50 protein-coding genes are annotated in these 54,703 nt (G+C 59.4%); 28 read left to right on the top strand and 22 right to left on the bottom strand.

Going from position 1 to position 54,703, the window contains the following annotated elements; genetic code table 11:
* Window positions 1-178 precede the first annotated feature (178 nt).
* Window positions 179-1,351, top strand: coding sequence for a nucleoside recognition domain-containing protein (locus tag G5179_RS19105; protein WP_421258918.1), 1,173 nt, complete (start codon window positions 179-181; stop codon window positions 1,349-1,351).
* A gap of 76 nt (window positions 1,352-1,427) precedes the next feature.
* On the opposite strand, the gene G5179_RS19100 is transcribed toward G5179_RS19105, so the two are convergent.
* Window positions 1,428-2,120, bottom strand: a complete 693-nt coding sequence (locus G5179_RS19100) for a B3/4 domain-containing protein (RefSeq protein ID WP_421258917.1) — start codon at window positions 2,118-2,120, stop codon at window positions 1,428-1,430.
* A 443-nt stretch (window positions 2,121-2,563) separates the two neighbouring features.
* On the opposite strand from G5179_RS19100, the gene G5179_RS19095 reads away from it, so the two are divergent.
* Complete coding sequence (locus tag G5179_RS19095; protein ID WP_421258916.1) at window positions 2,564-3,019, top strand: hypothetical protein; 456 nt, start codon at window positions 2,564-2,566, stop codon at window positions 3,017-3,019.
* A gap of 419 nt (window positions 3,020-3,438) precedes the next feature.
* Here G5179_RS19095 and argH read toward each other — a convergent pair whose 3' ends face one another.
* The 5 genes from argH to argC form a co-directional block, all read right to left on the bottom strand.
* On the bottom strand, window positions 3,439-4,821 hold the full coding sequence (gene argH, locus G5179_RS19090) for an argininosuccinate lyase (protein WP_219264529.1): 1,383 nt from the start codon (window positions 4,819-4,821) through the stop codon (window positions 3,439-3,441).
* A 211-nt stretch (window positions 4,822-5,032) separates the two neighbouring features.
* A complete protein-coding gene (locus G5179_RS19085; protein ID WP_005341608.1) occupies window positions 5,033-6,268 on the bottom strand; it encodes an argininosuccinate synthase in 1,236 nt (411 codons plus the stop codon).
* A gap of 54 nt (window positions 6,269-6,322) precedes the next feature.
* A complete protein-coding gene (locus G5179_RS19080) occupies window positions 6,323-7,234 on the bottom strand; it encodes an ornithine carbamoyltransferase (RefSeq protein ID WP_421258915.1) in 912 nt (303 codons plus the stop codon).
* A gap of 25 nt (window positions 7,235-7,259) precedes the next feature.
* A complete protein-coding gene (gene argB, locus G5179_RS19075; protein WP_005336097.1) occupies window positions 7,260-8,039 on the bottom strand; it encodes an acetylglutamate kinase in 780 nt (259 codons plus the stop codon).
* 22 nt (window positions 8,040-8,061) lie between these two features.
* Window positions 8,062-9,069 (bottom strand): N-acetyl-gamma-glutamyl-phosphate reductase, encoded by a 1,008-nt coding sequence (gene argC, locus G5179_RS19070; RefSeq protein WP_421258914.1) that lies wholly within the window; start codon window positions 9,067-9,069, stop codon window positions 8,062-8,064.
* 271 nt (window positions 9,070-9,340) lie between these two features.
* Here argC and argE point away from each other — a divergent pair, with 271 nt between their 5' ends.
* The 6 genes from argE (at window position 9,341) to G5179_RS19040 (ending at window position 17,052) form a co-directional block, all read left to right on the top strand.
* Window positions 9,341-10,486, top strand: coding sequence for an acetylornithine deacetylase (gene argE / locus G5179_RS19065; protein ID WP_227341843.1), 1,146 nt, complete (start codon window positions 9,341-9,343; stop codon window positions 10,484-10,486).
* Window positions 10,487-10,717: 231 nt separating this feature from the next.
* A complete protein-coding gene (gene ppc, locus G5179_RS19060) occupies window positions 10,718-13,351 on the top strand; it encodes a phosphoenolpyruvate carboxylase (protein WP_115522987.1) in 2,634 nt (877 codons plus the stop codon).
* Window positions 13,352-13,702: 351 nt separating this feature from the next.
* The gene (gene ybaK, locus G5179_RS19055) at window positions 13,703-14,167 is read left to right on the top strand and encodes a Cys-tRNA(Pro) deacylase (protein ID WP_139463594.1); all 465 of its coding nucleotides are present in this window, start codon (window positions 13,703-13,705) and stop codon (window positions 14,165-14,167) included.
* A 136-nt stretch (window positions 14,168-14,303) separates the two neighbouring features.
* On the top strand, window positions 14,304-15,197 hold the full coding sequence (locus G5179_RS19050; RefSeq protein ID WP_421209416.1) for a hypothetical protein: 894 nt from the start codon (window positions 14,304-14,306) through the stop codon (window positions 15,195-15,197).
* A 67-nt stretch (window positions 15,198-15,264) separates the two neighbouring features.
* Window positions 15,265-16,056, top strand: a complete 792-nt coding sequence (locus G5179_RS19045) for a substrate-binding periplasmic protein (RefSeq protein WP_421258913.1) — start codon at window positions 15,265-15,267, stop codon at window positions 16,054-16,056.
* A gap of 111 nt (window positions 16,057-16,167) precedes the next feature.
* On the top strand, window positions 16,168-17,052 hold the full coding sequence (locus G5179_RS19040; protein WP_421258912.1) for a hypothetical protein: 885 nt from the start codon (window positions 16,168-16,170) through the stop codon (window positions 17,050-17,052).
* Here the strand turns inward: G5179_RS19040 and G5179_RS19035 are convergent.
* On the bottom strand, window positions 17,046-17,930 hold the full coding sequence (locus G5179_RS19035; RefSeq protein ID WP_042052322.1) for a LysR family transcriptional regulator: 885 nt from the start codon (window positions 17,928-17,930) through the stop codon (window positions 17,046-17,048). The two genes, G5179_RS19040 and G5179_RS19035, sit on opposite strands and share 7 nt — an antisense overlap.
* Window positions 17,931-18,064: 134 nt before the next feature.
* On the opposite strand from G5179_RS19035, the gene G5179_RS19030 reads away from it, so the two are divergent.
* The 5 genes from G5179_RS19030 (at window position 18,065) to dhaR (ending at window position 23,285) form a co-directional block, all read left to right on the top strand.
* Window positions 18,065-18,466: a CidA/LrgA family protein gene (locus G5179_RS19030; RefSeq protein WP_113740422.1), complete on the top strand. Its 402-nt coding sequence runs from the start codon at window positions 18,065-18,067 to the stop codon at window positions 18,464-18,466.
* Complete coding sequence (locus tag G5179_RS19025; protein ID WP_005357793.1) at window positions 18,459-19,148, top strand: LrgB family protein; 690 nt, start codon at window positions 18,459-18,461, stop codon at window positions 19,146-19,148. The genes G5179_RS19030 and G5179_RS19025 overlap by 8 nt, the downstream gene beginning before the upstream one ends.
* A gap of 74 nt (window positions 19,149-19,222) precedes the next feature.
* On the top strand, window positions 19,223-20,122 hold the full coding sequence (locus tag G5179_RS19020; protein WP_421258911.1) for a hypothetical protein: 900 nt from the start codon (window positions 19,223-19,225) through the stop codon (window positions 20,120-20,122).
* A gap of 278 nt (window positions 20,123-20,400) precedes the next feature.
* Window positions 20,401-21,261, top strand: coding sequence for a patatin-like phospholipase family protein (locus tag G5179_RS19015; RefSeq protein WP_421258910.1), 861 nt, complete (start codon window positions 20,401-20,403; stop codon window positions 21,259-21,261).
* 122 nt (window positions 21,262-21,383) lie between these two features.
* The gene (dhaR, locus tag G5179_RS19010) at window positions 21,384-23,285 is read left to right on the top strand and encodes a dihydroxyacetone kinase operon transcriptional regulator DhaR (protein WP_335843643.1); all 1,902 of its coding nucleotides are present in this window, start codon (window positions 21,384-21,386) and stop codon (window positions 23,283-23,285) included.
* A gap of 92 nt (window positions 23,286-23,377) precedes the next feature.
* On the opposite strand, the gene G5179_RS19005 is transcribed toward dhaR, so the two are convergent.
* The 8 genes from G5179_RS19005 to G5179_RS18970 all read right to left on the bottom strand — a co-directional run bounded on the left by G5179_RS19005 (window position 23,378) and on the right by G5179_RS18970 (window position 31,063).
* Entirely contained in the window at window positions 23,378-24,460 is a 1,083-nt protein-coding gene (locus G5179_RS19005; protein WP_319919201.1) for a glycerol dehydrogenase, read from the bottom strand.
* Window positions 24,461-24,591: 131 nt separating this feature from the next.
* Window positions 24,592-25,308: a dihydroxyacetone kinase phosphoryl donor subunit DhaM gene (gene dhaM / locus G5179_RS19000; RefSeq protein ID WP_216952176.1), complete on the bottom strand. Its 717-nt coding sequence runs from the start codon at window positions 25,306-25,308 to the stop codon at window positions 24,592-24,594.
* Between the two features lies 1 nt (window position 25,309).
* Entirely contained in the window at window positions 25,310-25,939 is a 630-nt protein-coding gene (dhaL, locus tag G5179_RS18995; RefSeq protein WP_021231630.1) for a dihydroxyacetone kinase subunit DhaL, read from the bottom strand.
* A gap of 9 nt (window positions 25,940-25,948) precedes the next feature.
* The gene (dhaK, locus tag G5179_RS18990; RefSeq protein ID WP_064341830.1) at window positions 25,949-27,019 is read right to left on the bottom strand and encodes a dihydroxyacetone kinase subunit DhaK; all 1,071 of its coding nucleotides are present in this window, start codon (window positions 27,017-27,019) and stop codon (window positions 25,949-25,951) included.
* Between the two features lie 238 nt (window positions 27,020-27,257).
* Window positions 27,258-28,616 carry an NCS2 family permease gene (locus G5179_RS18985; protein WP_421255478.1) on the bottom strand — a complete coding sequence of 453 codons (1,359 nt, stop codon included), beginning with the start codon at window positions 28,614-28,616 and terminating at the stop codon, window positions 27,258-27,260.
* 304 nt (window positions 28,617-28,920) lie between these two features.
* Window positions 28,921-29,133 carry a transcription antiterminator/RNA stability regulator CspE gene (cspE, locus tag G5179_RS18980; protein ID WP_005316548.1) on the bottom strand — a complete coding sequence of 71 codons (213 nt, stop codon included), beginning with the start codon at window positions 29,131-29,133 and terminating at the stop codon, window positions 28,921-28,923.
* Between the two features lie 596 nt (window positions 29,134-29,729).
* Window positions 29,730-30,014 carry a DUF3811 domain-containing protein gene (yjbD, locus tag G5179_RS18975; protein WP_005340165.1) on the bottom strand — a complete coding sequence of 95 codons (285 nt, stop codon included), beginning with the start codon at window positions 30,012-30,014 and terminating at the stop codon, window positions 29,730-29,732.
* A gap of 146 nt (window positions 30,015-30,160) precedes the next feature.
* Complete coding sequence (locus G5179_RS18970) at window positions 30,161-31,063, bottom strand: cation diffusion facilitator family transporter (RefSeq protein WP_421258909.1); 903 nt, start codon at window positions 31,061-31,063, stop codon at window positions 30,161-30,163.
* Between the two features lie 461 nt (window positions 31,064-31,524).
* On the opposite strand from G5179_RS18970, the gene G5179_RS18965 reads away from it, so the two are divergent.
* Window positions 31,525-31,650 carry a hypothetical protein gene (locus G5179_RS18965; protein WP_019445191.1) on the top strand — a complete coding sequence of 42 codons (126 nt, stop codon included), beginning with the start codon at window positions 31,525-31,527 and terminating at the stop codon, window positions 31,648-31,650.
* Between the two features lie 72 nt (window positions 31,651-31,722).
* Here G5179_RS18965 and G5179_RS18960 read toward each other — a convergent pair whose 3' ends face one another.
* The gene (locus G5179_RS18960) at window positions 31,723-32,466 is read right to left on the bottom strand and encodes a substrate-binding periplasmic protein (protein WP_064341833.1); all 744 of its coding nucleotides are present in this window, start codon (window positions 32,464-32,466) and stop codon (window positions 31,723-31,725) included.
* A gap of 149 nt (window positions 32,467-32,615) precedes the next feature.
* Window positions 32,616-33,194 carry a single-stranded DNA-binding protein gene (locus G5179_RS18955; protein ID WP_204480312.1) on the bottom strand — a complete coding sequence of 193 codons (579 nt, stop codon included), beginning with the start codon at window positions 33,192-33,194 and terminating at the stop codon, window positions 32,616-32,618.
* 426 nt (window positions 33,195-33,620) lie between these two features.
* Here G5179_RS18955 and G5179_RS18950 point away from each other — a divergent pair, with 426 nt between their 5' ends.
* From G5179_RS18950 to G5179_RS18895, 12 genes are all read left to right on the top strand, one after another.
* A complete protein-coding gene (locus tag G5179_RS18950) occupies window positions 33,621-34,268 on the top strand; it encodes a LuxR C-terminal-related transcriptional regulator (protein ID WP_158113813.1) in 648 nt (215 codons plus the stop codon).
* Window positions 34,268-34,711: a curli production assembly/transport protein CsgE gene (locus G5179_RS18945; RefSeq protein ID WP_201952785.1), complete on the top strand. Its 444-nt coding sequence runs from the start codon at window positions 34,268-34,270 to the stop codon at window positions 34,709-34,711. The genes G5179_RS18950 and G5179_RS18945 overlap by 1 nt, the downstream gene beginning before the upstream one ends.
* Window positions 34,712-34,722: 11 nt before the next feature.
* The gene (locus G5179_RS18940; RefSeq protein WP_042063493.1) at window positions 34,723-35,124 is read left to right on the top strand and encodes a curli assembly protein CsgF; all 402 of its coding nucleotides are present in this window, start codon (window positions 34,723-34,725) and stop codon (window positions 35,122-35,124) included.
* Between the two features lie 7 nt (window positions 35,125-35,131).
* Window positions 35,132-35,971, top strand: a complete 840-nt coding sequence (locus G5179_RS18935) for a CsgG/HfaB family protein (protein WP_005355003.1) — start codon at window positions 35,132-35,134, stop codon at window positions 35,969-35,971.
* 186 nt (window positions 35,972-36,157) lie between these two features.
* Window positions 36,158-36,679, top strand: coding sequence for a curlin (locus tag G5179_RS18930; RefSeq protein WP_201952781.1), 522 nt, complete (start codon window positions 36,158-36,160; stop codon window positions 36,677-36,679).
* A gap of 34 nt (window positions 36,680-36,713) precedes the next feature.
* A complete protein-coding gene (locus tag G5179_RS18925) occupies window positions 36,714-38,165 on the top strand; it encodes a curlin (RefSeq protein WP_216952160.1) in 1,452 nt (483 codons plus the stop codon).
* A gap of 110 nt (window positions 38,166-38,275) precedes the next feature.
* The gene (csgH, locus tag G5179_RS18920) at window positions 38,276-38,590 is read left to right on the top strand and encodes a curli-like amyloid fiber formation chaperone CsgH (protein WP_407959568.1); all 315 of its coding nucleotides are present in this window, start codon (window positions 38,276-38,278) and stop codon (window positions 38,588-38,590) included.
* An 89-nt stretch (window positions 38,591-38,679) separates the two neighbouring features.
* Window positions 38,680-41,508: an excinuclease ABC subunit UvrA gene (gene uvrA, locus G5179_RS18915; protein WP_421209394.1), complete on the top strand. Its 2,829-nt coding sequence runs from the start codon at window positions 38,680-38,682 to the stop codon at window positions 41,506-41,508.
* Between the two features lie 121 nt (window positions 41,509-41,629).
* A complete protein-coding gene (locus G5179_RS18910) occupies window positions 41,630-43,306 on the top strand; it encodes a sensor domain-containing diguanylate cyclase (RefSeq protein ID WP_421258908.1) in 1,677 nt (558 codons plus the stop codon).
* Window positions 43,307-43,764: 458 nt separating this feature from the next.
* Window positions 43,765-44,361 carry an OmpW family outer membrane protein gene (locus G5179_RS18905; protein ID WP_227342973.1) on the top strand — a complete coding sequence of 199 codons (597 nt, stop codon included), beginning with the start codon at window positions 43,765-43,767 and terminating at the stop codon, window positions 44,359-44,361.
* A gap of 222 nt (window positions 44,362-44,583) precedes the next feature.
* Window positions 44,584-46,563, top strand: a complete 1,980-nt coding sequence (locus G5179_RS18900) for a HAMP domain-containing methyl-accepting chemotaxis protein (protein ID WP_421258907.1) — start codon at window positions 44,584-44,586, stop codon at window positions 46,561-46,563.
* An 8-nt stretch (window positions 46,564-46,571) separates the two neighbouring features.
* On the top strand, window positions 46,572-48,041 hold the full coding sequence (locus G5179_RS18895; protein WP_421258906.1) for an ABC transporter substrate-binding protein: 1,470 nt from the start codon (window positions 46,572-46,574) through the stop codon (window positions 48,039-48,041).
* A 72-nt stretch (window positions 48,042-48,113) separates the two neighbouring features.
* Here G5179_RS18895 and G5179_RS18890 read toward each other — a convergent pair whose 3' ends face one another.
* Window positions 48,114-48,914: a GNAT family N-acetyltransferase gene (locus G5179_RS18890; protein WP_421258905.1), complete on the bottom strand. Its 801-nt coding sequence runs from the start codon at window positions 48,912-48,914 to the stop codon at window positions 48,114-48,116.
* A gap of 329 nt (window positions 48,915-49,243) precedes the next feature.
* Between G5179_RS18890 and metF the strand changes: the two genes are divergently transcribed.
* On the top strand, window positions 49,244-50,134 hold the full coding sequence (gene metF / locus G5179_RS18885) for a methylenetetrahydrofolate reductase (RefSeq protein WP_005340191.1): 891 nt from the start codon (window positions 49,244-49,246) through the stop codon (window positions 50,132-50,134).
* Between the two features lie 69 nt (window positions 50,135-50,203).
* Here the strand turns inward: metF and G5179_RS18880 are convergent, their stop codons facing one another.
* Complete coding sequence (locus G5179_RS18880; RefSeq protein WP_108541792.1) at window positions 50,204-51,268, bottom strand: DUF3103 family protein; 1,065 nt, start codon at window positions 51,266-51,268, stop codon at window positions 50,204-50,206.
* A 122-nt stretch (window positions 51,269-51,390) separates the two neighbouring features.
* Entirely contained in the window at window positions 51,391-52,566 is a 1,176-nt protein-coding gene (locus G5179_RS18875; protein ID WP_106843550.1) for a benzoate/H(+) symporter BenE family transporter, read from the bottom strand.
* 119 nt (window positions 52,567-52,685) lie between these two features.
* Here G5179_RS18875 and G5179_RS18870 point away from each other — a divergent pair, with 119 nt between their 5' ends.
* Window positions 52,686-53,255: a helix-turn-helix domain-containing protein gene (locus G5179_RS18870; RefSeq protein WP_106843551.1), complete on the top strand. Its 570-nt coding sequence runs from the start codon at window positions 52,686-52,688 to the stop codon at window positions 53,253-53,255.
* A 16-nt stretch (window positions 53,256-53,271) separates the two neighbouring features.
* On the opposite strand, the gene G5179_RS18865 is transcribed toward G5179_RS18870, so the two are convergent.
* Together G5179_RS18865 and G5179_RS18860 are read right to left on the bottom strand one after the other, a co-directional pair.
* Window positions 53,272-54,468: an NnrS family protein gene (locus G5179_RS18865; protein WP_421258904.1), complete on the bottom strand. Its 1,197-nt coding sequence runs from the start codon at window positions 54,466-54,468 to the stop codon at window positions 53,272-53,274.
* Window positions 54,469-54,518: 50 nt separating this feature from the next.
* The coding region (locus tag G5179_RS18860; protein ID WP_421258903.1) for a hypothetical protein at window positions 54,519-54,703 on the bottom strand (185 nt) is incomplete at its 5' end.

The raw sequence follows: 54,703 nt of genomic DNA, 5'->3' as shown, positions 1-54,703 counted from the left end.
TCCTTAGTTCAGTCGGTAGAACGGCGGACTGTTAATCCGTATGTCACTGGTTCAAGTCCAGTAGGAGGAGCCAATTCAAAAAGCCCTTGTCGCAAGACAAGGGCTTTTTTCTATTTGGCGCAGCCATTTTTTAACCATAAAAACAACCACACACGCACAGATGAACCGCAGGATAGATATGGAAAATCATGTACTTATAGAGTCAAAGGGGCGACTTGCCGCCATTCGGAACTGGATGGAACCCGTGCTGGTGCTGCTTATTCTTGGCAGCCTGTTCGGTTACCTCGGCAGCCAGATGGGCCTCTCTGCCATGGTCAACACCCTGTTCAATACCGCCCACCAGCTGCTGCTCAATACCGTACTCTTTATCATGGGGATCACGGTGCTCTCCGGTGCCCTGAGCCAACTCTTGAGCGAGTTCGGGGTGATCCGCCTGCTGGAGGTACTGCTGGCCCCGCTGATGAAGCCGGTGTTTCGCCTGCCTGGCCGCACCGCGCTGGCGGCGCTGATGACCTTCTTCTCCGACAACCCGGCGGTGATCAGCCTCGCCAAGGACAGCCGCTTTCGCAAAGGCTTCACCCCCTGGCAGCTGGTGTCGCTCACCAACTTCGGCACCGCCTTCGGCATGGGGCTGATCGTGGTGACCTTTATGGCCACCTTGCAGCTGCCGAGCGGTGAATCCACCGCCAGCGCGGCGCTGATCGGGCTGCTCGGTGCTCTGGTGGGCTCGGTGGTCTCTACCCGACTGATGCAGCGGATGATCCGCCCCTTGGTGGGGGAAGTGCTGAACGATGACGCTGTATCGTCCGACGGCCGCAAAGTAGGGGTAACTAAAGAGGCTGCTCCCGGCTGGCTGCGGATCCTCAACTCTCTGCTCGATGGCGGCAAATCTGGCGTGGAGCTGGGGATGGCGGTGATCCCCGGGGTGCTGATCATCAGTACCTTCGTGATGCTGCTGACCTTTGGTCCAGGCGACAAGGGCTATACCGGCGAAGCGTTTCAAGGGGTTGCCCTGCTGCCGGTGCTGGCCGCCAAGGTGAGCTGGCTGTTTGACCTGCTGTTTGGCTTCCAGCAGCCGGAGCTGGTTGCCTTCCCGGCTACCTCCCTCGGTGCGGTCGGTGCCGCCATGTCGCTGGTGCCCCCCTTTATTGCCAAGGGGTGGATCACCGGTAACGAGGTCGCGGTGTTTACCGCCATGGGGATGTGCTGGAGCGGCTTCCTGAGCACCCACACCGCCATGCTGGATGCCCTCGGCTATCGCCACCTCACCTCCCGCGCCATCGTTGCCCATACCATCGGCGGCCTGTGCGCCGGGTTGGCAGCGCACCAGCTTTATATGCTGCTGGGCTGAGCAGGGTGAAAAGAGAGAGGGGCGCTGTGGTGCCCCTCTCTGTATCTATCGGTGACGAGTTGGCTCGTCCTTCTGTTTACTCAACATCGCCGAACAGGCTCTGTGTGATCACCGATTCCGGCATCATCTCCCGCAGTCCGGCGACCAGTTTTTCCCCCGCCTCATGCAGCGCAGCCAGCGGCATCTCGGGCAGGCTCTCAAGAATAAACCACATCTGGCCCGAATCGACACTGAGTCGGGTACGCACACCCTGCCGCCAGTTCCAGCGCCGACAGGTGACCCCCTTGTCATCCCGCCAGACCACCTCGCCGGGTTCCGGAGATTCGTGTGCGGGTTCGCCCCCCTTCATGGTATCGAACTGCTCGCTGCCATCGGCTACCACCAGTCGCGGTAGTCCCTCATAAGCAAGCAGGTTTTCGCCCCCCACCGGAATGGCGTAGCGGATACTGATGGCGTTGTAGAGATCGACCACGGGATCGATGGCGGGCAGGTTGCCGTCGCGGGCGACCAGCTTTCTCAGAGCCTCGGCGGAACAGGGAGTCCGCTGCGGCTTGGCGCCAAATTTTCTGAACAGCTCGCCCCAAGCGGCGAGATGCGCTTCTGCCCACGGCACATCGGCGCCCAGCATGGCGGTGCAGGCTTCATCAAGGGCGCGCGCCCCCACATTCGGGTCGACCACGGCGGCGGCCTGTACCGTGATGCTCAAAGCGCGGAAGCCGGGAGCCAACTGGCTGACTTCGGGGGAGATATGGGGGGTGATCAGGGACATAGCGACTCCATAAACGAAAAAGGCAGGGAGAAGGCGGCTGCCGGCCAGCATAGCGGTGACGGCAAATCCGGTTTGAGAGCCATCTTGCGCGAACATTTTAGATAAGAAAATTTACATGATCTTAATAGCCATAAGTTTTATGAATTAAAAATGATGTGATCGAGGGGATGGCGGGCATGTACCGGCATATAGCGTAGAGGAGCCCTGCCGCCTCCGGTTTGCTGCGGCAATGCCCTTTTGCCGCCTCGATCTGCAGCGGCAGCCGCTGGCCGCCCGGCTCTCTTGTGATGACCTCAGTTGCAATGCCAGAACACAAGGCGGCGATTCAAATCACTCGGTGACTCAATGGGTTGGTTTCTCCCTGCGCTGTTCACTGCATTCTGGCCCCGCTTATGCACTCCTCCTGGCAACACCATCAAGGGTCGTTGTCGCGGAGAGATATCATGATCAGCAGCCTGCTTCCCCTTGCCTCGATCGCCCTCAAGCTGGGCAGTCAGCTGCTTGGCAGCAGTAGCAAACCCCAGCCCGTGCAGCCTGCCGTACAGGAGGAGCACCTAGCCCCGACCGTCCAGAGCCTGTTCCAGCGACTTGGTATCAAGGATGCCGACAACGAGCAGAACCGCACTGCCATCAACCACTTTATGGGGGAGCTGATGCAGACTCTGGGGCAGGAGAATGGTGACCAATCCCTCCCAGCCGCCATCGATAGCGCCCGCAATCAGCTGGCGAGCGGCACTCAGAGCACCCGCCTCGATGCCCTGCAAAGCGAGCTCGATACCCTCAAGGATTCCCTCGGTGCCAGCCATCTCAACCTCGATCAGCTGCTCGGCGCCTTTAAACAGACCCTGCCAAATGGCAAGGGAGAGGGGGTCGGCAAACTGCTCAATGCCAGTGCGTGAAATGCCTGAGCAGTATCGACTTCAGTAGATGACGAGCCTGTCAATAAATAATCTGGTAGCGTATTCGTGTGGATGTGATGCAAAGCGTGACTATGGCTATTTCCTAGGAATAGCCCACCCGTTTCATATCCATAGAAGAGAGGAATTCATATCTTTCTATTCGTGGAGAATCAAATATGCCGTCAGTTACACCTATGTATTGCAAAAAGTGTGGTAACCATTTCAATGGCTATTCAAACGGACTTCTCGCTGTTCGGTGTGAATACACGGCCAATTGTCCAGCGTGTGGAAACACAATCGCAATACATAATATTGGGGCTTTTTTTACATCGGTACGTCCTGCTAATTCAGTAGAACTAAAGAAGTCGTAAATAAGGGGAGCTATCGCTCCCCCTCCTCACTTTCAGATATGCCCGAATTTAAGTGCGTTGCGCCAGACATGTTTCGGCAGCAGTGAGGGCCGCTTCCACCTGCTCGCGGGCAACGCCGCCTTTGGCAACCCGCTTGGCCAGGGTCGCTTCCAGTTCCAGATTGGGGTAGACGTCGAACTCGATCACCGGGCTGAAGCGCTGGAACTCGCCAATGGAGAGCTCCTCCAGCGGTTTGCCCACACTGATGGCGAAGACCACGGTTTCGCCGACGATATGGTGCGCTTCACGGAATGGAATCCCCTTGGCTACCAGATAGTCCGCCAGCTCGGTGGCGTTGGCGTAGCCGCCCTGCGCCGCCGCCATGGTGCGCTCGCCATTCACCTTCAGATCGATCAGCACCAGCGCCGCCATGTCGAGGCAGTCGTGCCAGGTGTCGAGGGCATCGAACAGTCCCTCCTTGTCTTCCTGCATGTCCTTGTTGTAGGCCAGCGGCAGCGCCTTGAGGCTCATCAGCATGCCCATCTGGGCGCCGACCACCCGACCGGTTTTGCCGCGAATAAGCTCCAGCGCATCGGGGTTTTTCTTCTGCGGCATCAGCGACGAGCCGGAAGTGACCGCATCGGAGAGCTCGACAAAGCCCGCCTCGCCGGTGTTGTAGAAGATAAGGTCTTCAGCAAAGCGCGACAGGTGGGTCATGGAGAGGGACGCCACGTGCATCAGCTCCACTACGTGATCCCGATCGGAGACCGAATCCAGACTGTTGCGGGTGGCGCCGGCAAAGCCCATGTCCAGCGCCAAGGCTTCGCGGTCGATGGCATAGGCGGTGCCTGCCAGCGCGCCGCAGCCGAGCGGGCTGGTGTCGAGCCGCTTCAGCGCATCCTGCAGCCGGGAGTAATCCCGCTCCAGCATCTCCACATAGGCCAGCGCCCAGTGAGCGAAGGTGACCGGTTGGGCCCGCTGCAGGTGGGTGTAACCGGGCAGCACGGCAGCCTGATTGGCACGAGCGGAGGCGACCAGCCCCTGCTGCAGGGCGGTGATGGAGCCGAGCAGCAGCTCGCCCTGCGCCTTGCACCAGAGTTTCAAGTCGGTGGCGACCTGATCGTTGCGTGAGCGGCCGGTGTGCAGCTTCTTGCCAAGATCGCCGACGGCGGCAATCAGTTGGCTCTCGACCCAGGAGTGGATATCTTCGGCATCCGAGCTCAGGATCTGCTGGGGATCCTGCTGCACCGAGGCGAGCAGCACCTCCATCGCCTGCTGCAACTTGCCCTGCTCATCGGCGGTCAATACGCCCACCTTGACCAGCGCTTTGGCCCAGGCCATGGAGCCTTGAATATCCTGCTCCGCCAGCCGGTAATCGAACCGCAGCGAATCGTTGAACTGCTTGAACCGGCTATCGGCTCCCTGACTGAAGCGTCCACCCCAAAGTGCCATACTGCTCTCCTTGAATGCGTTGTCGGCGGCGCCCTGGCCACCGAGCTTGAAATCGTGCCCTGTTTTTCTGCGAGTCTGTTATCTCACAGAAGCGGCCGGGGCGCTGCCGCTCTTGTCACACCCGCTGATGATGGCTCAGGGGCTATGCCCTCTGCCTGTAGAAGAGGGGGCCATGCCCCCTCTTCGGTACCAGCGGATTAACTCCAGTGGCTTAACCGTGGGTATGATCACCACCGATGGCTTGATGCTGCTCCTTCATGGCGCGGATCCGGCTGGCCAGTGTGTAGAGACGGATAAAGCCTTCGGCATGGCTCTGGTCATACACTTCGTCGGCGCCGAAGGTGGCGAAATCTTCGGAGTAGAGGCTGTTCGGCGACTTCTTCTGCACCGCGGTGACCTGACCTTTGTACATCTTCAGCACCACTTCACCATCCAGATCTTCGGCGATGGCGTTGGCCGAGGCGAGGATCGCCTTGCACAGCGGAGTGAACCAGCGGCCGTCATAGACCAGATGGGAGAACTCGGCACCCAGCTTCTCCCGCCAGGCGCGGGTCGGGCGATCCAGTACCAACTCTTCCACGGCGCGCAGCGCGGCGACCATCACGGTACCGCCCGGGGTCTCGTAGCAACCGCGGGACTTCATCCCCACCATCCGGTTCTCGGTGATGTCGATGCGGCCCACGCCGTGCTTGCCGGCACGCTCGTTCAGGGTCATCAGGATCTGGTGCGGGCTGAGCGGCTGGTCGTCAACGGCCACCACTTCACCCTGCGCCACGGTCAGCTTGACGTACTCCGGCTGATCCGGTGCCTGTTCGGCCGGTACGGTCCACTGCCAGACCGCTTCGGACGGCTCGTTCCAGGTGCTCTCCAGCTCGCCACCCTCGGTGGAGATGTGCCAGGCGTTGGCGTCGCGGCTGTAGATCTTCTTCAGGGTCGCCTTGCAGGGGATGTTGCGGGTCTCCAGGTAGGCCAGCAGATCTTCCCGGGAGCGCATGTCCCACAGACGCCAGGGGGCGATCACTTTCAGCTGGGGCGCCAGCGCGGCGACCGCACCTTCGAAACGCACCTGGTCGTTGCCCTTGCCGGTGCAGCCGTGGGAGATGGCATCGGCCCCTTCCGCCAGCGCGGCCTCGACCATCGCCTTGGCGATCACCGGACGGGCCATGGAGGTACCCAGCAGATAGGTGCCCTCATAGACGGCGCCGGTCTTCAGGGTCGGGTAGACGTACTCTTTGACGAACTCTTCCCGCAGATCCTTGACGATGCACTTGGTGGCGCCGGAGGCGATGGCTTTTTGCTCGATTCCTTCCAGATCGTCACGCTCCTGACCGACGTCGGCGACGAAGGCGATGATCTCCGCATCATAGTTTTCCTTCAGCCAGGGAATGATGGCCGAGGTATCCAGTCCGCCCGAGTAAGCCAGTACGATCTTGTTGATTCCGCTCATTTACTTCTCTCCATGATGATTCGATAAAAGGGTGTTATTGGGGGTCGGTTGCCGTTATTTGTGCCCAAGCAGGGTTAGCAGCACGGCGTTCTGGATATGCATCCGGTTTTCGGCCTCGTCCATGATGAGGGAGGCGGGGCCATCCATCACCTGCGAGGTGATCTCCAGCTCCCGGTGCGCCGGTTGGCAGTGCAGCACGTGCTGGATGCCGGTGCGGTCGAGCAGGGCCTGGTTGATCTGGTAAGGCATAAAGAGGTCTTTGACCTGCTCCATCGGGGTGTTGTCACCCATGGAGACCCAGGTATCTGTGTAGGCAACGTCGAACCCTTCGATATCCGCCACGTCATCACTGATGTGGATGGTTGCCCCCGATTTGGCCGCCAGAGCCTGCGCCTGCAGGAAGATCTGGGTATCCGGGCCGTGGCCTTTCGGGCAGATGAGGGTGACGTCTGTACCGAGGGTCGCCCCCAGCAGCAGCAGAGAGTGGCTGACGTTGTTGCCATCACCGAGGTAGGCAAGCTTCACCTTCGACAGGTCATCGTAGTGCTCGGCAATGGTCATAAAGTCGGCCAGCCCCTGACAGGGGTGGTAGAGGTTGCACAGGCTGTTCACCACCGGCACTGTGCCGTGCTCTGCCAGCTCGACCAGGGTCTGGTGATCGAACACCCGGGCGACGATGGCATCACACCAGCGCGACAGGTTGGCGGCGAAATCCTTCACCGACTCCCGCTTGCCCAGCGCGCCGTTCTGCTGATCCAGATAGACGCTGTGGCCGCCCAGTTTGGCGATGCCGATGTCGAAGGTGACCCGGGTGCGCAGGGAGGGTTTCTCGAACAGGGTGACCACGCTCTTGCCGGCCAGCGCCTGGCTGTACTTCTTTGGGTCGGCCTTGACCGCTTGGCCCAGCGCAATCAGCGCTTCAATCTGGGCTTTGTTCAGATCACTGTCTTTCAGAAGATGTTGCATCGGATGTTCCTTGTTCCGGTGGAGATCAAATAGCTACCTGGGTGCCGACCGCGCCGCCAGCCAGCAGCTTGAGCAGCTGATCCGGGTAGCGCCAGCTGGCGACACAGACCGGCTTGCCGAGGGTCTCGGCGGCGTGCAGGGCCGCTTCTACCTTGACCGCCATACCATCGCGGATCACCCCTTTCTCCATCAGATCCAGCGCGGTCAGCTTGTCGAGCTGGGGCACCAGCTTGCCCTTGCCATCGAGGATGCCGCTCACATCGGAGAGCATCACCAGATCGGCACCGAGCGCCTCGGCAATGGCGGTGGCCGCCTGATCCGCGTTGACGTTCATCAGCTGCCCCTCGGCAGTGATACCGATGGAGCTCACTACCGGCAAGAAGCCCTGACCGAGGATGCCTGCTACCAGCGCCGGGTTGCCCGGCTTGCACTCGCCGACCGCGCCGAGATCCGGGTCAAGCTGGGTCACCTGACACAGGCCGCCATCTGCTAGACAGAGCCCCACAGCCGGAATGCCGGTGGCGATCGCCTTGGCCATCATCTGCTTGTTGGCGGTCCCTGCCAGCGCACCGGCAATAAAGGGGATCTGCTCGAACGGGGTTACCCGCAGGCCGTTCTTCTTGGTAGAGGTGAGACCCAGCCCCTTGAGCAGGTCATCCACCAGACAGCCACCGCCGTGTACCAGCACCAGCGGACGGTGCTGATCGTCGAGAAAAGTTTTGAGGGTGGCGAACAGGGCGGTCAGCGCCTCGTCGTTCTCGATAAGGGCACCGCCCAGCTTGATTACCAACGTCTGTTTGTCCATGTTCGAGATCCTTCCTAAGTCCTTAAATCAGGCCGGTGGCCGGTTCAAAACCAAATTTGATATTTATGCACTGCATGGCTTGCGAGGCGGCGCCCTTGAGCAGGTTGTCGATGGCCGAGACCACCACCAGCATGTTGCCCTGCTGTTGCCAGGCGATGTCGCAGTAAGGGGTGCCCGCTACGCCACGGATGGAGGGCATCTGGCCGGTGAGGCGCACCAGCGGCTTGCTTTCGTAAGCCTTGAGGAAGGCCTGATCCACCTGGGTGGGAGTCACGCCGTCCGCCAGCTGCACATAGATGGTGGCCAGGATGCCGCGCACATAGTTGCCGAGGTGGGGCTGGAACAGCACCTCCTTGCCGAGGTGGTGGCTGATCTCCGGCTGGTGTCTGTGATTGAAGGTGCCGTAGGGATTGAGGCTCACTTCGCAGAAGCTGGTGTTGATGACTGCCTTGCGCCCGGCGCCGGAAACCCCGGAGACAGCGTTGATGATGGGCTGCCACCCCTTGGCAATCAGGCCATCTTGCTGCAGCGGCTTGAGGGCGCACAGCGATGCGGTCGGGTAGCAACCGGGCACCGCAATCAGCTGGGCGGTGGCGATGGCATCGGCGTTCCACTCGGCCAGGCCATAGACGGCCTGATCCAGCCACTGTTCGCTGTCGTGGGTGAAGCCGTAGAAGCTGTCGTAAAAGCCCTGATCCTTGACCCGGAAGGCGCCGGAGAGATCGAACACCGGCAGCCCCTTGGCGAGAAACTTGGGGGCAAGCGTGGCGCTCACCTCGTGGGCGGTGGCCAGCAGTACCAGATCGGCCTGGGTCAGGATCCGGGTCATGCCGTCGTCGTCCAGCGGCAGCAGCGGCTGATCGAGGGCGCCGACCCACTGGGGATGCAGGGAAGAGAAGCGCTTGTGGGCATCCTGACTGCCGGCGGAGACATAGAGGCCGAACAGCTTGAGTTGTGGATGGTTCTGTACCAGTGCGGCCAGTTCGGCTCCCGCGTAGCCACTGGCACCGACGATAACGGTGTTAAGCATGTTGAATATTCCAAGTCAGAGTTCGAGATTCACAGCATGACGCTGCAGTGCACAAGGGTGTTCGAGCGCCCCTTTGCACAAGTGCGGAGGGGCAATTCAGGCGGGTGTGTGTCGTCGGTTATAGATCAGGTGACAGAACATTAACTTTCCCTTACAACTAGAAGCCTTTGTTGATGAGCCAGATATTCAGGTAAAATTACAGAATATTCATGCACTCACTTTGCATTTGTATTTTCTAACAGAAACATTCCGGGGACGCAAGGAGGAGCTGATGGCCAATCTGGATTTTTTTTCACTTTATAAGAATATTATTGCGATTCCCTCTATCAGCAGCACGGATCCCAAGTGGGATCAGAGCAATGAGGCGGTGATCCGGCTGCTGGCCGACTGGTTCGGTCAGCTCGGTTTTCAGTGCGAGGTGACGGCGCTCCCCGATCTGCCGGGCAAATTCAATCTGGTGGCGACGATGGGTCAGGGGGAGGGCGGTCTGCTGCTGGCGGGCCACACCGATACGGTGCCGTTCGATGAGGGGGGTTGGAGCAAGGATCCCTTCAAGGTGACCGAAGAGGGCAATCGTCTCTATGGCCTCGGCACCATCGATATGAAGGGCTTCTTCGCCTTTATCGTGGAGGCGCTCAAAGATATTGACCTCACCAAGCTGACCAAGCCGCTGCGCATTCTCGCCACTGCCGACGAAGAGACCACCATGGCGGGGGCCCGCGCCATCGCCGCGGCGGCCGAGCTCAAACCCGACTACGCCGTGATTGGCGAGCCGACCGGACTGGTGCCGGTGGTGGCCCACAAAGGGCACATGTCGGAGGCGATCCGCATTACCGGCAAGAGCGGTCACAGCTCGGATCCCGCCAACGGTGTCAACGCCATGGAGATCATGCACAAGGCGATGGGGCAGGTGCTGCGCTTGCAGCAGGATCTGAAAGATCGCTACGCCGACCACCGCTTTGCCGTGCCGCAGCCAACCCTGAACCTGGGTTACATTCAGGGGGGTGACAGCCCGAACCGCATCTGCGGCTGCTGCGAGCTGCATATCGACCTGCGACCCACCCCGCAGGTGGGGCCGGACGAGCTGATGGGGATGCTCAAAGAGGCGCTGTCGCCCATCGAGATCCACCAGCCGGGCTGTCTGCATCTGCAACATCTGCATGAACCCATTCCCGCCTATGCCTGCGCCGACGACTCTGTGCTGGTGCGCGAAGCTGAGAAGGCGAGCGGTCGCGCCGCCGAGTCGGTCAACTACTGCACCGAGGCGCCGTTTATCCAGCAGCTTGGCTGCCAGACCATAGTGATGGGCCCCGGCCATATCACCCAGGCGCACCAGCCTGACGAGTACCTTGACCTCTCCTTCGTCAAGCCGACCACCTCGGTGTTGCAGCACCTGATCAGACGTTTTTGCCTGTAGTGGCGGCGGTGAGAGGGGCGTAAGAACTGTAAGTAAGTTACATAACAAGCCGGTTGTGGAGTGGTGATGGAAATACATGTTCTGAATCGGCCTGTTATTTGACCTTGCGCAGACAATCTGGGTAGATTGTCACCCTAAGATGACGGAGCATATGTTGTAATCGCACAACAATAAGTGAGGTCGTCTAGCACCCCGGATGGGTGTCAGGCACCAACAAGATAAGGATGTGGAATGAACGAAAAGTACGCCGCACTACGCGCCAACGTAGGTATGCTGGGTCAGCTGCTGGGTAAATCCATCAAGGATCATCAGGGTCAGGCCTTTCTCGACAAGATCGAAACCATTCGCCAATTGGCCAAGTCCTCCCGCAAGGGCAATGAATCAGACCGGGAACGTCTGCTCGATACCCTGCGCACCCTGAGCGATGACGAACTGCTGCCGGTGGCTCGCGCCTTCAGCCAGTTCCTCAATCTGGCCAACGTGGCGGAACAGTTCCACACCATCTCCCGTCGCTGCGAAGAGCAGGTCTGCACCCCGGATCCGCTGGAGCAGATGTTCGACAAGCTGAAAGCGTCCAACCTGTCGCAAGAGGCCATCATTCAGGCCGTGCGCGAGCTGGATATCGATCTGGTGCTGACCGCTCACCCCACCGAGGTGACCCGTCGCACCCTGATCCACAAGCACGTACAGCTCAACGACTGCCTCGAGGCGCTGGAGCTCTCCGACCTGCTGCCCCGCGAGCGGGACAAGATCCTCAATCGCATCGAGCAGCTCATCAATCAGGCGTGGCACACCAACGAGATCCGCGAACAGCGCCCGACACCGGTCGACGAGGCCAAGTGGGGCTTCGCCGTGGTGGAGAACAGCCTGTGGCCCGCCATTCCCGAATTCATGCGCAATCTGGACGAGCGTCTGCAACACCATCTGGGTGTGCGGCTGCCGCTGGATGCCGCGCCGGTCAAGTTCACCTCCTGGATGGGCGGTGACCGTGACGGCAACCCCTTCGTCACCGCCAAGGTGACTGCCGAAGTGCTGGAGCTGGGCCGCTGGATGGCGGTGAGCCTGTTCTACAAAGACATCAAGGAGCTCACCTCCGAGCTCTCCATGTCTGACTGTACCGACGCCGTGCGCGCTCGCGTTGGCGATCACCCCGAGCCCTACCGTGCGCTGGTGCGCGAGCTGCGTGAAGCGCTGCGCGAGACCAAGGAGCACCTCACCGCCAAGGTGCAGGGCCAGGCGAGCGAGAGCCAGGATCTGGTCAAGACCACCGCCCAGCTGCGCGAGCCGCTGGAGCTCTGCTACCACTCATTGCACGCCTGCGGCATGGGCAACATCGCCGATGGCATGCTGCTGGATGTGCTGCGCAAGGTCGCCTGTTTCGGCATCCATCTGGTCAAGCTCGATATCCGTCAGGATGGCGAGCGTCACGGGCTGGTCTTCTCCGAGCTGACCCGCTATCTGGGTCTGGGTGACTACGCCGAGTGGAGCGAAGATGACAAGCAGGCCTTCCTGCTCAACGAACTGAACTCCCGCCGCCCGCTCATTCCCCACGACTGGGAACCGAGCGCCGAGGTGCGCGAGACGCTGGATACCTGTCAGGTTATCGCCGAGCACGACCCCGATGCGTTCGGTATCTACATCATCTCCATGGCCGGTGCGCCGTCCGACGTGCTGTCGGTGCAACTGCTGCTCAAAGAGGCGGGCTGCAAGTTCCGCATGCCGGTCGCCCCGCTGTTTGAAACCCAGGATGACCTGATGGCAGGCACCGCCGTGATGGAGCGTCTGCTCTCGGTGGACTGGTATCGCGGCTACATTCAGGGCCGTCAGTACGTGATGATCGGCTACTCCGACTCTGCCAAGGATGCGGGCATGATGGCCGCCGGCTGGGCCCAGTACGCCGCCATGGAATCCCTTGTGGGTCTGGCCGAAGCCAACAATATCCGCCTCACCCTGTTCCATGGCCGTGGCGGTACCGTCGGTCGTGGTGGTGCCCCTGCCCATCAGGCCATCCTCTCCCAGCCGCCGGGATCCCTGCGCGGCGGTCTGCGTACCACCGAACAGGGGGAGATGATCCGCTTCAAGTTCGGTCTGCCGAAAGTGGCGATCAAGAGTCTGGAGCTCTACACCAGCGCCGTGCTGGAAGGGAACCTGCTGCCGCCGCCCAAGCCGAAAGAGTGCTGGCGCGAGGTGATGGAACAGCTGGCCGCCGACTCCTGCGATCACTACCGAAGCATTGTGCGCGGTCATCCGGACTTCGTCCCTTACTTCCGTGCCGCCACCCCGGAGATGGAGCTCGGCAAGCTGCCGCTCGGCTCCCGTCCCTCCAAGCGCAAGCCTAACGGCGGCGTCGAGAGCCTGCGCGCCATTCCGTGGATCTTCGCCTGGACCCAGAACCGCCTGATGCTGCCGGCTTGGCTCGGTGCCCACAAGGCGCTGCAGCAGGCCATCGACGGCGGCAAGCTGGCGGTGTTGGAAGAGATGAGCGCCCAGTGGCCCTTCTTCCGCACTCGCCTCGAGATGCTGGAGATGGTGTTCCTCAAGGCGGACGTCTGGCTTGCCGAATACTACGACACCCGTCTGGTGCCGCAGGAGCTGTGGGGCCTTGGCAAACAGCTGCGTCAGGAGCTCGCCGAATCCATCGAGGTGGTGCTGAAACTGAGCCCGCGCGGGGATCTGCTGGAGGATCAGCCCTGGATCAAGGAGTCCATCAAGCTGCGCAACCCCTACACAGACCCGCTCAACGTGCTGCAAGCCGAGCTGCTCAACCGCTCCCGCAACCACCCGGAGACCCTGCACCCCGAGCTGGACAAGGCGCTGATGGTCACCATCGCCGGTATTGCCGCAGGTATGCGCAACACCGGTTGATCGCCAGCCCAAGCCAGCAGGCTTCAGCAATATCCATCAAGCCAAAGGGCGCCGACACGGCGCCCTTTGTTTTTTGTTGCCCAGCAGAATTCGGCTCGATGGGAACCCCACCCATGTTTTGGACTGTATTTTGTAGGGTGCAGCAAGCGCAGCGCATTGTACGGCTCGGAAATGATTTTATCCCTGACTCGTCCTGTGTTTAATTCGGCAAGCAGCACAATTCACCTTGTTCATTGCTCTCTACTCATTACCGGTGATGGGTACAGATTTCCCCTCCGGCTTGCATCCCTCGCCATGCAGGCGCAGACTGTTTGGCCTTGTTTTTATGCGATTCGATTCAAGGCAACCATCATGACTCCTGCCATCAACCTGCTGAAGAAGCTCAAGATTCCCCACAAGCTCTACCCCTACGAGTGCGACGCCCACGACGATTTCGGCAAGCATGCCGCGACCCAGCTCGGGTTGCCGGAGGCGCAGGTGTTCAAGACTCTGGTTGCCCATCACGACAAGCAGGCGGTGGTGGCCATCGTTCCCTCATCCGGCATGTGCAGTCTGAAACAGCTGGCCAAGGCGACCGGTCTCAAGAAGGTGGAGATGATGAAACCGGCGGAAGCGGAGAAGCTGACCGGCTACAAGGTGGGTGGCATCAGCCCGCTGGCCCAGAAGAAATTGTTGCCCACTGTGCTCGACGAGTCGGCGCTGCAGTTTGACGAGATCCTGGTGAGCGGCGGCAAGCGCGGCCTCTCGGTCGGCGTGGCGCCGCAGGATATGCTGACGCTGATGAAGTGGATCGCCGCACCTATCGGCGAAGAGTAGTGCCGGGCAAGGTGTGAACCCGCTATCCGGGCCTGTGGTGGCCCGGATTGCCCCACCTGTGAGCGGGCGCGAGCCCTGTGCTCAACGGGGTGCGTGCCAGTCTATACTGGGTGAACCCCGTTGTATGAGTTCAGCCATGATGTACCGACTTCTGTTGCTTTGTCTCTGTTTATCCTTCCCCTCTGCCTTGCTGGCTGCCACCCGTTTTACCCTGCTCAGTCCTGAAAACAGTCAGGACATGCGGATGCGTTATTACCGTGAGGTGATGCAGCTGGCGCTAGAGAAAACTCGCTCCGAATATGGTGACTACGAGTTGCTGGACTCCCTGCCGATGAACAAGGCGCGGATGCGGATCGAGGTGCAGGAGCAGGGCAAAAACGCCCTCTTTATTCTCGACAGCTGGCCTTATCAGGGGGAGGCGGTGGCGGATCAGGTGGCATTGATCCCGTTCCCGATCGATATGGGGATCCTCGGCTATCGGGTCTGTTTTGTCGGCTCGGATCGTGCTGCCGAGCTGGCGCGGGTGAACACCCTGGATCAGTTGCGCCACTTCACTCAAGGGGTGGGCACCGGCTGGCAGGATGCGGTGATCCTGCGCAACGGCGGGCTGACGGTACATGAGGTGGATAACTACGAGTCGCTGTTTCGTATGGTGGCACGAGGGCGCATCGATCTCTTCTGTCGTGGGGCCAACGAGATCCTGCCGGAGTGGCAATCTCATCAGGGCAAGGTGGCCGGTTTGACGGTCGATCGCCATCTGGCCCTTTTCTATCCGCTGATCCACGTGTTCTACAGCAATGCCCGCTACGTTCAGGAGCGCGAGCGCCTTGAGCGCGGTCTGCAACTGGCCTGGCAGGATGGTTCGCTCAAACGGCTCTGGCGCCATCACTTCCAACCCTCGCTGGTGTTTGCCAATCTGGGAGCTCGCCAGATTGTCCGGCTCGGCAATCCGCAGTTACCCAAGGACGGTTTTGACTATCGCCCCTACCTTTACAACCCGCTGACGGATGATTTCGGTTCACAACCCTGAGCCGGGTTATCAGGTGCGCAGCTCTGATAGAGTAAGGGAGAGATCATTGCCGCAAAGGAGATGGCCCATGCACGCATCTGCCCTCTCCTTGCTCTTCATCGCGTCGCTGCTGCCTGCCACCGGCGGTGCAGCCCCGGTCTTTACGCTGCGTACCTGCCTCGAAAACAGTGACTCCTACCCCTGGCTGCTGCAATCGGGGGAGGGGATTGTCCAGTATCACCTAAAGGCGGTTGCTACCGCTCTTGATGCCGAGATCGTGCTGACGCCGCTGCCGTGGAAGCGCTGCCTCTCTCGGGTGAGCAGTGGCCAGATGGATGCGGCCATCAAGATGAGTTACAGCGTCGAGCGGGCGACCAGGGTGGGGGTCTATCCCATGCGTGAGGGCAAACCCGACCCCGCCAAGCGGCTGCTGACCGAGAGCTACAGCCTCTACCAGCTAAAGGGGGGCAAGAGCCAGTGGGATGGCACCACCCTCAGGATCAAGGGCATGGTGGCGGCCCAGTCGGGATTCTCCATCGTCGACTGGTTGCAGGCTGCGGGAGCCGAGGTGGATGACTCCAGCCGTGACCCGCTGATCATGTTGAAAAAGCTGGTGATGGATCGGGCGCAGGCGACCGCCATCCAGACCGAGGTGGCCGACAGCATTCTGGCGGCCCATCCCGCGTTGCAGGCCCGTATCGAGCGGCTGTCGCCGGTGCTGGTGGAGAAGCCCTACTATCTGGTCTTCTCTCACCGCTTCTATCAGGCCCATCCCCGACAAAGCCGGCAGGCGTGGGATGCCATCGAGCAGGTGCGCGACTCTGCTGCTTATCAGCGTTATGCCACATCGCTCAGAAGCACACCTCCGGTGGGGGAGTAGGCTGATGGATGCGACTGGCCGAAAAGTGGAGGAGAGCGTGGGGTGGTGGCAGGGCCGAGCGGCCAAGCTAGGGGCTACACTGAAAGTACCCTTTCAGCCAAGGCGCGGTTTATGTCACCCCTGCATCTGCTTGCTGCCGCTCTGCTCTGCGTGTTGTCGCTGACCGGACAGGCGGCCATCCGGTTTACCCATATCAGCCCGGAGAGCGAGCGGGATCCGCGCACTACTTATGATCGGGAGCTGCTGCGGCTCGCCCTCGACAAGACCCGCGACCAGTTTGGCGACTATCTGCTGGAGCCTGCGCCGCCCATGACCAAGGCGCCCGAGCGGCTCAGCATGCAGCTCGACAGCTATCCCAACCTCTTTGTGATGGACAGCTACAGCAGCACCCGCGAGGATCTGGGGCTCGCCTATGTCCGTTTTCCCATCCATCTGGGGATCGTCAGCTACCGCATCTGTTTTGTCAGTCCGCAGCAAAAGGCGGCGGTGAGCAAAGTGACCGACCTCAAGGGGCTGCGCCAGTTCACCTTCGGTCAGGGCAAGGGGTGGCTGGATGTGGATATCCTGCGCTACGCCGGGATGGAGGTGGTGGAAGTGGAAGGGTACGAGAAGCTGTTCAAGATGGTGGCGCGGGGCCGCTTCGATCTCTTCTGCCGCGGGGTGAGCGAGCTGCGCAGCGAGCAGCTTACCCACAAGGAGATGACGGATCTGCTGGTGGATGACGCCTTGTTGATCTACTACCCGCTGCCCCGGGTTTTCTACACCAATCCCAACAATCGTGAGGCGCTGCAGCGGGTCGAGCGGGGGTTGCAGCTGGCGTGGCAGGATGGCTCGCTACAGGCGCTGTGGCGCAAGAGCTTTGGCCCGGCCATCGCTTTTGCCAAGCTCTCCCAGCGCCGACTGTTGCGACTGGATAACCCCTTCCTCGACGGGATCAGCTTCGATTACCGCCCCTACTTCTACAATCCGCAAACCGATCGCTTCGGCGATTACTGAGGTGCCTGCCGCTGGCGGCAGAGGGCCAGCCAGGCCTCGGCGGTGCGCGACAGATAGCGCTCGCTCGGCCAGATCACCCCGAGTCGCCAGCTCAATTCGGGCTCCAGCGGCCGCAGCACCAGACCATCCGGGGTCAGCCGGTGGCAGACCGGCTCCGGCAAGAAGGCGACCCCCATGCCGCTGCGTACCATGGCGGTGAGAAAATCCCACTGGCTGCTGCGCGCCGCCACCTGCGGCACAAAGCCCGCCTCCTGACACGCCTGCTCCAGTCGCTCGCTCAGGGTAAACGCCTGGGTATAGAGCAGGAAGGGCTCCTCCTGCAGAGACTCCAGCCGCAGCGGTGCATCGCCATGCCAGCGCGGTTGATCAGGCAGCACCACCCGGATCGGGTATTGATCCAGCTCCAGCGCGCTGAGGGCGCCCCCCTCTTTGGTCGGCAGCATGGTGATGGCGAGATCCAGCTCCCCCTCCAGCACCGCCTGTTCGATGCGGCGACCGCCGTACTCCACCAGGGTCAGCTCCACCTTGGGATAGCGGGTGCGGTAGGCGCGGATCAGATCCGCATAGACGTGACCCACCATGGGGGGAATGCCGAGGGTGAGGCGACCATGTTGCAGGCTCTGCAGATCCGCCAGTTCGGCCTCCAGCTGCTGCATCTCAGCCAAGATGGTCTGGGCCCGGTTGAACAGCACCTGGCCGCTGTCGGTCAGGGTGAAGCGGCGCCCTTCCCGGTTGAGCAGGGGTTGGCCCAGCTCCTCTTCGATATTGCGGATCATCTTGCTGATGGTGGGCTGGGTGACGAACAGCTTTTCAGAGGCGCGGGTGAAGCTTTTTTCCCGCACCAGTTCGACAAAATAGCGCAGGGCGCGAATATCCATGGACTCTCTCGACTCGTGTTGGCGGGTACGGGATGAAGTATGCCTATGCGGCATGAATTTGATAATTTTAATTCATTTCTGGCAGGTTTTGCTCAACTCTATACTGTGAGCCGGTTCACAGAAAGACGATGATCATGAAAGCCCTCTGCTTGCGCTGGTTACAGACTCCCTTCCAGATTGTGTTGCTGGCAGCCATCTGGCTGCTGGCCGATACCGCGGTGCGTACCCTCCATCTGCCGCTGCCCGCCAACCTCACCGGCATGCTGTTGCTGCTGGTCTGCATCCTGCTCGGGGTGGTCAAGGCCGAGTGGTTCAGCGCGGGGGCTCGCTGGCTGCTGGCCGAGATGCTGCTCTTCTTCGTGCCCGCCGTGGTTGCGGTGGTCAACTATCAGGATCTGCTGCTGCAAGAGGGGTGGCGCATCATGGTGGTGCTGCTGGTGAGCACTACGCTGGTGCTCGGTACCACGGCGCTGGTGGTGGACCGGGTCTACCGCCTCGAACTGAAACTGGCCCGCCGGAGTCGCCGTCATGTCTGATACCCTGCTCGGGCTGATCTGTTTCGCCCTCACCCTGATCTTCTACTACGCCAGCAAATGGCTCTATGGCAAAAAGCGCATTCTGCCGCTGATGCCGCTGCTGCTGGCGCCGACCCTGCTGGTGGCCGTGGTGCTGCTGTTCCACATCCCCTATCAGGATTACATGGCGGAATCCCACTGGCTGCTCTGGCTGCTGGGCCCCGCCACCGTCGCCTTCGCGGTGCCGGTCTACGAGAACCGCCAGCTCATTCGTCGCCACTGGTTGTCGCTGTCGGTAGGGGTGGTCGCATCGGTCATCATGGCGGTGGGGAGTACCGTGCTGCTGGCCCGCTGGCTGGATCTCTCCGACATGTTGCAGCGCAGTCTGGCGATGCGTTCCATCACCACGCCGTTTGCGGTGGAGGCGACCCGCGCCATCGGCGGTCAGAGCGACCTCACGGCGCTGTTTGTGGTGCTGACCGGCGTCATCGGTATGGCGGTGGGGGAGAGCGTGCTCACCGTGCTGGCCATTCGCAGTCGCCTCGGCAAGGGGGCGGGGTTTGGTGCCTCGGCCCACGGCGCCGGCACTGCCAGGGCTTATCAGATGGGTAATGAGGAGGGTGTGGTCTCCAGCATGGTGATGATGATCGCCGGTATGGTGACCGTGCTGCTGGCACCCCTGCTGGGCCGGATGTTCTGGTAGGCCGGGCTTCCCTTTAGAAGGCGGCTCGTCCCGGCGCTACACTCTAGTGAGCCTGTATTCCCGGGATGAGCAGTATGACCTTTCATCGCCTCGCTTCCTGCTTGCTGTTGTGCAGTCTTTCCCTCCTTGCCACTCCCCTACGGGCGAGCGACGTCATCACTCATATCAGCCCCGAGAGCGATCGGGACTTGCGTACCCTCTATTTTCGCGATCTGTTGCAGCTGGCGCTGGAGAAGACCCGCGACAGCTTCGGTGACTACGAGCTGCGAACCGCGCCGCCGATGAACCGTATCCGGATGCGACAGATTGTGCAGACTCAGCAATACCCCAATCTGTTTGTGGCCGACAGTCTGCGCCCGGCCGCAGAGAGCGGTGCGCTGGATTACGTTCGTTTTCCGGTGGAGCTGGGCATCCTCGGTTATCGCATCTGCTTTGTCAGCCCGCAGCAGGCCGACGCGGTGGCAAAGGTCAATACCCTGACCGACCTGCAGCAATTTCTGCACGGGCAGGGACGTGGCTGGCAGGATGCGGAGATCCTGCGTCATGGGGGATTCAAGGTGCAGGAAATCGACGGTTACGAGCGGCTGTTCAAGCTGGTGGCTCGCGGTCGCATCGATCTCTTCTGCCGCGGGGCCAACGAGCTCTTCATCGAGCAGGAGCAGCACAGTGATCTGCCCGGCCTCACCGTGGATCGGCGAGTGGCGCTGCACTATCCCTTCCTCCACCTCTTCTACACCCACAAGGATAATCAGGCCGCCATCCGCCGCCTCTCGGTCGGCCTCAAGCTGGCGTGGCGGGATGGCTCGCTGCAACAGCTCTGGCTGCGCCACTTCAAACCTTCCCTCGAGCAGGCGCTGCTCCCCAGACGCCTGTTGTTCGAGTTGGCCAATCCGCGCCTTGATAAGGTGGACTTTGACTATCGGGCGTACCACTACAACCCCGTCGACGGGACGTTCGGGCCCGGGTTGCCTTGATCCTGATGGTGTTGTTAGCGGATAAAGGGCCGTCTCTACCGATGCGCTTAATCATGCCAAAAAGGCATGTTTTTTATTATTTAAATTCATTTTTTGAAGGTTGGTGCGCTGCATATACTGGTGGTCGCTTCACGGTTCAGGTTTGCCCTTGTACTGCTTCTGGCTTGTGCGAGTGAGCTTGAATCGTCCTGCTGCGGCGTCTGGATGTTCTGCATGAAGGCGTCCATCACTGGGCCGGGATCGATCCCGGCAGGTATTACAGCTGACGGAGCCTTGTTATGTTTAATCCCCACTCTTGTGCCCTGATTGTCGAAGGGGGCGCGATGCGCGGCATCTTTGCCAGCGGCGTGCTCGATGCCTTCGTGGAAAGCCATCACTATCCGTTCGATTTCGTCATGGGCGTCTCGGCCGGTGCCACCAATCTGGTCTCCTACCTGAGCGAGCAGCCGCGCCGCAGTCACCACATCATCACCGAGCTGGCTTGCAGCTCCCGGTTTCTCGATCCCCTGCGTTTCGTCAAAGGGGGCGATCTGGTGGACATCGGCTGGCTGTGGCAAGCCAGTCGCTATCGCTTCCCGCTCGATCTCGACACTTTCTGCGCCCGCGACATTCCCTTCTATGCGGTGGCGACCGATGTGGCGAGCGGCAAGGCCATCTATCTGCCGGTGCGGCCCGACAACATGGATGAGGTGCTGACCGCTACCTGCGCCCTGCCGGTGGTGCAGCACGATACCCCCTGCGTCGATGGTCGCCCGATGGCCGATGGCGGGATCAGCGATTCGATCCCGGTGATAGAGGCCTATCGGCGCGGGGCGCGGCGGATGACGGTGGTGCTGTCGGAACCCTGGGGCTATCGCAAGAAGCCGGCCCGTTTCTGCTGGATGGTCAAAGCCTTGCTGAAAACCCAGCCTGCACTGGCGCAAGCTATGCTGGAGCGGGATCGCGCCTACAACCGGGCGCTCGATTTCATCGCCAATCCCCCTGCCGATTGCGACATCGAGGTGATCGCGCCACCGGCCGATTTCATGGTCTCCCGTTTTACTCAGGATCCGGTCAAGCTGGAGTCCGGCTATCTGCAGGGCTACTGGCAGGGGCGCCAGAGCGTGTTGCGAGCAGCCAGGACTGTACGTGCAGCCTAGTGGCAACCTGACGGTTTTACACAACTGGGACGGGGTTGCCACCCTCTGAGGCAGGTCACTGAATCGGGGGCGCTGGCGTGGTTAAATGGTCGGCTCACATCTTGCCGGATATTGCTGTGACCATGCCATCTGACCTTCAGCCGCTGCTCGCCTGGCCTGACTATCTGCAGGCATCCTGGCTGCGCTGCGCCCACCAGACCAGTGCCACCCTCTGGCATCCGCCCCACAGCGCCAAGGGGCAGACCTTGCAGAGCCTGCGCCAGCGCAAGCGGGATCTGCTCACCACCGGCGAGATGGCCCTCGAGGATCTCTACGAATTTATGGAGGGGCGCCCCTGCGCCCTGCTGCTCACCGACGAGAGTGGCTGCCTGCTGGCCCAAACCGGCCACCCGGATACCCTGCGCGAGCTGGCGGCGCTGGGGTTTGGCCCCGGCGCCTTTTTCAGCGAGGGGCGCATCGGCACCAATGCCATCAATCTGGCGGCGCTGGAGGGCGTGCCGCTCTGTGTCAGCGGCCCCCAGCACTTCAACCAGACCCTCCACCCGTGGCACAGCTGCGCCAGCCCGGTCTACAACAGCAATGGTCGTCAGGTCGCCATCATCGCCCTGATCTGCAAGGTGGAGGAGGCGAGCGCCGGCGATCTGGCGCTCACCGTCAGCGCCGGGCGCGAGCTGGCCCATCTGCTGCAGATGGAGACCCTGATGCAGGAGTCCCAGCACCACCTGAGCGAACTTTACGCCCTGCTCGACGGCATGGATGACGGCGTGCTGGCCTGGGATCCGCAGGGGCGGCTGCGCTACCTCAATGCGCTGGCAGCCCACCGGCTGCGGCTCGATCCCGCACTCTGTCTCGGCCAGCCGCTGGAGCAGCACCTGTTGTTGCCCCAGCGGTTGCAGCTGGCCATCAGGGGGCAAACGCCACTGAGTCATGTGGAGGTGACGCTGGAGCGGCTCGGCGCGCAGGAGGGGGAGTTTATCAATGCGCTGGTGAGCCTCAAGCCGCTGCCGGGGCCGGAAGGGGTCAGCTTTATCGCCCTGCTGCACCCGGTCGATCGGCTGCGGGCCATTCATCAGCTGCGCCAGACGGTGCCCGAGCTGTCGGCGCTGGTGGGGGAGTCGAGCGCCATGCGCAAGCTGCTGCGCTACGCCCGGCAGGCGGCCCAGAGTCAGGGGCCGATCCTGCTGCGCGGCGAGGAGGAGGTGGGCAAGGCCCAGCTGGCGGAGGCGATCCACTTTGGCAGCGAACGGGCCGCCGGGCCGCTTATTACCCTCAACTGCAAGGCGCTGCCGAGCGAGCGGATGGCGCTGGAGCTGATGGGTTCCGACGAGGCGGGGCAGGAGCGGGCGGGCAAGTTCGAGCTGGCCCACGGCGGCACTTTGGTACTGGAGCAGGTGGAGTGCCTCTCTGCCCCCATGCAGGCGGCGCTGCTGCAACTGCTCAAGACCGGTCGCATCCAGCGCTTCGATTCGGCCCGCATCCTGCCGCTCAAGGTGCGGATCATCGCCACCAGCAGCGCCCCGCTGGAGCAGCTGGTGCAGGAGGGGTTGTTTGGCCGCCAGCTGCTCTATGCCTTGCAGGCGTGCGAGCTGTGGCTGCCGGGATTGCGGGAGCGCGCGGCCGATCTGCCGGGCCTGATCAGCCAGCAGTTGGCAGCGCAGGGGCGCGAGCCGGTGCGCCAGTTCAGTCCGGCGGCCCTCGATTGTCTGCTCGCCTATCCCTGGCCCGGCAATCTGGGGGAGCTGCGCAGCGCCGTCGAGCATGCCCTGCTTCATGCCGGTCAGGGGCCGATCCCGCCCGAGGCGCTGCCCGCCGCCATTCGGCACGGCTATCAACGGGTGGCCGACGAGGTGGTGGGGCAACCGCTGCTCACTCTGGCGGAGCTGGAGCGGCAAGCCATTTTGCGCTGCGCTCACGCCTGCAAGGGGCAGGTGAGCCAGATGGCCCAGCATTTGGGTATCAGCCGCACCACCTTGTGGCGACGACTCAAGCTGCTCGAGATCGATCCTGCTGACTATCACGGCTGATGGTTATTGAGGTCGTTGCGAATCGGCCCGCCATATAAAACGGCCCCGCAGTTGCGGGGCCGTTTTATATGGCGGGGTCAGTGGTGGCGCTGCTACAGCCCCAACTGGTGGGCGGTGACGATGGCCGCCAGCACATCCTCGGCGGTGACCTTGAACGGCATGTTGTGGATGGTCTCCCCTTCGGCGGTGGAGGCTTTGGCCACCTCCATCAGGCTCGCCATATCCAGCTCCTTGACTCCCATCATATGCAGGTTGGTCGGTAGGCCAACCGAGCGGCAGAAGCCCAGCACGGTTTCGATCTCCGCCATCGGCGCGTTCTCCAGCACCAGTTGCACCAGAGTACCGAACGCCACTTTTTCACCGTGATAGAGGTGGTGACACTCGGCGAGCTGGGTCAGACCGTTGTGGATGGCGTGAGCGGCGGCCAGTCCGCTGCTCTCGAAGCCGATTCCGCTCAGGTAGGTGTTGGCCTCGATGATATTCTCCACCGCCTTGGTGCATAGCCCCTGCTCTACCGCCAGCTTGGCCTTGTAACCATCGGCCAGCAGAGTCTTGTAGCAGAGCTCGGCAATGGCCTGCGCCGCCAGGGTGGAGGCGCCACCGGCCATGGTCTGGCAACCTGACACCTTGTTGGCCCGCGCCTCGAAGTAGGTGGAGAGCGCATCACCCATGCCGGAGACCAACAGCCGTACCGGGGCGCGGGAGACCACGCCGGTATCCATGATGACCATGTTGGGGTTGGTCGGGATCATCAGGTATTCGCTGAACTGCCCCTCCGGGGTGTAGATGACCGCCAGCGCGCTGGTGGGGGCATCGGTGGAGGCGATGGTGGGTACTATGACCACCGGCACCTTCTGGTAGAAGGCGACCGACTTGGCGGTATCCAGCGTTTTGCCGCCGCCGATGCCGATGATGACGTCAAACGGGGTCTGCTGGCAGCGGGCCAGCAGGCGGTCGATCTCGGGGCGGGAGCACTCGCCGTTGAAGCAGTCGAACTCCGGCTTGATACCGGCGCCGTGGAAGCTGGTGGCTACGGTATCGCCCACCAGCTTGGTGACGAAGGCGTCGGCCAGAATAAGCGGCTTGCTGCCGAGCGCCTTGACGTAGTTGCCGATATTGGCGAGGGCCCCGTTGCCTTGCACGTATTTGCTGGGGCTGATGATAATGCGGTCCATATTTTATCCCTCTCTCTTTATGAATTAAGAATCGGGGCGAAGGGGCGGCTGTGCCGGGGACTCCTTCGTCTTGAATGAAGCTGCACAGGCTCAGCGAGCGAGTGCAGCCCTTGAAACAGTGGCGTGCGGCGTCAGTCGCCGAAACGCTCGTCGGCCAGCTGCTGGAAGCAGGTCAATGCTGCGGTGGCATCCTCGCCGCGCGCCAGCAGGGTGAGCGCATCGCCCTGACGCACGTTGAGCATGGCGAGCCGGGTCAGGCTGCGGGGATTGGCCTCTTTATCCCCCTTTTGCAGCTTGAGTTCGGCGGCAAAGGGCTTGAGGGCGGCCACCAGTCGGGCGGCGGGGCGCACATGCAGGCCGTGGGGGTTATCCACCACCACCTCGCAGCGCAGCCAGCCGTCGTCGACAACGGGGGCTGTCTCGGTGGCGGCCTGCGCCGCGCTGGCAGGCAGCATCGCCTGTTTCGGGCCCAGCGCGCCGATCGCCTCGGCGGCCACCTCATCCAGCGTCAGGCCGGAACCGGCCGCCACCATGGCGGCCAGGGTACCCTCGACCAGCGGGGCGGGGCAGAGTCGCACCCTCGCGCTCAGCTCCGGGGGCAGCAGTTCGAGGGCGGTCTCGGCGCTGAGCAGGGCGCTGCCCAAGTCCATCAGCACCAGCACGCCGCTGCCGTCGTCCGCTTCTTCAATCGCACTCATCACCGCGATGGCATCGGTACCGATGGGGTGGTCGGGGTCATCGACCCCGGCCGCCAGCAGCAATCGGGCCGGGCTGCCGAGCTGGTCGGCCAGCGCTTTCAAACCGGCCGCCAGCATGGCGCTGTGAGAGACAACTACGATTCCGATCATGTCACAACCTCGCTCTGTCACGCAGGGCGGTCAGCAGCAGCAGGGTCGAGGTGGCCCCAGCATCCTGATGGCCGATGCTGCGCTCGCCAAGATAGCTGGCGCGCCCCTTGCGGGCCTGCATCTGGATGGTCGCCTCGGTACCGGCCGCGGCGGCTGCCACCGCTTTATCCAGTGCTTCGTTGAGCGGCAGCTCTTGCTGCTGCGCCTGTTGCAGGGCGGCCAGTGCCGGCCACCAGGCGTCGCACATGGTCTTGTCGCCCGGCTCGGCACGGCCGCGGGAGACGATCCCCTCGACCCCGTCGCTCAGCATTTTGCACAGCTGACTGAGGCTCAGGCTCTGGCAGGCGTCACTGCTGGCCGCCGCCCGGATGAAGAAGGTGCCGTAGAGCGGGCCGCTGGCACCGCCGACCGAGGAGAGCAGGGTCATGCCGGTGGTTTTCAGTACCTGCCCGATATCCTTGTCCGCCACTGCTGGCAGCTTCTCGGCCACCTTGGCGAAGCCGCGCTGCATGTTGAGGCCGTGGTCGCCGTCGCCGATGTCGGTATCCAGCGCGGTGAGGTAGTCACGCTGCTCGGTGAAGATATGCTCGCAGTCGAGCAGCCAGTTGACGATGTGATGCTTGCTTAACATGGGTTCTCCTTAGCAGCCGCGACGCAGGGCGGGGGTGTGAACGGGGGCATCCCACAGGGTCATCAGTTCATCATCCACCTTGAGCAATGTGATGGAGATGCCGGTCATGTCGAGCGAGGTGCAGTAGGGGCCAATCAGGTTGCGCACCAGATGGATGCCCGCCTCCTCGCACAGGGTGGCAAGGCGACCATAGACGCCATAGAGCTCGGAGATGGGGGTGCCGCCGAGGCTGTTAACCAGCGCGATAACCCGATCGCCCTTGTTGAGTGGTTCAATAAAGGTGTGCTCTTCCTGCCAGCTGCCGCTGGTGCGATCCCAGTGGCGCAGGGTACGGCCGTAGGGAGTGTTGTCCGCCAGCTCGCTGAACATGTCGTCCACCAGGGTATTGAGGTCGGTGAAGGGGCGACGTTCGATGCCCGGTTCGCCGTGGATACCGACGCCGAACTCCATCTCGTTGTCCGCCAGAGTGAAGGAGGGCTTGCCAGCGGCCGGCACGGTGCAGGCATGCATGGCCACGCCTATGGTGCGGCTCTGGTTGTTGATGCGGCGGGCCAGCGCCTCGCAGCGGGCAAGGTCATAGCCCGCCTCGGCTGCGGCACCGACCAGCTTCTCGCACAGCACGGTCGTGGCAACCCCACGGCGACCGGCGGTGTAGAGGCTGTCTTTGACCGCCACGTCGTCATCGATCAGGGCGAAGCCCACTTTTACGCCGTCGCCGTGCAGGAGCTCGACCGCGGTCTCGAAGTTGAGCACGTCACCGGTGTAGTTCTTCACCAGAAACAGCACGCCCGCGCCGCCATCAACGGCCTGACCGCACTCGTACATCTGATCCGGGGTCGGAGAGGTAAAGATCTCGCCGGGGCAGGCGCCATCCAGCATCCCTTTGCCCACCAGACCGCCGTGCATCGGCTCGTGGCCGCTGCCACCGCCGGAGACCAGCGCCACCTTACCCATCACGGGGGAGTCGGCGCGGGTGATGTAGTGGGGTTCGATACGTACCTTGAGCTCGGGGTGGGCGGCTGCCATCCCCATCAGTTGTTCACGGACCACAGCATCGACGGCATTGATCAGTTTCTTCATGGCTCACTCCTTGGCTTGCCACCGCACGGGTGGGCAAATGGTTGATGGAGCCAGTCTAACGACAGAAAAAGGGATAAAAATGACGGGTGATTTGGTTCGGATTTGAAACAGCAGAAGGGGGCTCGGTGTTTCAATCTGAAACGGCGCAGGGCTGGCGGGCGGGAAACTGTTAGCTGACTCACAGCCATGAAAAAGGGCCCCGCAGGGCCCTTCGCTACAACCGGAATATGCGGGCGGGTTAGATGGCCCAGCCACCGGCATAGAAGACCACCAGCGCCAGGGCGATGATGACGGTGCCGACGTTCAGCTTCTTCCACTCGGCAGCGAAGATGCGGCCAACGACCAGCGCCACGAAGCCCAGCATGATGCCGGTCACGATGTTGCAGGTGAGCACGATAAAGACGGCACACAGCATGCCGGAGAGCGCATCGACCGAGTCGCTGAAGTCCAGCTTGGTGACGTTGCCCAGCATCAGCAGACCGACATACATCAGCGCCGGTGCGGTGGCGTAAGCCGGTACCAGATAGCTCAGCGGGGAGAGGAAGATCATCAGCAGGAACAGCACGCCGACCAGTGCAGCGGTCAGACCGGTCTTGCCACCGGCCGCGGTGCCTGCGGCGGATTCGATGTAGACGGCCGCCGGAGCACCGCCAACGACGCCTGCCACCATGCTGCTGACGGAGTCGGCAGTCAGGGCCTTGCCGCCGCTGATGATGTGGCCACGCTCGTTGATAAGGCCAGCCTGACCGGCCACGGCACGGATGGTGCCGGTGGCGTCAAACACGGCGGTCATCACCAGCGCCAGCACGGTCGGAATGACCACCGGATTGAGGGCGCCCAGCAGATCCATGCTGCCCACCAGTGAGCCCTTCTCACCGGTCAGGCTCGGCATGGCGAAGAAGCCCTGCCAGGTCACTTTCGGGTCGAAGATAAGGCCGAGGATGGAGATGGCGATAATCACCATCAGGATGCCGCCCGGCACCTTGCGACGTTCCAGACCGAAGATGGCGGCCAGACCCAGCACCGTCATGATGACCGGGAAGGCGGTCACTTCACCCAGTTGTACCGGCAGGCCAGCTCCTTCGTTCTTGATCACCATGCCGACGCCGTTGGTGGCGATCAGCAGCAGGAACAGACCGATACCGATGCCGGTACCGTGGGCGATGCCGGAGGGGAGGTTGTCCAGGATCCACTGGCGCACGCCGGTGACGCTGATCAGGGTAAACAGCACACCCATCAGGAAGATGGCGCCCAGCGCGACCGGAATGCTCAGTCCCTGACCCAGCACCAGACTGAAGGCGGTAAAGGCGGTGAGGGATATGGCGCAACCGATGGCCATTGGCAGCTTGGCCCACAGCCCCATCAGCAGGGAGCCGAAGGCGGCGATCAAACAGGTGGCCACAAACACCGGGCCCTGCTCAAAGCCGGCTGCGCCCAGCATGTTCGGCACCACTATGATGCTGTAGACCATCGCCAGGAAGGTGGTCAGCCCCGCGACCAGCTCCTGACGCACGCTGCTGCCGCGCGCAGAAATGGAAAAATAAGAGTCCAGAAAGCCGCCAGTCCCTGTTTGGGCGGCCATATCTTGCTTTGCCATAACTAATCCTGAAAGTGTGAAGGAAATCGTTTGCGTTGGTGGCGCGCAAAATAGCAAGAATTCGCGGCAAATACAGCGGATAACCTGACTTTTTCGTCACTATTTTACATTTTGAGTCCATTCGGAGCTCATTCTAAGACTCAAGCGGTGAGAGCGTGTAAGGGAGGGATCAAGCGGTCGGGGGAGGGGAGATCAGTGAGGAAAAAGCGGGGAAAAACAAAAAACCCGCCTAAGCGGGTTTTTTTAATTCTTGCAGAGCTGTCAGCAGTTGGCATGAGCCATCAGCAGCATGCTCCGGCTTGAATTACAGACCAACTACGTTGGCAGCAGCCGGGCCTTTCTGGCCTTGCTCGATGGTGAACTCAACGCGCTGACCTTCGTCCAGGGTTTTGAAGCTGGTGGACTGGATAGCGGAGAAGTGTACGAACACGTCTTTGCTGCCGTCAGCCGGGGAGATGAAACCAAAACCTTTCTCAGCGTTGAAGAACTTAACGGTACCAGTCATTTTGTTAGACATAATAATTTCCTTAAATAGTGTTGAATGCCACCTAAATGGCAATTTTTGATTTTTCGTCAGCAATACGTATGGGGAGCACTAAAGAAGGAGAATTATTTGATAAGAATTATCCGAGGATAACGCTTATGCTAATCACTGCTTTACTAAAATGACTGCCTAACATAATCAGGTCTGAACTGCCGAACCATCGAGAAAGATTAAAACACGCTCTCATTTTTAAAGCAAACTTTATCTCGATATTAATGTTTTGTAACAGCCAAAAATATCATTTTTTATAGTAAATATGATGCATTTCAACGGCATAGAAAAATCAGTGCAGACTCATATCACCCTGTAGCAAGCCGGATTCGGCTTTTTTGTCCTGACTATGTAGCCAGTTCTGGCAAAAAATATGAGAAAAAATGAAAAAGGTGGCGATAGACCGGGGATTGTCAGTTGGCGTTCTCTCTAACTCACAATGTAAATCACTTCTTTGCTGCTGCGATTAGCTTCTGGGCTGCAAATCAATGGCGGCGCCAAATCTGGCCCATCGAGCATCGCCCAGACATGCAAACGCCCGCAGGCACAAGTGCCAGCGGGCGTTTTGCAAGAGGGGATCAGCGCTTGCTGCGAAACTTGTTGCTGACCGAATCAATCCAGCTGAAGGTTTCCGGCAGTACCTGGTTCTTGGCGCGCTCTTTGGCTTTCTCGCGAGCCAGCTTGGAGGCTGCCTTGGCCGCTTCGGCGCGGTCGGCCACAATTTTCAGGCGACCCTCTTCGCGGATCTTGTTCCGCTCTCCGTTGGTCAGCTGGTGGTCTGCATTGGCTTGTGCCTTTTGCAATAACAAGGCTATCTCGGCTTTTTCGGCCTCGGTCAGATCTTTCATTTCCAGCTTTTTCACGGCGCGCTCCTGCGGCAGGGTGGTTAGACACCCTAACACAGTTGTGCCGATCACTTCTTATGCAATCGGCTTTCCGGCAGTAAAAATGCGGGTTTGTGCCAACTTTCTGTTATTTCGCTGCCACTTTCCCGCCTGTTTGCCACATTTCAATTTATGGCGAGCGGTGAGGGCAGCTCTTGCTCCTCTGGCTCGACGTGGATCAGCACGATGGCGTGGGGCAACTGCGCCATGATGGCGTGTTCGATGCGATCACAGATATCGTGGGCTTCGCCGATGCTCATCTCCGTGGGCAGGGTGAGATGGAAGTCGATATGGCGACGACGACCGGCACGACGGCTGCGCAGATCGTGAAAACCGCTGGCGGCAGGGCAGCATTCGGTGATGATGCGGCTGGTCATCGCCAGCTCTTCCGGGCTCATGCTCTGGTCGATCAGCGGCTGGAAGGCCTCGTTGAGCATGCTGATCGCCTCTCTGACAATAAAGATGGCGACCGCAATGGCGACCAGCGGGTCGAGGATGGAGAGTGAATGGCCAAACAGACCGGCCAGCCAGATCCCGCCAAGACCGACGGCGACACCGGCTGAAGTGAGCACATCCGCCTTGAGATGGAGCGCATCGGCCGCCAATGCAACTGACTCTTCTTCCCGGGCCACCTTGTAGAGGTAGGCCGAGACGCCGCTGTTGACCAGCGCCGAGATCACCATCACCAGCACGCCCCAGCCAATGCTTTCAATCGGGCTGGGGGTGATCAGCTTGTCGACGGCTTCGAAGATGATCCAGCCCGCGGCCAGCAAGATAAGCAGTGCTTCGATGACGCCGGAGACATTTTCAATCTTGTCGTGACCATAGGGGTGGCGTTCATCGGGCGGGAGATCGGACTTTTTCACCGCGAACAGGGCGATCAGGGCCGCCACCAGATCCATGGCGGAGTGGATCGCCTCCGAGATGATACTGACCGAGCCGCTGGCGAACCCGGCCACCATTTTCATGATGATCAGACTGATATTGGAGCAGACCGACACCATGGCGGCTCTGGTTTTTCTGTTCATGTCACAGCTTCCTGAATAAAAACGGATATTTCGGTGCGGCGCGCATTATATCCGGCTGACCGGAAATAACCTATTCGGTGTTGTAACCTGATGTTTCCGGTGATATTGCGAATGCTTATTAAAATGGTGGCCTCTTGCGCGGTAATAAATAATGAGAGGGATTTATATTTATCCGTGAAAATATCCAGGTAACGATGGCTTAATATAAGCGTGACAACATTTAATAATGCGAATTACTCTTTTTTGGTCTTTCCTGTCGAGGTCGTTTGGCCTCCCAGCTCAAGGGGCTGCGCGCGACATCTTTTGGACGAGAATGAGGCTGGATCCGGATGCCGCTGGAGGGTATGCTGGGTCTGGTGATGGTCTTGCACCATCCCACCAAGCGTACTGAAGTTGATGATTCGGATGGCATGCTGGCTCCCATGAGGAACCAGCTGTCTGGGTAACATTTTTGGAGTTTGATGATGAGTAACAAAGAACATCACAACGGCAAAGATGCCAAGAAAAAACCGCAGATGTCACTGAAAGAGAAACGCGAAGCCAAACGTCAGAAAGCAGAACTGAAAAACGGCAGCGCAATGAAGTAACGCTCCCCTACTGCTGTTCCTTCGGAGCCAGTACAAAGCCAGCCCTTACCGGCTGGCTTTTATGTTTGTGGCTCACGGCGTGGCGCCGTAAGCCGCGAAAATCTGGTGATAACGACCATCCTGACGCATCGCCTCAAGGCGCTTATCAAACAGATTGCGGGCATCGGCCGTTCGGAAGGCAAAGTGATAGACGGTGGGCGGGAAGAGGTCTGCTTGCCTGACCTGATTGCGCTCGTAGTGCTCGCCTGCCTGGGCGGTGGCAATCAGCTGGTCGAGGTAGTAATAGAACACCCGCTCCTCCAGTACGACTGCATCCACCCTGCCGCGCATTAGCTGATGTACCTGCACCTGCTGCTTGGCTACCTCCTCATAGTGGGGATTCTGGTTGGCCATGGTGGCGAACGCGCCCCCCAGAATGATCCTTGCCCGTTGAAAGGCGGTGACCCGTTTTGAATGCAGATCATCCAGGGTACTGATGTGGGTGCTGCGCAGGGTGAAGATCCGGTTATGGAAGGTGATAACGGGCTGGGTCAGAACGTGAGGATCAACCATACCGGGTCTGACGTTGATGATGGCATCCAGCTTTCCTGACTCGAACAGGCGGAAGGTGCGCTCCAGCGGCAGAAATTCAAAGCTGGGCTCATAGCCGCTGCCAGCGAACGCCTCTTTCAGCAGATCCAGCTCGATGCCACGCTGATTACTTTCGATGACATAAGGGGGGATGGCAAAGCTGACCCCGACCTTGAGTGGCGTTGCCTGCAACTGGCCGGAGAGCATGCTGGTCAGCATCAGCAATAAAGGGGTGAGCAGTTTCATTGCACTTTTCACAAAGCGTTCCTGTGGAGAATATCCATCACTGTAGGGGAGGCAACCAAAAAGCGTTATATCCCTTTCGGGCTGAGAGGTTCAGCCTGAGTGCATAAAAAAAGACCCTGAGTTATCAGGGCCTTTTCAATATTCTGTTCTTAGAACGGGATATCGTCGTCGAAATCCATCGGTGGCTCGTTATATACCGGCGGCGCAGATTGCGGCTGCTGGGCAGGACGGCCATAACCGCCTTGCGGCTGCATGTTCTGCTGCGGAGCCGGCGCCGGGCGCTGCTGATTCATCGGCTGCTGCATGGCTTGCTGCGGTTGACCCCAGCCACCTTGTTGGCCACCCATGTTCTGGCCCATGCCCTGACCACCTTGCGGACGGCCACCCAGCATCTGCATGACGCCGGTGAAGCTGTCGACCAGCACTTCAGTGGTGTAGCGCTCCTGGCCACTCTGATCCTGCCACTTGCGGGTCTGTAGTTTGCCTTCCACATAGACCTGGGAGCCTTTCTTCAGGTACTCGCCAGCCACTTCGGCCAGCTTGCCCATGAAGACGACACGGTGCCACTCGGTGCGCTCTTTCTGCTCACCGGTCTGCTTGTCGCGCCAGGTTTCAGAGGTGGCCAGAGTAATGTTGGTCACAGCACCGCCACTCGGCATGTAGCGTACTTCCGGGTCTTGCCCGAGGTTACCGATCAGAATGACTTTATTGATGCCTCGACTGGCCATAATCTCTCTTCCACCTTATTTACCGGCCAGGTCGAAACCTGGTCCAACACGACTAGATACCTGATTAGTTGCTGTGTGCGGGGCGCAATGTCCCGCAGACGCATGTGACGGTCATAGTAACAGTTGCGAAGCGGATTGGCAGCATCCTTAACCGGCTTGATGTGCCAAAGGCAACGGTTGGCTCCTGCTGTGGTGATGGTCGGGTTGCATCTTTTTTCGGCGCATCCTGCATCACATTTCTGCCATATATTCCTGTTATGCTGGCAGATTGGCGAATTGGGAACAGTTTTTAAATCGACTAAAAACATATGGTTACGATATTTATGAGATCCATTCTCATACTTTTTTAATATTGTGCTCCCATACCTCCTTGGTAGACTCAGTCGGCCAGATTAGGTGGTTTACAGGTTCAAGGAAGAGCACACAATGAAAGCCGCATGCCCGATCGCACTGGTCACTGAAAATAATGTGCAGGCCAGCACATTTGCTGCATATCTCATCTCTCATTTGAGCCGTCCCGTCCAGCTAATCCACGAGATTAATCAGCTAGATAACCAGTGTGACGGCACGCTGTTTCTCATCGATCTCGACTATATCCGCTCCGGCCAGTCACTGGGCTGGAACCGGGCGATCTCTGAACGCTTTGGCATGGCGGCCACAGTGCTGCTCAATGCTCCCACTGCGACGGATCGCGACCTGCTGCTGATGTGGCCGCAGATCTGCGGTCTGTTTTTCCGTCAGGATCCGCTCGACCGACTGGTTGCCGGGTTGCAGAAAATCCTGTTGGGCGAGTACTGGATGCCGCGCCACCTGCTGTGCGAGCTGGTCGAATACTATCGCCAGGGCAATAGCTACCTGCTGCGTAACGACACCCTGCTGACAGCCAGAGAGCAGGAGATCATCCGTTATCTGATGACGGGCGCCTCCAATGTCGAGATCGCCGACAGCCTGTTTGTCAGCGAGCACACCGTCAAATCCCACCTCTATAACGTTTTTAAAAAGCTGAACGTGAAGAACCGGATCCAGGCGGTGAGCTGGGCCAAAGAGTATCTCGATGCTCCGGACTCCCACTGATGAAAGCGTTCTCTCTGGCATGTTGCCTTGTGCTGCTCTGGGGCTTCACGACCGTTGTGGCGGCCGAGGCCGATGCTCCGCTGGAGTCGGTACAGCCGGAGCAGGAGAGTGATCGGCTGGATGTGGATGGTTTGGTGCTGGACCGCACTTTTACCCGCTTCGGTCAGGGCTTTTATAACGAATTTACCCGGTTGCGCAGTGATGAAGACCCGAATGCCAGAGAAAATCTGACGATTCATGAGCGCCCGACTGCTCGCTGGGGCAGCCTGATCTGGATCACCCATAACCGGAAGGTGATTTTTAAAACCGCGCTCTCTCCCGGCCGCAATCAGCAGGAGCAGAGTGCCAAACTGGCTTGGTCACAGGTCAGGCAGACCCTCGAACAGCAGAAGATCGCGACCCTGTTCATGGATACCTTCGATTTGGAACATGATGAACTATAAGGATATTTCTCATGCGTGCCCGGTTATGGCTAGTTGCAGCACTGATAGCGCCAGCGCTCCATGCGTCGGAGCTTGTCTATCGCCCCGTCAACCCCAGCTTTGGGGGTAACCCTCTCAACAGCAGTCATCTGCTTGGCACCGCCAATGCGCAGAATGATTACAAGGATCCCGCCAGTGGCAGTGGTAGCAGCGGCACCTCGGCGCTGGATCGCCTGACCTCCAACCTGCAATCCCGCCTGATCAGCCAGCTGTTGGCCGATATCGGCAAGGATGGCAGCCAGAGCGGCAGTCTGGTGACCGATGATTTTGCCATCAATGTGGTGGATGAAGATGGCACCCTGGTGGTTTCGATCACCGACCGGGTGACCAACCAGACCACCATGATCGAAGTGAATGGCCTGATTGCTGATTGAGGGCGCGATGAAACGACAACTGTTATTGATAGTGCCCCTGCTTGCGCTGGCTGGCTGTGCGACCCATATCGGCTCGCCCGTTGCCGATGAGAAGGCAACCCTGATGCCGCGATCCGTCTCTTACAAGGAGCTGATCAGTCTGCCCAAGCCAAAAGGGAAAATTGTCGCGGCCGTCTACGATTTTCGCGATCAGACCGGTCAGTACCTGCCCGCACCGGCATCCAACTTCTCCACGGCGGTCACCCAGGGCGGGGTAGCCATGCTGAGCACGGCTTTGTGGGATTCCCAATGGTTTGTGCCTCTGGAGCGGGAGGGGCTGCAGAACCTGCTGACCGAACGCAAGATTGTGCGGGCGGCCCAGAACAAGCCCAACGTTCCCGGCAACAATGCCAATCAACTGCCCTCGCTGGTCGCCGCCAACATCCTGATCGAGGGGGGGATCGTCGCCTATGACAGCAATGTACGAACCGGTGGGGCGGGAGCCAAGTATTTTGGCATTGGCGCCAGCGGGGAGTACCGGGTCGATCAGGTGACGGTCAATCTGCGTGCCGTCGATATCCGTTCAGGCCGGATCCTGAACAGTGTCACCACCTCCAAGACAGTATTGTCGCAACAGGTGCAGGCCGGGGTATTCCGCTTCGTCGAGTACAAGCGCCTGCTGGAGGCCGAGGCCGGTTTCAGCACCAACGAACCGGTACAGATGTGTGTCATGTCGGCTATCGAGTCCGGAGTGATCCGGCTGATAGCCAATGGTGTACGGGACAATCTGTGGCAACTGGCCGACCAGAGGGATATCGACAATCCGATCCTGCAGGAGTACCTGCAAGACAACGCCCCGCTGCTTTGAGTTTTCCCTCTCTCGCAATGCCCTCCCTAGTGGAGGGCATTTTTTTGGCCTCTATCGAATACGACTTAAGACTTTCTGCTCAGCGACAGGGCGGTGTTTTTCATCCTCGAATCAGCGGAGTGCCTGATAGGCCGCCTCTTGTCTGACAGGGATACTGTGGGCGTTTTCCAACAAGGCGATGGCGCGATGAAACATCTGTTGAGTGCTCTCTTTTTTCTGCTGATATCGGGCGCCCCGCAACTCGCCGCAGAGCCTGCCGTCTTTGATGAGCTGGCGATGGCAAGCGAGCTGGATTCCGGTCTGCAGAACGACGGGAATCAGGCGCTGTTGTGGCAACTCGGTAGCGAGCAGCAACTGCACCTCACCCAGCAAGGGGAGCTGAATCAGGCGCGCCTGCTGCAACAGGGTTGGGCCAATGAGTTGGCGCTCTCCCAGGTAGGAGATGAGAACTGGGTCAATGGTGCGCAACTGGGTGAGGGCAATAGCGCCGAACTCTATCAGGCGGGCATCAATAACCGGATTTGGCTGCTGCAACAAGGCAGCGGCAATGAAGCCTGGATCAGTCAGCAAGGGGCAGACAATCAGGCCCGGGCGATCCAGCTGGGTGATGGCAATCAGGCCAGCATCGAGCAGAACGGAATCGGATTAACGGCCACCGTCATCCAGATGGGGGCCAATCAGCAAGTAAATGTCGTTCAAACCAACTGAGCCTAGGCTCAACCATTAGCACGAGAGGGAAATCATGTTTAAACGTACCATCATTGCCTCGGCAGTTCTTCTGGCGACCAGCACCGCTTGGGCGGCATCTACTGGCAACCAGGCTACGGTGAACCAGGCCCAGAGCGGCAATATCGCCACCATTAACCAGGTGGTGGGAAGCGTCGATAACAAGGCTAACATCGATCAAGCTGGTAACAACAACACAGCTGTTACCACTCAAAAGAATACCGGCCAGTCAGATGCCGATACTCGGCAGGTAGGTGACAGTAACGAGGGTTACATCTTGCAACAAGGTGACACTAACCTCTCCAAAGCCTCCATCGATACAAAGGGGAACGACAACTTTGCTGATGTGATTCAGCAATTTGAGAATGGCGGTGCGGTTGCCGGGGTTGTGCAGGATGGGGATCGCAACGACGCCAAGATCAAGCAAGATAATGGTGACTTAGCTGACTCCAGGATCACTCAAATCTCGGATGGTAATCGGGCTGTCATTAATAACCAGATATCCGATTTCGCTCGGGCGAGTGTACAGCAGCTAGAAGGGGGGGCTCACCAGGCTGACGTGACCCAGACAGCGGCTGATGGAGCCAACGCCGAAGTGGTACAACGTGGAGAGAGCAATATCACCAAGGTGCTGCAGGCAACCGGTAACTATGACTATGCACCGGCGGAAGGAACATCTGCAGTGGTGACTCAGAGTGGTTCTTTGAACAATGCAGACGTCACTCAATACGATAGTGCCAACGTAGCGACTGTTGAGCAAAGTGGAACCCGTGGTGAAGTGGTGACTCTGCAGCAAGGGTCTGATGCCGGGAATGGCAACGGCCTGTTGGCCAAACAGTCTGGAACCGGGGAGTTTGCTGACCTGACACAGGATGGTAATCGCAACCGGATTGAGACCGACCAGCAAGGTACTGGCAATGATGCCTTGGTCAACCAGACAGGTGATGACAACAAGGCCGTGGTCAACCAGTTAGCCAGCAGTACCGATGGTGCGGTCACCATTGATCAGGTAGGTAATGACAACTATGCCAATGCAGTGCAACAAGCAGGCAGCGGCAATACCATCGATATCGACCAGAACGGAACTGGCAACCAGGTTGCCTCTGCTCGTGATGGTGAAGGCAAAGGCGCCTGGACCTGGGGCTCGGACAACGAGCTGGTCGTTGCTCAGAAAGGCACTGACAACTGGGCCTATGCCGATGCGTCTCACTCTGAGTCTGTGGTCAAAGTGACCCAGGATGGTGAGTTGAACAATGCCAAGGTTGAGTCCTACTTGGGTAGCGAGAACAAGCTCACAGTGACCCAGAACGGCGCTGAGCACGAGGCCAATGTCTACGTCAATGCTGGGGTTGGTGGGGGGCGCAACACCGTTGATGTGGTGCAAAACGAAAGCTTTAATACTGCCAATGTGACCGTATTGGGCAGCGATAACCATGCCTATGTCTATCAAGGGGCTGGTAGCAACTGATGGTCATCTCCGGATTCAGGGGCCTGCGGGCCCCTCTTTTATTGGTGCTGCTCTGTGGGTTGATGCTGGTTCATCGCGTCGCTTCCCCAGCAAGCGCCAGGGGAAACGAGATGGAGCCCGATCCGTCGATCCGCTTGTCCCTCAATATGGCGCAGAACGAGCAGGGGCTGTCACTTGCGCCAACGCTGCTCAGCAAGCGCGACTTGATGGTGAGTGTCAGGTTGCTGGTGCGCAGCGAAGGGGCGGCCGGGAGCACGACTCAGCGCCAGAGCCGTAATCTGTCGCTGCAGGCAGGAGTGGTCATGGCGGTTGGCAAAATAGGGCTGGGTTTGCGTTGTCCCTATCGGGTCGAGGTCACCGCTCTGATATGGCAAAACGAGCGGCTGCTGGTGGAGAAAAAAGAGCAGATGGCGTGCGCCGGATGATGCGCATTTCATCTCATGACTGTCTATTCATCCAGTAGTCTCTATGCCATACTGACTCGCTCAGGTTTCTGTATCGAGCGTGCAACAAGATGGAAAAGATCGTGGTCCGGGGTGCTCGCACCCACAACCTCAAGAACATCAATCTGACCCTGCCCCGCGACAAGCTGATCGTGGTCACCGGCCTCTCCGGCTCGGGCAAATCCTCTCTGGCGTTCGATACCCTCTATGCCGAGGGGCAGCGCCGCTATGTGGAGTCCCTCTCCGCCTATGCTCGCCAGTTCCTCTCCCTGATGGAGAAGCCGGACGTCGACCATATCGAGGGGCTTTCGCCCGCCATTTCCATCGAGCAGAAGTCCACTTCCCATAACCCGCGCTCGACCGTCGGCACCATCACCGAGATCTACGACTACCTGCGTCTGCTGTTCGCCCGGGTTGGTGAGCCGCGCTGCCCGACTCACGCCATTCCGCTCGCCGCCCAGACCATCAGCCAGATGGTGGATCAGGTGCTGGCCCAACCGGAGGGGAGCAAGCTGATGCTGCTGGCTCCGGTGGTGCGCGATCGCAAGGGGGAGCACACCAAGCTGCTGGAGAATCTGGCGGCCCAGGGCTACATCCGTGCCCGTATCGACGGCGAGGTGTGCGACCTCTCCGATCCTCCGACTCTGGAGCTGCACAAGAAGCACACCATCGAGGTGGTGGTGGATCGCTTCAAGGTGCGCGAGGACCTTGCCTTGCGTCTGGCCGAGTCGTTCGAGACGGCGCTGACCCTCTCCGGTGGTATCGTGTTGGTAGTGCCGATGGACGGGGAGGAGGGCGTCACCCCCATGACCTTCTCCGCCAACTTCGCCTGCCCGGAGTGCGGCTACTCCATGTCGGAGCTGGAACCGCGCATCTTCTCTTTCAACAACCCGGCCGGAGCCTGCCCGACTTGTGACGGTCTCGGGGTGCAGCAATATTTCGATCCGGCCAAGGTGATCGGCGATCCGGCCATCAGCCTGGCTAACGGCGCCATCCGTGGCTGGGACAAGCGCAGCTTCTACTACTTCCAGATGCTGAAATCCCTCTCCGAGCACTACAAGTTCGATCTGGAGACGCCGTGGGAGGATCTGCCGGTCAAGACCCAGGAGGTGATCCTGCGCGGCTCCGGTCGCACCGAGATCGAGTTCCGCTACATGAACGACCGCGGCGACGTGGTGGTGCGCAAGCACCCGTTCGAGGGGATCCTGCACAACATGGAGCGGCGCTACCGGGAAACCGAGTCCAACTCGGTACGCGAAGAGCTCTCCAAGTACATAGCCAACAAATCCTGTACCAGCTGCGGTGGTAGCCGACTGCGGGAGGAGGCGCGCCACGTCTTCGTCGATAACCGCAACCTGCCGGCCATCGCCGAGCAGTCCATTGGCGATGCACTGGCCTTCTTCGAAGGGTTGAACCTCACCGGCCAGCGCGCCCAGATTGCCGAGAAGATCTTGAAAGAGATCGTCGAGCGGCTTGGCTTCCTGGTGAATGTGGGTCTCAACTACCTGAGCCTGTCGCGCAGCGCCGAGACCCTCTCCGGTGGTGAAGCGCAGCGCATTCGACTGGCGAGCCAGATTGGTGCCGGTTTGGTGGGGGTGATGTACGTGCTGGATGAGCCTTCCATCGGTCTGCATCAGCGCGACAACGAGCGGTTGCTCAAGACCCTCACCCATCTGCGCGATCTGGGCAATACCGTGATCGTGGTGGAGCACGACGAGGATGCCATTCGCCTCGCCGACCATGTGCTGGATATCGGCCCGGGGGCGGGTGTGCATGGCGGCGAAATTGTTGCGCAGGGCACCCCCCAGCAGATCATCGACAATCCGGAGTCGCTGACCGGTGACTACCTCTCCGGCCGCAAGCAGATCGCCATTCCGGCCGAGCGCACGCCGCTTACCGGCAAGTGGCTGAAACTCAAGGGGGCGAGCGGCAACAACCTGCGCAACGTTAACCTGGATCTGCCGATCGGAGTGATGACCTGTGTTACCGGCGTCTCCGGCTCCGGCAAGTCGACCCTGATTAACGATACCCTGTTCCGCATTGCTCACCGCGAGTTGAACAAGGCCACCGAATCCACCCCGGCACCCTATCGCAGTGTCGAGGGGCTGGAACATCTGGACAAGGTGGTGGATATCGACCAGAGCCCCATCGGTCGTACCCCACGCTCCAACCCGGCCACCTACACCGGCCTGTTTACCCCGATCCGCGAGCTGCTCTCCGGCACCCAGGAGGCGCGTTCACGCGGCTACCAGCCGGGCCGTTTCTCTTTCAACGTGAAGGGGGGCCGCTGCGAGGCGTGCCAGGGGGATGGCGTCATCAAGGTGGAGATGCACTTCCTGCCGGACGTCTACGTGCCGTGCGATGTCTGCAAGGGCAAGCGATATAACCGCGAGACCCTGGAGGTGAAATACAAGGGCAAGAACATCCACGAAATCCTCGAGATGACGGTGGAAGATGCCCGCGAGTTCTTCGATCCGGTGCCGGCGGTGGCGCGCAAGCTGCAGACCCTGATGGACGTGGGCCTCTCCTATATCCGCCTCGGCCAGTCGGCCACAACCTTGTCTGGCGGTGAGGCACAGCGGGTCAAGCTGGCGCGGGAGCTCTCCAAGCGGGATACCGGTCAGACTCTCTACATTCTGGACGAGCCGACCACCGGGCTGCACTTCCACGATATCCAGCAGCTACTCAAGGTGCTGCACCAGCTGCGGGATCGTGGCAACACCATCGTCATCATCGAGCACAATCTGGATGTCATCAAAACTGCCGACTGGATCGTCGATCTGGGGCCGGAGGGGGGCGCCGGTGGTGGCCGCATTCTGGTGACGGGGACGCCGGAAGAGATTTGCACCAATAAAGAGTCTCATACAGCTCGTTTTTTGAGGCCACTTTTGGCGCGATAAGCCGTTATAATCGAGGGGCCTTTGGCCCCTTTTTGTTATAAAAATCGGGAGCATAGGGGGAAGCTCGTCAAGTGTGGGCAGGCTTGGCATCTCAGCATCATGGTAATGGATATATCGGGTTATGGCTCAGGCTCCGCGCACGATTGATCATCAGTTGGCTTACTCCATGTTCCCCATCTGGCTGGGGGCGATCCTGCTATTGCTGGTCCTGCTGGCGTGGGCCCAAATCCCGGCTGCCAGCCGGATTGAAGAGCAGCGAATGAAGGAGCATCTGCTGCGCGTGACCAAGGCGGTGCAGGCGGATGTGGCCGCTCTGGATGCATTCAGTCGGGATTGGGGCATCTGGGATGACAGTCACCGTTTTATGGACAACAAAAGCAGGGCGTACATCGAATCCAACCTGTTCAGTGATATGCCGATGCGGGATTTTAGTCTCAACCTGATGAGCTTCATGGATCTCACCGGCTACGAAATCTGGACGCGCACCCTGCTACCCGATGCGCCGGGGATCAACCCTGATCAGTTTCCCTACTTCCTTGATGAGCTGAAAAAGCAGTTAAGGGCGCGCTCGGTGGCGCAAGGGGGCATCAATCTGCACGGGATCCGTGCTTCCCAGTGGGGGCCGCTGATGTACTCGTGGCAGCCGATCAGAAACAGTGACGAGTCGGCACCGTTCAACGGTTTCTTGCTGGTTGTACGTTGGCTCGACAAGGCCTATCTCGAGCAGGTATCGGAGCGTACCGCGCTGCCTCTGGCGATCTCCCACGCCAATCTGGATGTCACCGCTACCTTCAAAAAACTGAAACCGCAAATAACGTATCGCCTGATCGACCTTGGGCTCACCCGGCTTAGGGGAGAGGTGCGACTGCTCAACAGCGATAACCAGCCGGTGCTGACTCTGGTGATTGAGGAGGAGAGAAAGATCTTGAGTGGCGTCATGGAGGGGGCGCTCTGGACCTTTATTGGTATGCTTTTTATCAGTTTTATCTGCGTCATGATCGCCATGTACCGGCTCAACAGCATTGTGCTTACCCCGTTGCAGCAGCTGGTGTCGGCGCTGCAACGCTTTGGCGATCGGCCAGATGCCACCTTGATCCCCTATATCGACAGCAGCGCCGAGATGGCGACCTTGAGCGGCAAGTTCAAGGAGATGGCCAGCAAGGTCAGTCAGCAACACGATGATTTGTTGGAAAAATCCAGCCAGATGGAGATGGCGGCATTCACCGACCCCTTGACCCGTTGTTTCAATCGTCGCTATCTGGATAGCTGGTTGCAAGACAATTGGGCCCGCCCTTGTCAGCTGTTGCTGCTCGATCTCGATCATTTCAAACGGATCAACGACCGATTTGGTCATGATATGGGTGATCTGGTGTTGCAGCAGCTGGCAGAACTGCTGCACAAGCTGGTGGTGAGTGACGCCGAGCCCGTTATCCGGTTGGGAGGGGAGGAGTTTTTACTCCTGTTGCAGGTGGATAATGAGCAAGAGTTGGTACAGCGTGCCGATTATCTGAGGCTTCGTGTTGTTCAGCACCGTTTCGGTTCGGAGGAGAGGCCGCTATGGTTAACGGTTTCATCGGGATATTGTCGGTATCCTCTGCATCCGGCGTGCCCCGATACCTTCTGGAGCCACAGTTTCAAGCTGGCCGACCTGGCGCTCTATCAGGCAAAACTGAGGGGCCGTAATCGATGCTGTGGCTATTCGGGCACTCTGTCTGTTCGGGAGGTGATGGAACAGACCCCGGAGCAACTTGTCGAAGGGAATAGTCTTGCGTTGCAACATACTGTCAGCCCGGATTAGCCCTGCCGGACCAATACCAGATAGGCTAGGGCGACAATAAAACCGAGCAGGATAAAGAGAAAGGATCCGATCCCCCAAACGGCCGCGAGAAAGGCCCCCACCTTTTGCCATTTCGACGCATTTTTCATAAATAAACCATTACTTCCCAGTAACTTGCATGGCGCAAAAAATACGCTGGTTTGCCCATATTAACAACAATTAATAGCCACTCTGCCGAGCGATAAGGTGTGGTTTGCTTGCTTGTTTTGGCGCTAAATGGGGTTAATTACAACCTGTCGCAACAGGTATTCCGGCTTGTTGTCTGGGGGCTCAAGGAGATTGGGATGGCGCGCAAAGATGTCACACCAATCGATTTATTTCCGCGCAACCTTTGCTTCAAGTCAATAACTTTGCATTTACAAGGGCATATAGTCAGCGGGCTTACAGCATCAAATGAAAACAAAAAAAGGGATTACGTGATGAAAAAATTACTTCCTCTGATGATTGCCGCTGCAGTGGCCTCTCCTTTCGCCATGGCCCATCAGGCTGGCGACATTCTGGTTCGTGGTGGTTTGGCATTTGTATCGCCGCAGGAAAGCAGCACGCCTGTAGAGCTGGAAATTAATGACAACATGCAATTGGGATTGACTCTCTCTTACATGATTACTGATAACTGGGGTGTCGAATTGCTGGCTGCAACCCCCTTCTCTCATTCAGTCAAACTGGGTGGCGCTGAAGTTGCCAAGATCAAGCATTTGCCGCCGACTCTGATGGGTCAGTACTATTTTGGCGATGCTCAAAGCAAGGTTCGCCCGTATGTCGGTATTGGCGTGAACTACACCACCTTCTTTGATGAAGAGGGTCGTGGTGCACTGTCAGGAACCGATGTCAAAGTCGATGACTCCTGGGGTGTTGCCGGACAAGTTGGTATCGATATGGCGATCACTGACCGCTGGTTTGTCAACGGTTCAGCCTGGATCATGGATATCGATACCGATGTGCATACTGCGATTGGCACCATTAATACCAAGGTCGACCCGATGGCCTTTATGGTGGGTGTTGGCTACCGCTTCTAATGATTCTGACTGCGGTTCTGAACGGATCGCGGAAGATAGCAAAGTACGTCTCTTTCAGCCCGGCTTGTGCCGGGCTTTTTTCGTATGGCTGATTTTGTCTGGACTGTGATCCAACCCGATACAAATCAATTAAATACCTGCCGCTTTATTTCAGTTATTCGCCACCCCTGCCGATAGTGACTATGTTCACTTTACCTTCCCCCAATGAGTGAGGATGTCTCCATGGGCTTATCTATTGTGCAGCGGATCATCGCCGGATTCGTGTTGATGCTGCTGTTGCTGATCCTGCTTGGTGTGATCAGTACCTTTAAAATCAAGGGTATAAATGACGGCCTCTCTGCCGTATCTGACCGCGCAACCCCGCTGGTGGTGGCTGTCGCAGGTCTCAAGGGGGCACTGCAGGATAGTAACCGCTGGGTGTTGGTCTACCGCACCAGTGAAGATGCTGCCCAGTTGCCGCAGCTGGCCAATCAGTTCAAGGAGCAACAGAACCGCTTCGCCCAGCTGAGTCAGGAGATGGGTAAATTTACCGATGTAGCGGATGCTCGTGCCCGCTTCCAGCAGGTCGAGAGTGCTACCACCCAATTTTATGGCTTGGCGGATCAGGTGTTGGCCCAGCATCGGCAGTGGGTCAGTGCGCTGGAGCAGCGCCACAAGCTGGAGATGGAATTTATCCGTCTTGAGGATACCTACCAGTGGGCGGCGGATCTGCTGCTGCAACAGGCCGCCAGCAAGCGCTCCATGCGCAACAAGGCGGAGCTTATTACCTCGGGTATCGCCCGCGATCTGAAGAATATCCGCCGTGCCGATGCCAAAACCGACCTGAATGAGCTGGAAAAGGTGTTGAGCAAGGACATCGAAATGGCCCGCAAGCGGTTGGAGCGGGTAGTGGTGCCCGATGATGTAAAAGCGCGCTTTGTCTCCAATCTGGATCGGATGCAGGAGTTGGCGCTCGGCGCTCAGGGCTTGCTGGCGACCATGCGTCAGGCTCAGCAACTGGAGCTGTCGCTGGCCACGCAAAATCAGCAGCTGGATGCCAGTCTGGTCAACAGCCTCAATTTGCTCGATGAGATGGGCAAGTCCGCCGGTGCCATCGCTAGCGATAGTCGGATCAACGCCGATGCCGCGGTCAGCAGTGCCAGCTTCTGGATCCTGGTGGTTGCCGCGATGTCGGCCGCTGCCGCACTGGTGATAGGCTATACCACGGCGCGCAGCATTCAGCGCCCGTTGCAGATGATCAACAAGGAGCTCGATTGCATGGCGGCCGGCGACATGACCCGCCGCATCAACTACCGCAGCAGTTGCGAATTTGGCAGCCTCTCTCGCTCCATCGATACGCTGGCGGGCAAGACCGGCGAGCTGCTCTCTCAAATCAATGCGGGCTCCCGTCATCTGGTGGATGAAGCGAGCCGCGCCGCCGAGATCAGCGAACGGGCCATGTCCCGGGTACAGGAGCAGAAGAGCCAGACCGATCAGGTGGCCGCCGCCATTACCGAGCTGGAAGTGAGCGCCACCGAGGTGGCCCGCTCTACCGATGGCACCAAGCGGGAAGTGGATCTGGCCGATGAAGAGGCGCGCAATGGTCGCCAGAAAGTGGCCACCACTCGCCGGATCACCGAGCAGCTGGCTGGCGCCATGGAGGAGGCGGTCGGCATCACCTACAAGCTGGGCGAATTCAGCAACAACATCGGCAGCATTCTCGATGTGATCCGCAGTATTGCCGAGCAGACCAACCTGCTGGCCTTGAACGCCGCCATCGAAGCTGCCCGTGCTGGCGATGCCGGCCGCGGTTTCGCGGTGGTAGCCGATGAGGTGCGGGCGCTGGCCAATCGCACCCAGACTTCGACCGAAGAGATCCAGGGGATGATTGAGAATCTGCAGAACTCCAGCAAGCATGTGGTTGAAGTGATGGGGCGTAGCCAGGAGCAGACCCAGAGCTGTGTTGAGCAGACTCGCGAGATGGATGTGGCGCTGCAATCCATTGCTGATCGGATGGGTGCCATCAAATCGATGGCTGATCAGGTGGCCCATGCCGCTCAGGAGCAGATCTCCGTCAGTCAGGGGGTCGCTCGTCATATCGCCGGTATTGCCGATGTGGCATATGAGACCGAGCGGGAGGCGCGCGAATCGGCCAGCAGCAGTGAAGTACTGGCCGACCTGGTCGCCAAACAGCAGCAATTGATCGCACATTTCAAGGTCTAGGAGGGCTTATGTCTAAAAAGTGGATTGGAGCCCTGAGTCTCCTGTTGTGTGGCCAGCTGATGGCCAGCGAGCTGGTGATTGAAAGCTGGCGAACCGATGACAAGGCGTTGTGGGAGCAGAAAATTATCCCGGCCTTTGAAGCGGCGCATCCCGGTATCAAGGTGAGTTTTCATCCGGTACAGAACGTTAACTACATGCCCACCCTGTGGGAGAGCCTGAAAGGCGGTAAGGCGGGGGATCTTATTACCTGTCGTCCGTTTGATGACTCGCTCGCCCTGTTCAAGGCGGGCCATCTGGCCGAGCTGACCGAAATGGCAGGAATGGAGAACTTCCCGAGTTTTGCCCAGTCACCTTGGCAGACGGACTCCGGTGCCCAGACCTTCTGTGTGCCGATGGCCTCGGTGATCCATGGCTTCTTCTATAACAAGAAGATCCTCAGTGAATTGGGGATCACCTTGCCTCAAACCCGCGACCAGTTCTTCGCCGTGCTGGACAAGATCAAGGCCGACGGGCGTTATGTGCCGCTGGCCATGAGTGGTTCCGAGAGCTGGGTTGCCTCCGAACTGGGGTTCCAGAACATTGGCCCCAATTACTGGAAAGGGGAAGATGGTCGTCTGGCACTGATCGGCGGGCAGGAGCGGTTGGACAACCCGCAATATGTGAAGGTGTTCGACGAGCTGGCCCGCTGGCGTTCCTACCTCGGTGACGGTGGCGAGAGCCGCGATTATGCGACCAGTAACGAGCTCTTCACCTCGGGCAAGGCCGCCTTCTACGTGGCGGGCTCCTGGGAGATTGCCCCCTTCACCGGCAAGGTCGATTTTGGTGTCATGCGTCCGCCGGTGGCCAAACAGGGTGATGGCTGTTTCTTTACCGATCACACCGATATCGGTATGGGAATAAACCCGGCCAGCAAGAACAAAGAGGGTGCAATGGCCTTCCTGCAGTGGCTGACGACGCCGCAATTTGCCGAGCTCTATACCAACTCGCTGCCGGGATTCTTCTCCCTCTCCAACCACTTCTTCGATGTCACCAATTCGGCGGCCAAAGAGATGATGGAGTGGCGCGATCAGTGTGACTCGACCATTCGGGTGGCGACCCAGATCCTCTCCCGTGGTACGCCCAAGTTGGGGGATGAACTGGCCGAGGTGAGTCAGGCGGTGCTGCTTGGCAAGATGGATCCCAAGGCTGCCGCAGATCGACTGGAAAGTGGCTTGAAGGGCTGGTATGCCCCTCATCAGGGCAACAAGGCCAAGAGCGCGGATTGTCAGTGTGATGCGGTTGCCCCTGCTCCAGTTTCAGCGCCGACGACTGAGGTGTCCGCAGCTCCCGCGACCAGTGAAACATCGGCCGTGGTGTCACCTGCTGTGACTCCCGCAGAACCCGCATCATCGGCCGCTGCCCCATTACCGGCGCCGTCGGATGAGGTAGAGCAGGCGCTCTCCAACGAGCTGGAGGCGCCACAGCAGCCACAGCAATAGGTCATCTGCATCAATAAGAGCGGGAGGCATCAGCCTCCCGTTTTTTATGGCTCGTGGCCAGCATGTATCGCTTTATTGTGCTTCGTGGGGCCAGCGGCAGAGGCTGCCGATGCGGGCTACCGGGGCAAACCCCAGAGAGCGGTAAATGCGCTGGGCATGGTAGTGCTCGTCGGCCACTATGATTAGCTGTTTGGCGCGGGACAATCCTGCGCGAGCCACTTGACTCAGCAGCTGACGGCATAACCCCTGGTTGCGCCACGCATGGTGCGTGCGTACCAACTGGAAGCGCCCAAGTGTGCCGCAGAAGAAGAGGCCACAGCTGGCGACCAGTTGCCCCTCTTGCCAGATCCCCCACCAGTTCCCGAGACCATCGGCAATCATTGCCTGATAGAGCGCCTGGCGGGATCGCAGATAGGGGAGATAGCTCTGTTCCGAGTGTCCCTCATCCCGCTCATGGAGTTCGAAGTCGAGCCACTCAGGCCAATCAGCAGTGGTGAAGGTGCGTGCCTCAACCTTGTTTATGTCGCCGTGAGGGGGCGGGCAACTCTGTTCATCCAGCGCCAGCACCACGCACTCCATATATTGGTAACCCGTTGCGACAAAACCGGCGATCCGGCTGTTTTGCCCGGCCGCCAGTGGCCACTGGAAGGTGCGATGGCGTACTCGATGATCCTGGCCGATCAGCTGATCAAAGGCGGCTTCCAGCCAGCCTTTGTCACGGTCGCTGGGCGGGGTGGGGAGCAGCAGGTAGTTGCCGAAGTAATAGTCGGGAGCATCCGGCGTGCGAACCGCCCAGAACTGATCGTGCTGAACAACCTCGCCCTGATAGCGATCGAACAGCAAGTCGGTGGCAAAGCCGGGGTGGGTATCCATGATGGTGCTCCTGCAAAGACTCATTCTGTTATCGGCAGGAGTGGGAAATAGATGAAAAGGGGCCGGAGAAACCTCCGGCCAAACAATCACACGCAGATTCAGAACGTCCAGGACGATCTGCCCTCATCATAACTCGACTGGGGCAATTTTGGGATGGGCACTTTTCGGTTACGTACCGTTAATTTTGTAAATATGAAGTTCGTCAGATCGGATGTGAGGTAAATCCCTGTTGACTTTGTGTCGTTTTGCTCATAAATATAAAGACGTTTAGACGTCCAAACATCCGTTTTGACGTAGGCAGATGGATTGCAGGACAGGGAGAAGAGCAGATGGGATTTCACAGTGCACGTCAGGTTGAGGCGCTCAACCAGAGCTTGGCAGATTTGAATGGCGATATATCGGTCAGTTTCGAGTTTTTTCCGCCCAACAGTGAAGGGATGGAGAATACCCTCTGGCAGTCCATCGAACGGCTGAAAGTGCTGGAACCCAAGTTCGTCTCCGTCACCTATGGTGCCAACTCCGGCACCCGTGATCGCACCCACAAGGTGATCAAGGACATAAAGGAGCGGACCGGCCTGATTGCCGCGCCGCACCTGACCTGTATCGATGCCAGTCGCGACGAGCTGCGCACCATCGCCCGCGACTACTGGAACAGCGGTATTCGTCACATCGTGGCTCTGCGCGGTGATTTGCCGCAGGGGTTGGAGAAGCCGGATATGTATGCCACCGATCTGGTTGCCCTGCTCAAGTCAGAGGCTGACTTCGATATCTCGGTTGCCGCCTATCCGGAAGGGCACCCGGAGGCCAAGAGTGCGCAATCCGACCTGCTTAACCTCAAGCGCAAGATCGATGCCGGTGCCAACCGCGCCATCACCCAGTTCTTCTTCGATGTGGAAACGTACTTGCGCTTCCGGGATCGCTGCGCCGCCATCGGCATCGATGCTGAAATCGTGCCGGGGATCCTGCCGGTCTCCAACTATCAGACCCTGGCCAAGTTTGCCGGTTTTACCAACGTGAAGATCCCGCGCTGGATGCATCAGCGTTTCGAGGGGTTGGATAACGATCAGATGACTCGCAATCTGGTGGGGGCTAGCATCGCCATCGATCAGGTGCGCGTGCTGAGTCAGGAAGGGGTGAAGGATTTCCACTTCTATACCCTGAACCGCTCCGAGCTGACTTATGCCATCTGCCATACTCTGGGGGTTCGTCCCAAGGGTTGACCGGTGGTCACCGCGATAAAAGCAAAAAGCCAATGAGTTGCTCATTGGCTTTTTCGTTATGGCCGATTATCAAGGTCTGGTCGGGGCGATCTCTTTTGGCTCAAGATCGATAACCGCATTACCGGCAGCCCCCGGATACTGGCGATAGACCTGATCCTGCTCCAGTGTGTAGAAGGTATCCAGATAGTCGTCGTTGTTGGTCATCCAGGAGTCGGGCAGCGCCTTGACGATGCGACCGCCGAGATCGAGGAAGGGCAGGGCTTCCGGCACGCCACCCGCAGTAAAGCCGAGTTTGAGAGCTTCAATCAGCAGGGCGCTCAGCTCCTTGTAGTTGACGTTGTCATCCTGCTCCATCATCACCACATCGACGGCACCCCAGCGATAGCGATCCCAGTAAACCAGGATCTGGTTGGGGGTGTAGTCTGTGTTGTCATAGTCGAGGTAGGGCATGTCGACAATATCGACTACTGGCTCATCCCGACTGGGATTGACCCCTGCGACCACCGCATACACTTCGGCCGCGCCGAGCAGCCAGGGCTCCTGATCATCCTTCAGTCTGATCTTTTTCAGGATACTGGTCTTGAGTGGCGCCGTGCTGGCCGCCACTCGCGGAGCGCTTTGCAGATCCGCATCGGCCAGCGCCTTGCGCATCACCTTCAAGCCTGCGTTCTTGGCTTTGACGGGATCGGCTTCGACTACCAGAACCGGCCGGGCCGGTGCCTTGTCCACATCCAGATAGACGGGATTGCCAGCGCTGTCGAACGCTTCAATGGCGCTCCAGCTCTTCTCATCTCCACTTGGAACATAGGCGACCAGCGGTTCGACGCCCTGTTGCAGTGCAGCGGCCTGATCGGTGTTGGCCAGCCGCAACTGCATCAGTTGCTTGACCTCGCCATCCAGTCCTTGCCGGCTGATGGCCGCCTGGTTGGCATCGGTCGCCTGCCGCTTAAGGCGCGGGCTGGCCTTCTGCAGCAGATTGGGAAGCGGGCTCTGATATTGCTGATTGCTCAGCAGGGGCAGCAGGTTTTTCTGCTGAAGTGCGAGCTGGCGAGCCAGCTCTCGATCCGTATCGGCAGCCTGGACGCTCGTAGCACCCAGTATGGCCAGTAGTAACAAGACAGCCTGATTTTTCATTTTTATACTCCGTTGCATGGAACCTGACAGGGCAACACGTCCGGGAAGATTGGTGCCCTAGCGCCACTAGAAGGAAATTAGTTTCACTTGTGAATCATTTTATGTGGATAGTGTGCAGAGGTTCACGGTTTGAGGTTCAATTGATTCCTTTGTCGATATGATTGGAACTGATAGATAGCCAGACCAATCAGCAGACCCCAGCAGGCTGCCGCGATGCCGAGCAGGCTGATCCCGGACGCGGTAATGATAAAGGTAAGCAGCGCAGCTTCTCGGGCTTCATCCTGTTGCAAGGCAGAGTGCAGACTGCTGCCGATGGTGCCTAGCAGGGCCAATCCGGCGACGCAGGTGACAAGGGCTGCCGGAAAGGCGCTAAACAGGGCCGCGACGGTCGCGCCGAAGCAGCCGGTCACAAGATAAAAGCAACCCGCCCAAACCGCAGCAGGCCAGCGGCGTTTGGTATCCGGGTCGACCTCTTTGCCCATGCAGATGGCTGCAGTGATGGCGGCCAGATTGAAGGCATAGCCGCCAAAAGGGGCGAGCAGCAGGCCAGTCAGGCCAGTCCAGCTGATCAGCGAGGAGGTGGAAGGCTGATAGCCGTGGGCCCGCAAGATGGCAATTCCCGGCATGTTTTGCGATGTCATGGTGACAATGAACAGCGGCAGCGCGATACCAAACAGGGCATCAAGGGAGAAGACTGGCCATGTCCAGACCGGGCTGGCGAGTTGCCAGTGAAGGGTGCCCAGTTGCAATCCCCCCCGCACGCTGCAGGTCAGCATCCCCACTCCCAGTACTAGCACCATGGTATAGCGGGGCCAGAGATGACGACCCAGCAGGAAGGCCAGCAGCAGGGTGCCAAGCAGCAAGGGATCTTGCGGGGCGACCTTGAATAGATCCAATCCGAATCTGAGCAGCACGCCAGCGAGCATGGCGGCGGCCAGTGGAGCCGGAATATGTTTCATCAAACGGTCGAACCAGCCGCTGATGCCACACAGAGTGATCAGCAGGGACGAGATCACAAAGGCGCCGATGGCTTCCGCCAGAGTGAAGTTGCCCAGCGTGGTGATCAGCAGTGCCGCGCCCGGTGTGGACCAGGCGGTTAGTATGGGTATGCGGTAATAGAGAGAGAGGCCGATGCAGCTCACCCCCATGCCGATCCCCAGCGTCCAGAGCCAGGAGGCAACTTGGGCAGTATCAGCACCCGCTGCCGTGGCGGCCTGGATGATCAGGATGACGGAGCTGGTGTAGCCGACCATCACGGCGATAAAGCCGGCGACCAGATGGGGGAGTGCGAAGGGCATGACTCTTCCTCTTGGCGTTGTGACGCGCTGTGCGTTATTACGTACAATACAGCTTTGACTATATCGCTGTGCGCTATAGCGCACAAGGTGCATCGTGCAAGAGTAATAAAGAGGCAGTTATGCAAGAGATGAGTCAGCACCTGGCTGCTCGACTGAAGGGGCTGCGCAGCGAGCGCGGCTGGAGCCTGGATGCCGCCGCGCGCGAAACGGGGGTCAGCAAGGCGATGCTGGGGCAGATTGAGCGGGGAGAGTCCAGCCCAACGGTGGCGACGCTGTGGAAGATAGCCACCGGGTTTCGAGTCTCCTTTTCCAGTTTCATTGAGCCCATACCCGCTGCGCAGGCAGAGGTGCTCTATCGCACCGCCGATGCCATTCGCCAGCAACCAGCGGGAGAGGGCATGCAAGTGGCACCGCTCTTCCCTTATGAAAACCGGTTTGGTTTCGAGTTGCTTGAGCTAACCCTGTTGCCGGGTTACCAGCGTGAATCCGAGCCCCATGAGCCGGGAGTGACCGAGCATGTCATCGTCATCAGCGGCATGATGGAGGTGCTGGTGGAAGGGGAGTGGCGCTCATTTGAGCAAGGGGAGGCGGTGCGTTTTGCTGCGGACCGTCCCCACGGTTATCGCAATCTCGGCATAGCTCCGGCTATTTTCCACAATTTGATCCACTATCCGGTGGCAACACCCTGAACACGTTCCGCAGTCATTAACCCGGACGACCATCTGCTCTGGGGCGGATCAGTATCGGGGTATAGACCCAGACAAACAGACCATAGGCAGCGATCCAGGCAAGCGCGCTGAGGTTCCAGCCATGCAGGGTATAAGCAGGCCAGAACAGGGGAATCGCCACCCGCATTGTGGCGGCAGCGATAACCAGGGCGAATGCGCCAGTGATCCTGCGTCCTACCTGCAAGGCTCGACCGCTATGGCCGAGGGAGACTCGCGCAATCATGCCCAGGATCATGGTGCCCATACAGCCTGCGCTGAGCAGGTGACTGGCCATCGACAACGTGATGGGCAGACCCGCGCTATGTGCCGCAAGGGAGAGCAGGCCAAGAGGGATAAACAGATAGGCGAGATGGAGTGACCACAGCAGGGGATGCGCAAGGGTCGATGGCAGATGCCAACGTAGTTGCCGCCACAGATGCAAACTCGCCGCCACTATATAGAGAGGCACGATATATATGCTGGTGACCCATTGGGTGGGGAGCAGCAGCCAGCAGAGCAAGATAAGCCACAGTGTCGCGAGCGCCGCCCGTTCCAGCCAGAGCTGAGGTGCGGCTTTCTCCTGACCGGTTGCCTGGGCGGTGAAGAACGGAATCACCCTTCCACCCATCACGGCGATCAGGGTGGTAAACAACAGCACAGTCGTGATCAGCAGATGCTCAACGGTGGTCCACTCTTTATGCCATAACCAGCTGGCGCCATTGAGCAGGGTCAGTATCAGCAACAGGGGCACGAAGAACAGGTTGCGCCATTGCCGGGTTATCAAGATCGGTTTGGTAAGGAACCAGGCGCAAAGCGGCAACCAGAGCAGGTCTGCCACCATCAGGAGCGTATTCTCCTCACCCAGCCAGGGTAACAACGCCCTTGGCAACATCCACAACCCCACAACCAGCGCCAATGGCCAGCTCCGAACACTAGGATGGGCCGTCCAGTTCTGCACCGCAGTGAGCAGAAAACCCGCGACGATGGCAGCCCCGAAACCAAACAGCATCTCATGACCATGCCACCAGATCGGGTTGGCAATCCCTGGCAAGGTTAGCCAACCGTTGAGCTGCCCCAGCCAGAGCAACATGGCGACGGCAGCAAACAGAGCCCCAAACAAGAAGAAGGGTCGGAACCCCAAGCGGAACAGCGGGACGATTTGCTTTTCCTTATGGCTATCGAGGATTTGATGCATGAGGGCCCTCCAATTAAACATTTGAGATGACCAATTATAAAATTGGCTTTTCAAATGTTCAATTTAAATCCGGCAATAGTCAGAATTGATGCCATTTTGAGCAAAAAAGAGGTGATTGCTTGATATCTGAGCGAACGAACTTTTTTGCTGAAAAATCCCTTGTCATCCCGGCGCGGCTCCCTATAATGCGCCCCTACCAGCACGGCGGAACACGCCAACCTGATGAGCCAGCTTC

The sequence above is a fragment of the Aeromonas sp. 600886 genome, from assembly GCF_049174935.1.
In the GTDB taxonomy this organism is placed as follows: Bacteria; Pseudomonadota; Gammaproteobacteria; order Enterobacterales; family Aeromonadaceae; genus Aeromonas; species Aeromonas veronii_A.
The sequence above is the reverse complement of the archived record's forward strand: the minus strand, read 5'-3'. Positions and strand labels throughout refer to the sequence as shown.

Excerpts from the sequence above, each read along its gene's own strand:
- G5179_RS19105 (WP_421258918.1), top strand. The coding sequence starts at position 179 with ATGGAAAATCATGTACTTATAGAGTCAAAGGGGCGACTTGCCGCCATT.
- G5179_RS19100 (WP_421258917.1), bottom strand. The coding sequence starts at position 2,120 with ATGTCCCTGATCACCCCCCATATCTCCCCCGAAGTCAGCCAGTTGGCT.
- G5179_RS19095 (WP_421258916.1), top strand. The coding sequence starts at position 2,564 with ATGATCAGCAGCCTGCTTCCCCTTGCCTCGATCGCCCTCAAGCTGGGC.
- argH (WP_219264529.1), bottom strand. The coding sequence starts at position 4,821 with ATGGCACTTTGGGGTGGACGCTTCAGTCAGGGAGCCGATAGCCGGTTC.
- G5179_RS19085 (WP_005341608.1), bottom strand. The coding sequence starts at position 6,268 with ATGAGCGGAATCAACAAGATCGTACTGGCTTACTCGGGCGGACTGGAT.
- G5179_RS19080 (WP_421258915.1), bottom strand. The coding sequence starts at position 7,234 with ATGCAACATCTTCTGAAAGACAGTGATCTGAACAAAGCCCAGATTGAA.
- argB (WP_005336097.1), bottom strand. The coding sequence starts at position 8,039 with ATGGACAAACAGACGTTGGTAATCAAGCTGGGCGGTGCCCTTATCGAG.
- argC (WP_421258914.1), bottom strand. The coding sequence starts at position 9,069 with ATGCTTAACACCGTTATCGTCGGTGCCAGTGGCTACGCGGGAGCCGAA.
- argE (WP_227341843.1), top strand. The coding sequence starts at position 9,341 with ATGGCCAATCTGGATTTTTTTTCACTTTATAAGAATATTATTGCGATT.
- ppc (WP_115522987.1), top strand. The coding sequence starts at position 10,718 with ATGAACGAAAAGTACGCCGCACTACGCGCCAACGTAGGTATGCTGGGT.
- ybaK (WP_139463594.1), top strand. The coding sequence starts at position 13,703 with ATGACTCCTGCCATCAACCTGCTGAAGAAGCTCAAGATTCCCCACAAG.
- G5179_RS19050 (WP_421209416.1), top strand. The coding sequence starts at position 14,304 with ATGATGTACCGACTTCTGTTGCTTTGTCTCTGTTTATCCTTCCCCTCT.
- G5179_RS19045 (WP_421258913.1), top strand. The coding sequence starts at position 15,265 with ATGCACGCATCTGCCCTCTCCTTGCTCTTCATCGCGTCGCTGCTGCCT.
- G5179_RS19040 (WP_421258912.1), top strand. The coding sequence starts at position 16,168 with ATGTCACCCCTGCATCTGCTTGCTGCCGCTCTGCTCTGCGTGTTGTCG.
- G5179_RS19035 (WP_042052322.1), bottom strand. The coding sequence starts at position 17,930 with ATGGATATTCGCGCCCTGCGCTATTTTGTCGAACTGGTGCGGGAAAAA.
- G5179_RS19030 (WP_113740422.1), top strand. The coding sequence starts at position 18,065 with ATGAAAGCCCTCTGCTTGCGCTGGTTACAGACTCCCTTCCAGATTGTG.
- G5179_RS19025 (WP_005357793.1), top strand. The coding sequence starts at position 18,459 with ATGTCTGATACCCTGCTCGGGCTGATCTGTTTCGCCCTCACCCTGATC.
- G5179_RS19020 (WP_421258911.1), top strand. The coding sequence starts at position 19,223 with ATGACCTTTCATCGCCTCGCTTCCTGCTTGCTGTTGTGCAGTCTTTCC.
- G5179_RS19015 (WP_421258910.1), top strand. The coding sequence starts at position 20,401 with ATGTTTAATCCCCACTCTTGTGCCCTGATTGTCGAAGGGGGCGCGATG.
- dhaR (WP_335843643.1), top strand. The coding sequence starts at position 21,384 with ATGCCATCTGACCTTCAGCCGCTGCTCGCCTGGCCTGACTATCTGCAG.
- G5179_RS19005 (WP_319919201.1), bottom strand. The coding sequence starts at position 24,460 with ATGGACCGCATTATCATCAGCCCCAGCAAATACGTGCAAGGCAACGGG.
- dhaM (WP_216952176.1), bottom strand. The coding sequence starts at position 25,308 with ATGATCGGAATCGTAGTTGTCTCTCACAGCGCCATGCTGGCGGCCGGT.
- dhaL (WP_021231630.1), bottom strand. The coding sequence starts at position 25,939 with ATGTTAAGCAAGCATCACATCGTCAACTGGCTGCTCGACTGCGAGCAT.
- dhaK (WP_064341830.1), bottom strand. The coding sequence starts at position 27,019 with ATGAAGAAACTGATCAATGCCGTCGATGCTGTGGTCCGTGAACAACTG.
- G5179_RS18985 (WP_421255478.1), bottom strand. The coding sequence starts at position 28,616 with ATGGCAAAGCAAGATATGGCCGCCCAAACAGGGACTGGCGGCTTTCTG.
- cspE (WP_005316548.1), bottom strand. The coding sequence starts at position 29,133 with ATGTCTAACAAAATGACTGGTACCGTTAAGTTCTTCAACGCTGAGAAA.
- G5179_RS18970 (WP_421258909.1), bottom strand. The coding sequence starts at position 31,063 with ATGAACAGAAAAACCAGAGCCGCCATGGTGTCGGTCTGCTCCAATATC.
- G5179_RS18965 (WP_019445191.1), top strand. The coding sequence starts at position 31,525 with ATGATGAGTAACAAAGAACATCACAACGGCAAAGATGCCAAGAAAAAA.
- G5179_RS18960 (WP_064341833.1), bottom strand. The coding sequence starts at position 32,466 with ATGAAACTGCTCACCCCTTTATTGCTGATGCTGACCAGCATGCTCTCC.
- G5179_RS18955 (WP_204480312.1), bottom strand. The coding sequence starts at position 33,194 with ATGGCCAGTCGAGGCATCAATAAAGTCATTCTGATCGGTAACCTCGGG.
- G5179_RS18950 (WP_158113813.1), top strand. The coding sequence starts at position 33,621 with ATGAAAGCCGCATGCCCGATCGCACTGGTCACTGAAAATAATGTGCAG.
- G5179_RS18945 (WP_201952785.1), top strand. The coding sequence starts at position 34,268 with ATGAAAGCGTTCTCTCTGGCATGTTGCCTTGTGCTGCTCTGGGGCTTC.
- G5179_RS18940 (WP_042063493.1), top strand. The coding sequence starts at position 34,723 with ATGCGTGCCCGGTTATGGCTAGTTGCAGCACTGATAGCGCCAGCGCTC.
- G5179_RS18935 (WP_005355003.1), top strand. The coding sequence starts at position 35,132 with ATGAAACGACAACTGTTATTGATAGTGCCCCTGCTTGCGCTGGCTGGC.
- G5179_RS18930 (WP_201952781.1), top strand. The coding sequence starts at position 36,158 with ATGAAACATCTGTTGAGTGCTCTCTTTTTTCTGCTGATATCGGGCGCC.
- G5179_RS18925 (WP_216952160.1), top strand. The coding sequence starts at position 36,714 with ATGTTTAAACGTACCATCATTGCCTCGGCAGTTCTTCTGGCGACCAGC.
- csgH (WP_407959568.1), top strand. The coding sequence starts at position 38,276 with ATGGAGCCCGATCCGTCGATCCGCTTGTCCCTCAATATGGCGCAGAAC.
- uvrA (WP_421209394.1), top strand. The coding sequence starts at position 38,680 with ATGGAAAAGATCGTGGTCCGGGGTGCTCGCACCCACAACCTCAAGAAC.
- G5179_RS18910 (WP_421258908.1), top strand. The coding sequence starts at position 41,630 with ATGGCTCAGGCTCCGCGCACGATTGATCATCAGTTGGCTTACTCCATG.
- G5179_RS18905 (WP_227342973.1), top strand. The coding sequence starts at position 43,765 with ATGAAAAAATTACTTCCTCTGATGATTGCCGCTGCAGTGGCCTCTCCT.
- G5179_RS18900 (WP_421258907.1), top strand. The coding sequence starts at position 44,584 with ATGGGCTTATCTATTGTGCAGCGGATCATCGCCGGATTCGTGTTGATG.
- G5179_RS18895 (WP_421258906.1), top strand. The coding sequence starts at position 46,572 with ATGTCTAAAAAGTGGATTGGAGCCCTGAGTCTCCTGTTGTGTGGCCAG.
- G5179_RS18890 (WP_421258905.1), bottom strand. The coding sequence starts at position 48,914 with ATGGATACCCACCCCGGCTTTGCCACCGACTTGCTGTTCGATCGCTAT.
- metF (WP_005340191.1), top strand. The coding sequence starts at position 49,244 with ATGGGATTTCACAGTGCACGTCAGGTTGAGGCGCTCAACCAGAGCTTG.
- G5179_RS18880 (WP_108541792.1), bottom strand. The coding sequence starts at position 51,268 with ATGAAAAATCAGGCTGTCTTGTTACTACTGGCCATACTGGGTGCTACG.
- G5179_RS18875 (WP_106843550.1), bottom strand. The coding sequence starts at position 52,566 with ATGCCCTTCGCACTCCCCCATCTGGTCGCCGGCTTTATCGCCGTGATG.
- G5179_RS18870 (WP_106843551.1), top strand. The coding sequence starts at position 52,686 with ATGCAAGAGATGAGTCAGCACCTGGCTGCTCGACTGAAGGGGCTGCGC.
- G5179_RS18865 (WP_421258904.1), bottom strand. The coding sequence starts at position 54,468 with ATGCATCAAATCCTCGATAGCCATAAGGAAAAGCAAATCGTCCCGCTG.